45 protein-coding genes and 1 pseudogene are annotated in these 43,183 nt (G+C 64.8%); 17 read left to right on the top strand and 29 right to left on the bottom strand.

The genetic code is table 11. The annotated features are described in order from the left end of the window. Positions 1-51: 51 nt before the first annotated feature. Positions 52-633, bottom strand: a complete 582-nt coding sequence (locus tag LG661_RS09370; RefSeq protein ID WP_230531616.1) for a type 1 glutamine amidotransferase domain-containing protein — start codon at positions 631-633, stop codon at positions 52-54. 134 nt (positions 634-767) lie between these two features. On the opposite strand from LG661_RS09370, the gene LG661_RS09365 reads away from it, so the two are divergent. Further along, a complete protein-coding gene (locus tag LG661_RS09365) occupies positions 768-989 on the top strand; it encodes a hypothetical protein (protein WP_230531615.1) in 222 nt (73 codons plus the stop codon). 28 nt (positions 990-1,017) lie between these two features. Here the strand turns inward: LG661_RS09365 and LG661_RS09360 are convergent, their stop codons facing one another. The 5 genes and pseudogenes from LG661_RS09360 to LG661_RS09340 form a co-directional block, all read right to left on the bottom strand. After that, on the bottom strand, positions 1,018-1,743 hold the full coding sequence (locus LG661_RS09360) for a metallophosphoesterase family protein (protein ID WP_230531614.1): 726 nt from the start codon (positions 1,741-1,743) through the stop codon (positions 1,018-1,020). Then, positions 1,736-2,551 carry a nucleotidyltransferase family protein gene (locus LG661_RS09355; protein ID WP_230531613.1) on the bottom strand — a complete coding sequence of 272 codons (816 nt, stop codon included), beginning with the start codon at positions 2,549-2,551 and terminating at the stop codon, positions 1,736-1,738. Before LG661_RS09355 ends, LG661_RS09360 begins: the two co-directional genes overlap by 8 nt. An 89-nt stretch (positions 2,552-2,640) precedes the next feature. Then, positions 2,641-4,223, bottom strand: a pseudogene (locus tag LG661_RS09350) (class I SAM-dependent methyltransferase). A gap of 98 nt (positions 4,224-4,321) precedes the next feature. Further along, on the bottom strand, positions 4,322-4,708 hold the full coding sequence (locus LG661_RS09345) for a hypothetical protein (RefSeq protein ID WP_230531612.1): 387 nt from the start codon (positions 4,706-4,708) through the stop codon (positions 4,322-4,324). 182 nt (positions 4,709-4,890) lie between these two features. Next, positions 4,891-5,790 (bottom strand): BON domain-containing protein, encoded by a 900-nt coding sequence (locus LG661_RS09340; protein ID WP_230531611.1) that lies wholly within the window; start codon positions 5,788-5,790, stop codon positions 4,891-4,893. 207 nt (positions 5,791-5,997) lie between these two features. On the opposite strand from LG661_RS09340, the gene LG661_RS09335 reads away from it, so the two are divergent. The 3 genes from LG661_RS09335 to infA all read left to right on the top strand — a co-directional run bounded on the left by LG661_RS09335 (position 5,998) and on the right by infA (position 7,035). Further along, the gene (locus tag LG661_RS09335; RefSeq protein ID WP_230531610.1) at positions 5,998-6,264 is read left to right on the top strand and encodes a hypothetical protein; all 267 of its coding nucleotides are present in this window, start codon (positions 5,998-6,000) and stop codon (positions 6,262-6,264) included. A 187-nt stretch (positions 6,265-6,451) separates the two neighbouring features. Beyond that, complete coding sequence (locus LG661_RS09330; RefSeq protein WP_230531609.1) at positions 6,452-6,661, top strand: cold-shock protein; 210 nt, start codon at positions 6,452-6,454, stop codon at positions 6,659-6,661. Positions 6,662-6,753: 92 nt separating this feature from the next. Further along, positions 6,754-7,035: a translation initiation factor IF-1 gene (infA, locus tag LG661_RS09325; protein ID WP_230531608.1), complete on the top strand. Its 282-nt coding sequence runs from the start codon at positions 6,754-6,756 to the stop codon at positions 7,033-7,035. Positions 7,036-7,143: 108 nt separating this feature from the next. Here the strand turns inward: infA and LG661_RS09320 are convergent, their stop codons facing one another. Continuing rightward, entirely contained in the window at positions 7,144-7,692 is a 549-nt protein-coding gene (locus LG661_RS09320) for a sigma-70 family RNA polymerase sigma factor (RefSeq protein WP_230531607.1), read from the bottom strand. Further along, positions 7,689-7,925 carry a NepR family anti-sigma factor gene (locus LG661_RS09315; RefSeq protein ID WP_230531606.1) on the bottom strand — a complete coding sequence of 79 codons (237 nt, stop codon included), beginning with the start codon at positions 7,923-7,925 and terminating at the stop codon, positions 7,689-7,691. The genes LG661_RS09320 and LG661_RS09315 overlap by 4 nt, the downstream gene beginning before the upstream one ends. A gap of 296 nt (positions 7,926-8,221) precedes the next feature. Here LG661_RS09315 and LG661_RS09310 point away from each other — a divergent pair, with 296 nt between their 5' ends. Then, positions 8,222-8,380 carry a DUF3309 family protein gene (locus tag LG661_RS09310; RefSeq protein WP_230531605.1) on the top strand — a complete coding sequence of 53 codons (159 nt, stop codon included), beginning with the start codon at positions 8,222-8,224 and terminating at the stop codon, positions 8,378-8,380. 78 nt (positions 8,381-8,458) lie between these two features. Here the strand turns inward: LG661_RS09310 and LG661_RS09305 are convergent, their stop codons facing one another. From LG661_RS09305 to LG661_RS09290, 4 genes are all read right to left on the bottom strand, one after another. After that, positions 8,459-9,340, bottom strand: coding sequence for a helix-turn-helix domain-containing GNAT family N-acetyltransferase (locus LG661_RS09305; protein ID WP_230531604.1), 882 nt, complete (start codon positions 9,338-9,340; stop codon positions 8,459-8,461). Positions 9,341-9,431: 91 nt separating this feature from the next. Beyond that, the gene (locus LG661_RS25060; protein ID WP_268995444.1) at positions 9,432-10,166 is read right to left on the bottom strand and encodes a calcium-binding protein; all 735 of its coding nucleotides are present in this window, start codon (positions 10,164-10,166) and stop codon (positions 9,432-9,434) included. A 192-nt stretch (positions 10,167-10,358) separates the two neighbouring features. Then, positions 10,359-13,073, bottom strand: a complete 2,715-nt coding sequence (gene uvrB / locus LG661_RS09295) for an excinuclease ABC subunit UvrB (RefSeq protein ID WP_230531603.1) — start codon at positions 13,071-13,073, stop codon at positions 10,359-10,361. 60 nt (positions 13,074-13,133) lie between these two features. Beyond that, positions 13,134-14,189, bottom strand: a complete 1,056-nt coding sequence (locus LG661_RS09290) for a DUF808 domain-containing protein (protein WP_230531602.1) — start codon at positions 14,187-14,189, stop codon at positions 13,134-13,136. 159 nt (positions 14,190-14,348) lie between these two features. Here LG661_RS09290 and LG661_RS09285 point away from each other — a divergent pair, with 159 nt between their 5' ends. Continuing rightward, positions 14,349-16,532: an esterase-like activity of phytase family protein gene (locus tag LG661_RS09285; protein WP_230531601.1), complete on the top strand. Its 2,184-nt coding sequence runs from the start codon at positions 14,349-14,351 to the stop codon at positions 16,530-16,532. A gap of 1,080 nt (positions 16,533-17,612) precedes the next feature. On the opposite strand, the gene LG661_RS09280 is transcribed toward LG661_RS09285, so the two are convergent. The 3 genes from LG661_RS09280 to LG661_RS09270 form a co-directional block, all read right to left on the bottom strand. Further along, a complete protein-coding gene (locus tag LG661_RS09280) occupies positions 17,613-17,771 on the bottom strand; it encodes a hypothetical protein (protein ID WP_230531600.1) in 159 nt (52 codons plus the stop codon). A 140-nt stretch (positions 17,772-17,911) separates the two neighbouring features. Beyond that, positions 17,912-18,130: a hypothetical protein gene (locus LG661_RS09275; RefSeq protein WP_230531599.1), complete on the bottom strand. Its 219-nt coding sequence runs from the start codon at positions 18,128-18,130 to the stop codon at positions 17,912-17,914. Positions 18,131-18,323: 193 nt separating this feature from the next. Further along, on the bottom strand, positions 18,324-18,713 hold the full coding sequence (locus tag LG661_RS09270) for a DUF3775 domain-containing protein (protein WP_230531598.1): 390 nt from the start codon (positions 18,711-18,713) through the stop codon (positions 18,324-18,326). Positions 18,714-18,896: 183 nt separating this feature from the next. Here LG661_RS09270 and LG661_RS09265 point away from each other — a divergent pair, with 183 nt between their 5' ends. Then, positions 18,897-19,151: a SemiSWEET transporter gene (locus LG661_RS09265; protein ID WP_230531597.1), complete on the top strand. Its 255-nt coding sequence runs from the start codon at positions 18,897-18,899 to the stop codon at positions 19,149-19,151. A gap of 26 nt (positions 19,152-19,177) precedes the next feature. Beyond that, positions 19,178-20,014 carry a C13 family peptidase gene (locus LG661_RS09260; protein WP_230531596.1) on the top strand — a complete coding sequence of 279 codons (837 nt, stop codon included), beginning with the start codon at positions 19,178-19,180 and terminating at the stop codon, positions 20,012-20,014. Here LG661_RS09260 and LG661_RS09255 read toward each other — a convergent pair. Next, on the bottom strand, positions 19,938-20,474 hold the full coding sequence (locus tag LG661_RS09255; protein WP_230531595.1) for a DUF1499 domain-containing protein: 537 nt from the start codon (positions 20,472-20,474) through the stop codon (positions 19,938-19,940). The genes LG661_RS09260 and LG661_RS09255 overlap by 77 nt on opposite strands. An 87-nt stretch (positions 20,475-20,561) precedes the next feature. Between LG661_RS09255 and LG661_RS09250 the strand changes: the two genes are divergently transcribed. Further along, positions 20,562-20,903: a DMT family protein gene (locus LG661_RS09250; RefSeq protein ID WP_230531594.1), complete on the top strand. Its 342-nt coding sequence runs from the start codon at positions 20,562-20,564 to the stop codon at positions 20,901-20,903. 4 nt (positions 20,904-20,907) lie between these two features. Here the strand turns inward: LG661_RS09250 and LG661_RS09245 are convergent, their stop codons facing one another. The 3 genes from LG661_RS09245 to LG661_RS09235 form a co-directional block, all read right to left on the bottom strand. After that, positions 20,908-22,047: a PQQ-dependent sugar dehydrogenase gene (locus LG661_RS09245; protein ID WP_230531593.1), complete on the bottom strand. Its 1,140-nt coding sequence runs from the start codon at positions 22,045-22,047 to the stop codon at positions 20,908-20,910. Positions 22,048-22,124: 77 nt separating this feature from the next. Beyond that, positions 22,125-22,316, bottom strand: coding sequence for a hypothetical protein (locus tag LG661_RS09240; protein ID WP_230531592.1), 192 nt, complete (start codon positions 22,314-22,316; stop codon positions 22,125-22,127). Positions 22,317-22,519: 203 nt separating this feature from the next. After that, positions 22,520-23,497 carry a Bug family tripartite tricarboxylate transporter substrate binding protein gene (locus LG661_RS09235; RefSeq protein ID WP_230531591.1) on the bottom strand — a complete coding sequence of 326 codons (978 nt, stop codon included), beginning with the start codon at positions 23,495-23,497 and terminating at the stop codon, positions 22,520-22,522. Between the two features lie 122 nt (positions 23,498-23,619). On the opposite strand from LG661_RS09235, the gene LG661_RS09230 reads away from it, so the two are divergent. The 4 genes from LG661_RS09230 (at position 23,620) to LG661_RS09215 (ending at position 29,295) form a co-directional block, all read left to right on the top strand. Next, positions 23,620-24,822 (top strand): pyridoxal phosphate-dependent aminotransferase, encoded by a 1,203-nt coding sequence (locus LG661_RS09230; RefSeq protein WP_230531590.1) that lies wholly within the window; start codon positions 23,620-23,622, stop codon positions 24,820-24,822. After that, positions 24,822-25,097: a hypothetical protein gene (locus tag LG661_RS09225; RefSeq protein WP_230531589.1), complete on the top strand. Its 276-nt coding sequence runs from the start codon at positions 24,822-24,824 to the stop codon at positions 25,095-25,097. Before LG661_RS09230 ends, LG661_RS09225 begins: the two co-directional genes overlap by 1 nt. A 290-nt stretch (positions 25,098-25,387) precedes the next feature. After that, positions 25,388-27,427, top strand: a complete 2,040-nt coding sequence (locus tag LG661_RS09220) for an elongation factor G (protein WP_230531588.1) — start codon at positions 25,388-25,390, stop codon at positions 27,425-27,427. A gap of 143 nt (positions 27,428-27,570) precedes the next feature. Further along, positions 27,571-29,295: an AMP-binding protein gene (locus LG661_RS09215; RefSeq protein ID WP_230531587.1), complete on the top strand. Its 1,725-nt coding sequence runs from the start codon at positions 27,571-27,573 to the stop codon at positions 29,293-29,295. A 301-nt stretch (positions 29,296-29,596) separates the two neighbouring features. On the opposite strand, the gene LG661_RS09210 is transcribed toward LG661_RS09215, so the two are convergent. The 3 genes from LG661_RS09210 to LG661_RS09200 all read right to left on the bottom strand — a co-directional run bounded on the left by LG661_RS09210 (position 29,597) and on the right by LG661_RS09200 (position 32,570). Beyond that, entirely contained in the window at positions 29,597-30,487 is an 891-nt protein-coding gene (locus tag LG661_RS09210) for a LysR family transcriptional regulator (protein WP_230531586.1), read from the bottom strand. Positions 30,488-30,594: 107 nt separating this feature from the next. Next, entirely contained in the window at positions 30,595-31,557 is a 963-nt protein-coding gene (gene trxB, locus LG661_RS09205; RefSeq protein WP_230531585.1) for a thioredoxin-disulfide reductase, read from the bottom strand. Further along, positions 31,557-32,570, bottom strand: a complete 1,014-nt coding sequence (locus LG661_RS09200; protein WP_230531584.1) for a mitochondrial fission ELM1 family protein — start codon at positions 32,568-32,570, stop codon at positions 31,557-31,559. Before LG661_RS09200 ends, trxB begins: the two co-directional genes overlap by 1 nt. A 163-nt stretch (positions 32,571-32,733) precedes the next feature. On the opposite strand from LG661_RS09200, the gene LG661_RS09195 reads away from it, so the two are divergent. Next, positions 32,734-33,216 (top strand): Lrp/AsnC family transcriptional regulator, encoded by a 483-nt coding sequence (locus tag LG661_RS09195; protein ID WP_230531583.1) that lies wholly within the window; start codon positions 32,734-32,736, stop codon positions 33,214-33,216. Here the strand turns inward: LG661_RS09195 and LG661_RS09190 are convergent, their stop codons facing one another. From LG661_RS09190 to carB, 3 genes are all read right to left on the bottom strand, one after another. Next, entirely contained in the window at positions 33,217-33,720 is a 504-nt protein-coding gene (locus LG661_RS09190) for a hypothetical protein (RefSeq protein ID WP_230531582.1), read from the bottom strand. Between the two features lie 34 nt (positions 33,721-33,754). Continuing rightward, positions 33,755-34,228: a transcription elongation factor GreA gene (gene greA, locus LG661_RS09185; RefSeq protein WP_230531581.1), complete on the bottom strand. Its 474-nt coding sequence runs from the start codon at positions 34,226-34,228 to the stop codon at positions 33,755-33,757. 106 nt (positions 34,229-34,334) lie between these two features. Continuing rightward, positions 34,335-37,805 carry a carbamoyl-phosphate synthase large subunit gene (carB, locus tag LG661_RS09180; protein WP_230531580.1) on the bottom strand — a complete coding sequence of 1,157 codons (3,471 nt, stop codon included), beginning with the start codon at positions 37,803-37,805 and terminating at the stop codon, positions 34,335-34,337. Between the two features lie 190 nt (positions 37,806-37,995). Between carB and LG661_RS09175 the strand changes: the two genes are divergently transcribed. Both LG661_RS09175 and LG661_RS09170 read left to right on the top strand, forming a co-directional pair. Further along, entirely contained in the window at positions 37,996-38,817 is an 822-nt protein-coding gene (locus LG661_RS09175) for an SDR family NAD(P)-dependent oxidoreductase (protein WP_230531579.1), read from the top strand. Next, on the top strand, positions 38,814-39,224 hold the full coding sequence (locus LG661_RS09170; RefSeq protein ID WP_230531578.1) for a GtrA family protein: 411 nt from the start codon (positions 38,814-38,816) through the stop codon (positions 39,222-39,224). Before LG661_RS09175 ends, LG661_RS09170 begins: the two co-directional genes overlap by 4 nt. 6 nt (positions 39,225-39,230) lie before the next feature. Here LG661_RS09170 and LG661_RS09165 read toward each other — a convergent pair whose 3' ends face one another. The 4 genes from LG661_RS09165 to carA all read right to left on the bottom strand — a co-directional run bounded on the left by LG661_RS09165 (position 39,231) and on the right by carA (position 42,297). Beyond that, complete coding sequence (locus LG661_RS09165) at positions 39,231-39,920, bottom strand: class I SAM-dependent methyltransferase (RefSeq protein WP_230531577.1); 690 nt, start codon at positions 39,918-39,920, stop codon at positions 39,231-39,233. Positions 39,921-39,967: 47 nt separating this feature from the next. Further along, positions 39,968-40,516 carry a cupin domain-containing protein gene (locus tag LG661_RS09160; protein ID WP_230531576.1) on the bottom strand — a complete coding sequence of 183 codons (549 nt, stop codon included), beginning with the start codon at positions 40,514-40,516 and terminating at the stop codon, positions 39,968-39,970. Between the two features lie 83 nt (positions 40,517-40,599). Beyond that, entirely contained in the window at positions 40,600-40,974 is a 375-nt protein-coding gene (locus tag LG661_RS09155) for a hypothetical protein (protein WP_230531575.1), read from the bottom strand. Positions 40,975-41,079: 105 nt separating this feature from the next. Continuing rightward, complete coding sequence (carA, locus tag LG661_RS09150; RefSeq protein WP_230531574.1) at positions 41,080-42,297, bottom strand: glutamine-hydrolyzing carbamoyl-phosphate synthase small subunit; 1,218 nt, start codon at positions 42,295-42,297, stop codon at positions 41,080-41,082. A 143-nt stretch (positions 42,298-42,440) separates the two neighbouring features. On the opposite strand from carA, the gene LG661_RS09145 reads away from it, so the two are divergent. Beyond that, complete coding sequence (locus LG661_RS09145; RefSeq protein WP_230531573.1) at positions 42,441-42,899, top strand: GatB/YqeY domain-containing protein; 459 nt, start codon at positions 42,441-42,443, stop codon at positions 42,897-42,899. Positions 42,900-43,183: the final 284 nt, after the last annotated feature.

Below are 43,183 nucleotides of genomic sequence, written 5' to 3'. Positions count from 1 at the left end.
CCAACGCGGCCGGTGAAAACCGGCCGCTTTTTTATCGGGTGAACGAGGCCGTTACTCAGCCGCCTGCCGTCGATTGGCGTGGGAGCCCTCGCGAACCTCCTCGACGATCTTGCTCACGAACGCATCCAGGTCGCCGGGATTGCGGCTGGTGATGAGGCCCTGGTCCACCATCACCGTCTCATCTCGCCATTGGCCGCCCGCATTGATCACGTCGGTCTTGATCGAGTGATACGAGGTGCAGCTCTTGCCCTTGATCAGGCCTGCCTCCACCAGAAGCCAGGGCGCGTGGCAGATGGCAGCCACCACCTTGCCCGAGGAGTAGAAGGTTCTGAGGATCTCGACGGCCTTCTTCTCGACCCGCAGCTTGTCCGGATTGATCTGCCCGCCGGGGAGCACGAGCGCATCGTAGTCCGCCGGATCGACAGTCTCGATGTCCTTGTCGACCGGAACCGACTGGCCCCAGTCCTTCTCGTCCCAGCCGCGGATCTCGCCGGATGACAGACGCGATTGCGGCGCAGCGACATGAACCATCGCGCCGGCATCCTTGAGTTTCTTCAGCGGAACCATCAGCTCCGATTGCTCGAAGCCGTCCGTGGCCATGATGAGGATCTTGGCCTGTGCGATATCAGGCATGGCGCTCTCCATTGTCGTTGGGGACAGACACGGGAACGGGCGGGAAGGCAGCGGGTTCCGGGACCTTCCGTCGCCGGAACCCCGTCCGCATGGGCCTGTTGACCCTCGAACGGAACAACGGATGAGGAAGAGGTATGGTCAATCCTGGACAGCCGACGAATGAGCCGCTGCCGGGTGGTAACGTCCCCAGTGAAGTGCCGCCGGGCCGGGCCCCCGACGAGAAGCCGGATATCGGCCCAACCGGGCCGCGCACACCCTATCCGGTCAACGATCCGGGGATCACCGATCCCAAGGGACCGGGCTCCGAGCCCGATTACCTGCCGGGCAATCCGACCGATCCGGGCACGCGCTACTGACCGGGCCGTTCGCGCGACAGCGGCCGGCTCAAATTTCCAGAATGGCGTAGGGCTTGCCTGTCGGCTTCTCGATGTGGTGGGCGACGTTGTAGACCGGCTGCCCGCCGGGCGTGCGGCCCTCGAAACGGCCGCGATGGGCGTGGCCATGCACGATGGCGCTGACCTGGAAGCGGTCGATGGTTTCCGCCAGGCGCGACGATCCGAGAAAGGGATAGATCTCCAGCGGCTCGCTCTCGATGGTGTCGACTACCGGCGCATAATGCAGGATGACGACGGAGCGCTTGGACCGCACCTGACGCATGGCGTTCTCAAGCCGCAGCGCTTCGTTCATGGTCTCGCTGACGAACTGCTTCATGGCAGGCTCGCCGAAGGAACCGAGCATGCGCCGACCGAAGCCGCCTGCAAATCCCTTCACGCCGACGAAACCGACCCCGTCGATCTCGACGGACTGGCCGTCGAGCACCTTCATGCCCGCGCCGCGCAGGATATGCATCACCTCCTCCGCGCAACCGCATTCGTAGTCGTGATTGCCGAGCACGCCGATAATCGGGATCGAGCAGGCCTTGATGTCCTGCGCCAGGAGCTCCGCTTCCTTCGGCTTTCCGAGATCCGTCAGATCGCCCGCCAGCACCAGGACATCCGCTTCCTTGGAAATCTCTGCGAACAGATCGCGATAGGACGTTCCGTTGTCCTCCCGAACGTGGAGGTCCGCCATTGCGGCGACCCTCATGGGTTTCGTCGTTTCGTCAGTCATTCCGCCATTCACCCTCTCCGCCCACATCGGCGAAGCCCCACTCCTTCACATCGATTTCGTAATCCACTCGGGAGAACATGCGCCCGCGGCAGACCTTCATCTGCGGCGGCGGCAGGCTGAGCTGCTTCGAGAGGCGGTCGAGCAGCTCCTCCATGATCCAGTGCGGAACCTTGTTTCTCTCGGAAGGATAGATCCAGCGGAAGTTGAGCAGGTGCATGAGCAGCACCTCCCAATGCACTTCCATGTAGGCCAGCAGGCGATGCCAGTCGATCTGGTCATGCGCCTTGAGAATCGTGTGCGCTACGTCGGCGCCGTCATAGCGATGGCGCAGCTGGATGAAGCATTTCGACCAGACGAGTTCCGTCGGTCCGACGATATGCACGGGCGTGCCGAAAACCTCGATCTGCCGGGAATCCTCGAACCACGGGTCGCCGATCGGCATCGTGCCGTTCGAGGATGCGAAGATCACGTCGAAGAAGTATTGGCCCTTGAAGACCTTGCCGAGCCAGCGGTCGTCCTCGATCTCCACCGAGTAGCCGATGTTCTTGAAGTGCGACAGGACCCGCGTGTAGTCGCCGGCCTTGCAGAAGATGTCGAGATCCTTCGTCGGGCGCGTGATGCCCGTATAGGCCGAGATGGCGTAGGTGCCGGCCAGCAGGAAGGGAAGCCCGAGCTGGTTCAGTTCCCGCAAGGCCTCGGCATAGAACGCCTCGGACTCCGGGTACTTGAGCGTCGGCTCGGCCTTGGCGTCCATGTTCGGCGCGCTGGCATAGGCGGAGGAGGTGAATTCTGGATCGTGAGCAGCCATCGACCTTGTCCGAAGCGTGGCCAGCCATGGCCCGCGTTCGACAACCGAATGGCGGTGGTGAAGTTCCGCAGCGGCTCAGCTTGACGCTTCTAAACCCGCATCGGCCGTTTCGCCGGTGTGCTGGCGGAGGGCGCGCCGAAGCCGAGGCTAAGGGAGGTCCAGAGCGGCAGCGCATCCGCCTCGAAGCTTTCGATGCGCCGGCGGATTTCGGCGAGGTTCTCCGCCTCCGTCGTCAAAGGCTTGCCGTCCTTCATCATTCTTTGTCCCGCTTTCGACAGGGCGTTCCAGACGAAGCGCGCCCCGTCCTGCTCCTGGTCGTGGCGGGCGAGCCAGATCAACTGGCTGATCCGATCGGCGGCGATGCCGCCGCCCGTGACCGGCGACGCGAAATGCGAGAACTTCTGCTCATGGCGGGCATGCTCCGCGACGGCGCGGTTGAAGAGATCCGTCTGGAGCTTGCGTTCCGCAAAACCGCTCTCCGGCAGGCAGGGCTGGCACGTGCCCTGCGCCATCAGGAAGGTGAGCGCCTGCATCACCCGGCCCAGGCCGAGCTTGGCGAGAGCGGGATCGCCCATCATGTCGCGAAGCTTACGCGGGCCACGGCTCATGGCCGCAATGACCGGGTCATAGATCTCGGGCTGGAGATTGACCTTGTAGCGCATTCCCTGAACCTGCCGCGGCACGTCGGCGGCCTTGCGGGTAAGGACGAAGCGCGTCTTGAGCCAGGCGTCCTGAACGGCGCCCTTTGCGAGCGGCATCGGGCCCTTGGCGAAGATATCCCGCCTGAACTGCTGATCCACGATGTGGTCGCGCACCATCTGCCTCAGGGCGACGTTGTCGATCTCCGAGAGGAGCTTTCTCTGGTCCTGGGTCAGGTTGATCGTGTCGAGCGTCTCCATCGCATGGGCCGAACCCAGGTGAGCTTGGCCTCCGAGAGTTCCTGCGCCAGGTCGGGGAAATAGAAGGGCAGCGATTCCACGTTGAAGTATTCGTGGGCGATGTAGTTGCGGTTCTTGGTCCTGAGGCCCTCGAGCCGCGCGGCCACCTTCGGGTTGCTGGCGAAATAGCGCGCATCCACATGGCCTAGTTGCGCCGCGAAATCGAGCGCTGCCGGAATGCGCGAGAGAAGGGGTTTCGACGTGCCCTGCGCGGCGACATGCTCCAGCAGTATGCGCCGCAGCGGCATGACGGAGGCCCAGCCGGGCATTGCGTTGTAGGAGATGTAGACGATGCCGCCCGGCTTCAGCTTGCGGGTGATGAAGTCGACGATGGTGCGGCGATTTTCCGATGAGATCCAGCTGTAGATCCCGTGCAGGCACACGAAGTCGAAATCGGGAAGATCCTTGCGCTCGAGATAGTCCGCAGAGCTGTCGTCGGAGAAATGCACGTTCCGAAGGCGCGCAGCCTGCGCCAGCGCCTGCGCTCCAGCGATGTGGCTGGGATTGAAGTCGGTGGCGTAGAACTGGATGTGCGGGTTTGCCGCCGCCAGGAGGTTCGTGGAGAAGCCCTGGCCGCATCCGAGCTCGCAATAGGCGAGCGGCTCGGTCTGAAGCCCCGGAGCCCGCACGTTCTGCAGCAGCGCGCCGAAGGAGAGAAGGCTCGGCGTCAGCTCCTGGTAGAAGCCGTGCGTGTAATCCACCTCGACGACGTAGCCCGACGACCATTCGGCCATGGCAATCCCCAGTCCTGCCCCGGAATGCCTCCGGCATCGGGCGGATCATGTATAGCAAAACGTTATAAAGAATCAAAGGGGCGCGGGGCCGCAGCCCCTCAATGGCCGCCGGCCGAGGTCCGCACGTCCCTCGGGCTGCTCAGGATCTCCAGCAGGCTGTTGGCGATATGGCGCGCCTCGTCGTCCTTCAGGCGCAGCATGAAGGGGGGATACATGCCAGCCTGCAGCGCGACCACGGCCATGCCGTTCTCGTCCATGCCGACGTCGATGGTGGACGAGGTCACGTCCAGCATCTCCTCCTGGAACTCCTCGCCTTCAGCCGCGGTCTGGTCGGTGCTTTCGCCGATGGCCGTCAGGAGCTGACTCAACGCCTTCACGAGCGACCGGGCGGCGTGGGGATCCATGACCACCGCCGTCGATTGCTCGCCCTTCTGGAATGCGAGCTGAATGTTGTCGCCTTCGAGGGTGACGGAAATTCCTGCCATAGTCGTCCTCAATCCTTCCCGCCACATATGGGGTCCCGCGCGGCGAGGGAAAGGCGAGGGTTTGATAGGACACCTGCGCCCCCGACCCAAGGGGAGGCTGCGCAGGGCAACGGGCGGCGGCGGCTTTTCAGGGGAAAAGTCCCGGGGCGCTCCCTAGGGAAGCGCCCCGGGCGCCGCAGGGGTCAGGTGCCCGACGTGCTGCTCGTGCGCCGGCGGGTGGTCCGGGTGCCGAGATCCGGCGTCTCCGTGGTGCCCGCGCCCGCAGCGCCCGCGCCGGACATCGCGGAGCCCGCGATGCCCGCATCCGCCGGCTGCTGGATGCGCAGGTTGTTCTGCACATGGGTCACGCCGGAGACGGAATCCGCCAGGTCTTCCGCGTGCCGCTTCTCGAAGCGGCTGTTGACGGTGCCGTTGAGCGTCACCTCCCGGTTCGACACGCTCACCTCGATCTCGGAGGCGTCGAGATGGGGATCGTCGGTCAGGCGGTCGTTCACGTCCTCCTGGATGCGCTCGTCGGAGCGCTGATAGCCCTTCGGTCCCCGCCCGCGATGGCGGAACTCGCCGACCTGCATGTCCTGCTCGCGGCGGCGCTCCGCGCGGGGATCGCCGAGCCAGGCCCGCAGCTCGTCGCCGGCGCGCTCGAAGAAGCCCCGGTCCTCCTCGCTGTAATCGCGCGAGCCGCGGCCGAAATAGCCGGTCTCGTAGCGGTCCCGGTCGCGGTCGGAGCCGTAGCTGCCCTGCTCGCGGCTGCGGTCGTAAGAAGACCAGCCGGGACGCGGATAGCCCCAGTCGGCGCCGCGGTCGGGGTCCTCGCCCACCACGTCGCGCCAGTCGCGGGTGGAGCCGCCGGTGCCGTAGCCGGCGGAATCGCCGAAATCGCGCTCGCGGCGGCGGCCGTAATCCGAGCCGCGATCCATGACGTAGCGGTCATCCTCGCCAGAGCGGCCCTCGCCGCCGTAGCGCCGGTCCGAGCCGCGGTCGTAGCCGGATGTCCGGTTGCCGAAGCCTCGGCGGGCGATGTAGCCGTCCTCGTCGCGGTCGCGGTAGTGATCCCGATCGGTGCGGTAGCGGTCATCGGCCATGGGAGCGCTCCTCGTGGTCTGGAGAATGGGGCCGCATGCCTTGCGCGGCCCTGCGTCAGCGAAACGAGAACCTGCGGAGGACTGTTCCTCCGAAGCCGTCGGACTTGCAGCGTCGCTGCTTTTTCCATGGCCACGCTCGAACGGGTTTCGGGCGCCCGCATTAGAGCCTTGAGACCCATGAGCGGACAGCCGGAGCGAGAGACGCCGATGACGAAAGCCCTTTCCGACCTGAGCGACGAGGCGCTGGCGGTCTTCGCCTTCGCGGCCTATCACCAGCTGACCAGCGGCCAGGCCGTGCGCAGCGTCGTGCAGCGCGACGGGGTGGGCCACAAGGCCAGCGACAAGGCCGTTGCGGAGCTGCGCGAGCGGGGCCTCATCCAGGCCGACGGGCAGGAGATCGTCTTCACCAACAAGGGCGAGGAGGCCCTCCAGGCGGTCATCGACGGCATCCGCAACGCGAGAGGGTTAGCCTAAGAGGCTTAAGGCTCCGCGCCTTGCATTTGCCCCATCCATACCCTACCTATCCCTCATCGACATTTGGCCGGACGACTGGGCTACCCGCTTTGGCACTGCCGGGCGCACGTTCTCTCTCTACCAATATCGACTAACGGGCGATTGCTTCGGCCCCGCCCACGTGCAAACGACAGTGAAAGGATTTCCCATGGAACAGGGAACCGTGAAGTGGTACAATGAAACCAAGGGTTATGGTTTCATCCAGCCCGACAACGGTGGCAAGGACATCTTCGTCCACGCCACCGCTCTTGAGCGTGCCGGCATGCGCGGCCTGCGCGAAGGTCAGAAGATCTCCTACGAGCTTCAGACCGATCAGCGCACCGGCCGCACTTCTGCAGTCAACCTGCAGAATGCGTAAGGTTTGATACAAGAGGACGTGCCTGGCACGTCCTCTTGTCTATCGGCCGTTCCGCTTGAGGGGCGGCTTTTTTGTTATGGGAAAGGCTTTGCATGGCAAAGGAAGAACTGATCACTTTCGAAGGTCTGGTGACCGAAATTCTGCCCGATGCGCGCTACCGCGTGCAGCTCGACAATGGCCATGAGGTCATTGCCTACACTGCCGGCAAGATGAAGAAGAACCGCATCAAAACGCTCGCCGGCGACCGCGTCACCGTGGAGATGTCTCCTTACGACCTCGAAAAAGGACGCCTGATCTTCCGCCACAAGGATTCCGGCGCGGGCTCCGGTCCCCGGCCTCCGCAGCGCGGCAATCAGCAGTTCCGCCGTCGCTGATAAATTGAGCGACCCGCTGTTCGTGGATGAGCGGATCGCTTCGGTGCAGGGCCTCGCGGAGGCCCTTTTCGATTTGGGGGCACCCGGCCGGTCTCGGCCGGGCCCGTGTCACGCCACAGCGTGCATGATCGAGAGCGTGACCCGGTCCGGGCCGATATCCTCGTCCATATCCTCGAAATGCATGAGCTCGGCCAGGCGGTTGCGCGCCCGGTTCACGCGGCTCTTGATGGTGCCCACCGCGCAGCCGCAGATTTCCGCCGCCTGCTCGTAGGAGAAGCCCGAGGCACCCACCAGCAGCAGCGCCTCGCGCTGGTCGTGGGGCAGGCGCGCCAGCGCCTTCTGCAGGTCCTCGAAATCGAGATGCGGCATCTGATCGGGCTGGACCGAGAGGGTCGCCGCGTATTTCCCGTCCGCATCCTCCACCTCGCGGCGGCGCTTGCGGTATTCCGAATGGAAGAGGTTGCGCAGGATGGTGAAGAGCCAGGCCTGCATGTTGGTGCCGGGCTGAAAGCGCTCGATATTGGCAATCGCGCGCATCAGCGTCTCCTGCACGAGATCGTCCGCCCGGTCCACGTTGTTGGTCAGCGAAATGGCGAAGGCGCGCAGGTTCGGCGTGGCCTTGAGCATGGAATCGCGAAGGTCGGTGTCGATGCTCATGATTGCTGCTTCTCCGGCTTTCCGTTTCCGTCGTCGTTGAGGCGGTTGATAATCTCGATGAACCGGTCCGGGACCGGCTGCTCGCCGAGCGCCAGCGATTCATAGAACTGCCGCAGGCGCTGGCCGATCTGCGCCTGGACCGAGCGGCTGAGCGCCGGGGAGGATGACTTTCTGAGGCCCGGAATGGGCTCTGGATCGTGGTGGGGCATAGGTCTCGGGTGCTTCGTTTTCATTGGGTCTTCCAGGTCCATGGGATGTCGCGACCGTGCAGTGGGGTCGCGCTCATGGCGGCGCCCAATCGCCGAAGGACCAACGCCAAGCCGTGATCTTCGTTCCGCGCCTCCGGCGAAGCTTCCACAGGCTCGTGCGGGATCGCACCGGCCCCCCGACGGCCCGGACGGGAACTTAATCCTGACGGCTACGGTTGTTGGCGCAGGTTGAGTTTTCAAAAGGAAAGGCAGTTGGTCCCGGAGGCCCGGGAGCTGCGCGTCACGCGCGGCCACGGAGGCGGGGACCGCACGACAGACCCATGGCGATCAGCACCATTCTCCTCATCATCGTGATCCTGCCCCTCATCGGAGCCGTCCCCGCCTGGCCCTACAGCCGCAGCTGGGGCTACGGCCCCAGCGGCCTCATCGGCCTCGTCCTCATGATCCTGCTGATCCTGCTGCTGATGGGGCGGTTGTGAGGGCTATGGCTTAGACGAGACAGGAGGTGTAAGTGGCCCTTAGGAGGGGGCGCTCAACGCTTCGGGGCTCATCAACCCTCACAATCTCTTCTCAAACCAGTGATGCGCATAAGGCTCCGCGTTGAAGGGCGCGACCTCCTGGTAGCCTTTGCGGTGGTAGAGGGCCTGGGCCTCGGTCAGGGTCCGGTTGGTTTCCAGGCGCAGGCGCCTCAAACCCGTCTCCCGCGCCTGGGTTTCGAGCCATTCCAGCACCCGTGAGGCGATCCCGAGGCCCCGGGCGGAGGGGGCGATCCACATCCGCTTGACCTCGCCCGTGATCCCGTCGCCCACCTTCAGCGCCCCGCACCCCACCGGCTCCCCGTCGAGCCAGGCGACGACGAAGTATCCGGCGGGCGGCGTCATCTCCGCATCCGTAGCGGAGTTGCTCCGGCCCGGATCGAACCCGGTCTCGAAGCGCCGGGCGAGTTCCCCGAAATACCGGTCCAGGCAGAACCGCGCCGTAGGGGTCTGGGGCGCTTCCAGCCGCAGCTCCACCGCGCCCGCCTTCAGCAGCCGCTCGACCTCGGCCATGGCCGCGACCAGCCGCTCCCGCCGGGCGGGATCGAGGGGCGTCAGGAAGGAGGCGGCGAGCTCGTCGGAGAGCGCATCGTAGGTCGCCCGCTCTGCGCGGCCTTTCTCCGTCAGCACCGCCCGCCGGACCCGCCCGTCGCCCGTGCGGTTCTCGGTCCGCACCAGCCCCTGCGCCTCGAGCGCACGCAGCAGGCGGCTGACATAGCCGGAATCGAGCCGCAGGCGTTCGCGCAAGGCTCGCACCTCGATCCCGTCCGGCCCGATCTCGTGCAGAAGCCGCGCCTGCCCCAGCGGCCGCCCGCGCCGGAGATAGCTCCCCTCCAGCGCCCCCACATGCTGCGTGACGGCGCGATTGAACCGCCGAACCTGCGCGACTTGGCTCTCATCCATTCTCTGACTTTAGTCAGATAAGCCTTCCGGTGCAAGCAGGCAGGCGGGCGGATATCCCGCCTGGGACGGAGATGGATGGGGGAAGGTTCGGTCAGACCACGAGGAAGTCGGTTGCCTTCAGTGAGAAGCCCTTGTCCAGTATGGCGAAGGTCACCTTGCTCAAGGGGCCGGAGCCGTCCGGGTCGAAATGGAGGGCGCCGGTCTTCTTGTTGTAGACGATGCGGTCGGTGCTATCGTGAGCCTTGGTACCTGACCAGAACGCACTCCTGGCGAGTTCGCCCTTGGCGCCAATCTCCTTGAAAGCCGACCGATGGAGACGGATCAAATCCTCTCCCCTGGTGAAATCCGTGATGCGGTCGAACTTCGACGGCACCGGTTCTATGTCGAGCGCGAATCCGTCCTCGCCGCTGCCGCCGGTGAGGGTGTCCTTGCCCATGCCGCCATTGAGGAGATCGTTCCCGCTGCCGCCAATCAGCTTATCCGAGCCCGTCTCGCCGAAGATCCTGTCGCTGCCGGTGAAGCCGCTGAGCGTATCGCCGGAGGAACTGCCATGCATGGTGTCGCCGCGAGCGAAGAAGGTCTGTGGGATCTCAAGATTGCTCTTGTGCTTCCAGGTAAAGTATTTGGGCGCGGAGACGGAGATGCCCGAGATCGAGCACAGGAGATTGTCGTTCTTGTGCATCGCTATGCTGTTGATGGTGCCGCCGGTGATCGGTTGCCACGGCTCTGCCTTGATGCCTGTTCCATAGAGAACGGTTTGGTCTCTCCCGATCGTCCTGATCTGCCACTTGGTGAATGTCACGACGGTGGCTGTGACCGAGTCCAAGAAGGGATGCTTTGAGGTATCAACCCGGGAATAGGCAGTAAGTTTGGCCACGGCAGTATCCGATCAGTGAGCGTCACGCGCTGAAAGACTGGCGATTACCGCCGATGGTCTTTCGGCAGATACTCCCTGAATTGAGGGGATTGGCCGAAAAAGCTCTGTTACGCCCCGAGACGCGGTGTCTCAGGAACTGCCTCACCGCCCCTTGCGTCCCTTGTATTTCGGCTTCTGCCCCGCGAAGCCCTGTGTCGAGCGTCCCGCCGGGCGTTCGCGGAAGTTGAGCGGGACCTCGCGGTCGGTGCCGGGGCCCATCTCGTCGAGGCCGGGCTTGCGGATGCGGGTGCCCTCGTCCGAGCGGCCCTTGCCGAGGGGGCCGTAGGTCTCGGAATCCCCGTCCCCGGCGCTGGCGCCGTCGGGCGAGGAGGGGAGGCCCTTCGGGGGCAGGTTGGCGTTGCGGCCGTACTTGCGCGCGCCGCCATACTTGCCCGCCTCCTTCTCCACGTCGCCCTGGCGGGCGAGCGGATCGTCGCTGATGGCGAGCTCCGTCGCCTGCAGGCGCTTGAGCTCGTCGCGCAGCCGCGCGGCCTCCTCGAATTCGAGGTTGGCCGCCGCCTCGCGCATGCGCTTTTCCATGTCGGCGATGACGGCCTTGAGGTTGTGGCCTACGGTCTTCTCGGCGAGACCCTTGTCGACGGAGACGTGGTCGCGCTCGTAGACGCTCTCCAGGATGTCGGCGATGTTGCGCTTCACGCTTTGCGGCGTGATGCCGTGCTCGGCGTTGTAGGCGAGCTGCTTCTCGCGGCGGCGGTTGGTCTCCGCGATCGCGCGCTCCATGGAGCCGGTGATCTTGTCGGCATAGAGGATGGCCTTGCCTTCCACGTTGCGCGCCGCGCGGCCGATGGTCTGGATCAGCGAGGTCTCGGAGCGCAGGAAGCCTTCCTTGTCCGCATCGAGAATGGCCACCAGCGCGCATTCCGGAATGTCGAGGCCCTCGCGCAGGAGGTTGATGCCGATCAGCACGTCGAAGGCGCCGAGGCGAAGATCGCGGATGATCTCGATGCGCTCCAGCGTGTCGATGTCCGAATGCATGTAGCGCACGCGAATGCCGTTCTCGTGCATGTATTCCGTGAGGTCCTCGGCCATGCGCTTGGTCAGCGTGGTGACGAGCGCGCGGTATCCGTTTGCGGCGAGTTCCTTCACCTCGTGCACAAGATCGTCCACCTGGCTGCGCGCCGGGCGGATCTCCACCACCGGGTCGACGAGGCCGGTGGGGCGGATGACCTGCTCCACGAACACGCCGCCGGTCTGCTCCATCTCCCATTTCGCGGGCGTGGCCGATACGTGCACCGATTGCGGGCGCATGGCATCCCATTCCTCGAAGCGCAGGGGGCGGTTGTCGAGGCACGAGGGCAGGCGGAAGCCGTATTCGGCGAGCGTCGCCTTGCGCCGGAAGTCGCCGCGATACATGCCGCCGATCTGCGGCACGGTCACGTGGCTCTCGTCGGTGAAGACGATGGCGTTGTCGGGAAGGTATTCGAACAGGGTCGGCGGCGGCTCGCCGGGCTTGCGGCCGGTGAGATAGCGCGAATAGTTCTCGATGCCGTTGCACACGCCCGTGGCCTCGATCATCTCGAGGTCGAACTGCGTGCGCTGTTCGAGGCGCTGCGCCTCCAGCAGGCGGCCCATGCGGATGAGCTCCTGCAGGCGGTGCTGCAGCTCTTCCTGAATGCCTTTGACGGCCTGCTGCAGGGTCGGGCGCGGCGTCACGTAGTGCGAGTTGGCGTAGACCTTCACGAAGGAGAGGTCGTTGGTCTTCTTGCCGGTGAGCGGATCGAACTCGACGATGCTCTCGATCTCGTCGCCGAAGAGGCCGATGCGCCAGGCGCGATCCTCCAAGTGGGCCGGGAAGAGTTCGATCACGTCGCCGCGCACGCGAAAGGTGCCGCGGGCGAAATCGCTCTGGATGCGCTTGTACTGCAGGGCCACGAGATCCGCGATGAGCTGGCGCTGCTCGATGCGCTCGCCCACCTTCACGGAGAAGGTCATGGCGGTATAGGTCTCGACCGAGCCGATACCGTAGATGCACGATACCGAGGCCACGATGATCACGTCGTCGCGCTCCAAAAGCGCACGCGTCGCCGAGTGGCGCATGCGGTCGATCTGCTCGTTGATCGAGGACTCCTTCTCGATGAAGGTGTCCGAGCGCGGCACATAGGCTTCCGGCTGGTAGTAGTCGTAATACGAGACGAAATATTCCACCGCGTTGTCGGGGAAGAACGACTTGAACTCGCCGTAGAGCTGCGCGGCGAGCGTCTTGTTCGGCGCGAGGATGAGGGCGGGGTGCTGCGTCTCCTCGATCACCTTGGCCATGGTGAAGGTCTTGCCCGAACCCGTCACGCCGAGCAGCACCTGGTCGCGCTCGGCTCGGCGCACGCCGTCCACCAGCTCGCGGATCGCGTTCGGCTGGTCGCCGGCGGGCTGGAAGTCGGACTTGATCCTGAACGGAATGCCGCCTTCCGACTTCTCGGGCCGGGGCGGGCGGTGCGGCACCCAGGGCTTGCCGTCCTTGAAGCGCGGATCGCCCTCCGTGAGCAGCCGCGTCAGCGCATCGACCGTGGCCGAGACGCCGGAGACGCCGTCGACCGCGCTGTCCTCGCCCAGATCCCGCGCCACGTCCGGCCCGTCATCGGGACCCTTGAGGCCCAGCTTCTTGGCGAGCGCCGGGTCCACATCCGCCACGTCGCCGTGGATGAAGCTTTCCTGCGCCCGTTCGGCGAATCCCTCGGCCGCCTTCCGCTCCCGGTTGACCGCCGGGTTGAGGAGGTCGGCGAGGTAGGGATCCAGTGGCTTCAGCTCGGGCTTGGACGCCTTCCCGGTGGAAAGCTTGGGCTTTTTGGGTGATTTGGCCATGGAACGAATATGGTACAAACGGCCGGGGAATGGAAGGGCTGTGCGCTGCCGCTCCCCTTCTCAGGCCGTGGGCTTTTGCGTCTCGCCCCGGCCCCGCATCGCCTTGGTGAGAGGGGTTGCGGCGAGGTGCGCCAGGAGGATGATGACGGCTCCGAGGACGAGGCCGAAGACGCCCGCGGCTGCCGCGGAGACCAGCCATTCGAGGGTGCCCCCGAGAGCCGGGACCGCGTGGGCCGCAATCTCCGCCGCGTCGTGGACGGCGTGCGCCAGGCCCCCGAGGCCGTATTCCTCCAGCTCGTGCAGGATGATGCCGCCGCCGACCCAGACCATGGCGGCGGTGCCCACGATGCCGAGGATCTTCAGCAGCACCGGCATGCCCCTCACCAATCCGCGCCCGAAGGCCTTCGTGAGGGGGGAGAGCGTCCGGTCGGCGCCGGAGGGTGGCCTGCCCGGGGCGGCCCGGCCGAGGAGGCGCGAGACGGGGCGGTTGCTGGCGGCCATGGCGACGCCCGCATCGTCGGCCTTCACGATCAGCGCCACGCCGCCATAGACCAGGGCGGTGATGCCGATGCCCACCACGGCGAGCACCAGGGCCTGCATCCAGAAGGTCGCCGTGGGCACGGTGGCCAGCGTGATCGCCATGATCTCGGCGGAGAGGATGAAGTCGGTCTTGATCGCCCCGCTCACCTTCTCGTCCTCGACGCTCTGCGCCGTCGGGATCGCCGCGCTGACCTGCGCCTCGTGGTGCTGGGCATGATGCGGAAACAGCGCCTCGAACACCTTCTCCGAACCTTCGTAGCAGAGACAGGCCCCGCCGAGCATGAGCAGCGGCGTGATCGCCCAGGGGGCGGCGAGGCTCAGCACAAGTGCGGCCGGCAGAAGGTAGAGCAGCTTGTTCCTGAGCGAGCCCACCGCGATCTTGCCGACGATGGGCAGTTCCCGCGAGGCGGCGAAGCCGACCACGTAGCGCGGCGTCACGGCGGCGTCGTCGATCACGACGCCCGCCGCCTTCGCCCCCGCCTTGGCGGCCTGCGCCGTCACGTCGTCCAGCGAGGCCGCCGCGACCTTGGCGAGGCCCGCGATGTCGTCCAGCAACGCGATCAGGCCGATGCTCATGAGTGCTCCCGTCGAATTTGTCTGGTGCAGAGCTACAGGGTTGCTCCCGGTCCTGACAACGTCTGGGGATGGGTTTGGGTGCTATGTCCACCGTCATCCGGCCGTCATACGACTGGCGCATGACGGCCCCGCTGACCTCAACGTCCTAGCGGGGATACAATGCACCGTTCTCTCACCATCGGCTCGCTTGCCGCCCTTCTCCTCTCCGGCACGGCGCTCGGCGCCTCCGCGGCGGAATATTTCGACCGCATCGCCAGCTTCCCGATCACCGCCAACCTTCCGGCGGATGCGGACCAGAAGGGCGAGACGGTCGCCGAGATCATCTCCGCGAGCGAGGACGGCAAGCTCCTGGTCTATACGGACAGCCCGCGCAATGCGCTGGGCTTCATCGACATCGCCGATGCCGCGCAGCCGAAGCCTTCCGGCATGCTGGCGCTCGGCGGCGAGCCTACTTCCGTGAAGGTTCTGGGCGGCAAGGCCCTGGTCGCCGTCAACACCTCCGAGAGCTATGCCAAGCCTTCGGGCAAGCTGGTGCTCGTCGATCTCGCGACCCGCAAGATCGCCGGCGAATGCGCGCTGCCGGGCCAGCCGGATTCGATTGCCGCCCATGCGGGCGTGCTCGCCATCGCCATCGAGAACGAGCGCGACGAGGACCTGAACGACGGCGCGCTTCCGCAGATGCCCGCAGGGTCGCTGGTCGTTGCGCCGCTCAAGGGCGAGGCTGTCGATTGCGCGAGCCTCAAGACCGTCGACCTCACCGGCCTCGCCGCCACCGCGGGCGAGGATCCGGAACCTGAATTCGTGGACGTCTCCTCCGAGGGCAAGATTGTCGTGACCCTGCAGGAGAACAACCACATCGCCGTGGTCGATGGACGGACCGGCAAGGTCGAGGCGCATTTCTCCGCAGGCCAGACCGACCTGAAGAACATCGACACGAAGAAGGACGGCAGGATCGCACTGACCGACTCGCAGAGCGGCGTCCTGCGCGAGCCCGATGCGGTCCACTGGATCGACGCGAACCGCTTCGTGACCGCCAACGAGGGCGACTGGAAGGGTGGCGCGCGCGGCTTCACCATCTTCAACAAGGATGGCTCCGTCGCCTACGAATCCGGCGCGAGCCTGGAGCATGAGATCGTCGCGCTGGGCCACTATCCCGACAAGCGCAACAAGAAGGGCGCGGAGATCGAAGGCATCGAGGTGGCGCGCTTCGGCAACGACAATCTCATCTTCATCGCTTCCGAGCGCGCTTCGGTCGTCGGGGTCTATCGCGATGCAGGCGCCGAGCCGCAGCTTGTGCAGGTTCTGCCGACCGGCGGCGGGCCCGAAGGCCTCCTCGCGATCCCGAGCCGCAACCTCTTCGTCGCCACGAGCGAGGAGGATCTGCACGGCGACGGCGGCGCTGCCCCGCATGTCATGATCTACCAGCGCACTGACCGCGCCGCTCCGGCCTATCCGACGATCCGCTCGCAGAAGAACGCTGAAGGCCTTCCCATCGCCTGGGGTGCGCTCTCGGGCCTTGCCGCCGACAAGGCGCAGGCCGGCAGGCTCCATGCGGTCACGGACAGCTTCTACAGCGGCGCGCCGCGCATCCTCACCATCGACGCCACGCAGAAGCCCGCGCGCATCACCGGCGAAGCCCTGGTGACCCGCAACGGCGCTGCGGCCGAGAAGCTCGATCTGGAAGGCATCGCCGTGGCCTCCGATGGCGGCTTCTGGCTCGCCTCCGAGGGCAACCCTGCGAAGGAGATGAAGAACCTCCTCGTCAAGGTCGATGCGAAGGGCGCGATCCAGGAGGAGATTTCGCTTCCCGCCGATCTCGAGAAGGGCGCGAAGAATTTCGGCCTGGAAGGCGTCACCGTCACCGGCTCGGGCGCGGACGAGATCGTGTGGCTCGCCGTGCAGCGCGAATGGGCGGATGACGGCAAGAGCGTCGTGAAGCTCCTCGCCTACAAGCCCGCGGACAAGAGCTGGGGCGCGGTGCACTACCCGCTCGACAGCACGGAAGTCAGCTGGATCGGGCTGTCCGAGATCACCGCTGCGGGCGACCGCGTCATCATCATCGAGCGCGACAACCAGATCGCCGAAAAGGCGAAGGTGAAGAAGCTCTATGCAGTCTCCATGAGCGACATGAAGCCCGCAGGCCTCGGCGGCGAGCTGCCGCTGGTGAAGAAGACCGAACTGCGCGATCTCATGCCCGACCTGAAGGCTCCGAAGGGCTACGCCCTCGACAAGGTCGAGGGCTTCACGATCGACGCGGCGGGCGACGCCTACATCGTCACCGACAACGACGGCGTCGACGATTCTTCGGGCGAAACGCAGTTCCTCAAGCTCGGCAAGCTCTGAGAGACGCAGTGAGCTGAATGCGAATGAGGGCCGCTCGATGAGCGGCCCTTTTTCGTGGAGGCTTTGAGCGGACCGCCTGTCTCACTCTCGAGAGAGGGAATGGCCATGGCGAATCCACACCCTTCCTGTCGTCCCCGGCGGCTCAAAGAGCCGGGAAGGGGATCCATGGCGGTGCGGGAGAGCGGATTCCCTTCCCCTCCGCTGCGCTTCGGCCGGGAATGATGGGCGCGACAGGAGCTCTCCTCCCTCACAGGCCCCGGGCTTGCCCGGGACCTGCTTGCTCTTGCGCAAGTCGGGCATGAAGGACGCGACCGAAGCCCTCCTCCCCCTTGTGGGGAGGAGTTGGAGGTGGGGGTGCTGGCGCTAAACTGAACAAGCGTGGCGCTCACACCCCCACCCTTGGCCCCTCCCCACAAGGGGGAGGGGAATGGGCGGCTGCCACCCTCGCCGTCATCCCCGGCCTGTTTCGCCCGGCGTCTCCCACAGCCCTCATCCTGAGGAGCGAAGCGTCTCGAAGGACGAGGGCGTCTCCCGTGCGCGCTGGAGCATCCTTCGAGACGCCGCTTCGCGGCTCCTCAGGATGAGGACGGAGGGATGAGGATGGGGGAGGAAGCGGAGAGGCTGGGCCGCGGAATGTTCTCATTTTGTCCTCGACTGTGGGGACAAGCTTTGCTATAACCTGCATCAGATCTGCTCCACGAGGGGCGCGTCTGCTCCACGAGGGGCGCGCTCGCGAGGCGTCGCAAGATGTGGGAGCAGGCACGGTCCTGCGGGAGGGCGATACGCACGCGCTCCCGACGGGAGGCCAGTCGCATCCGGCAACGGGTGATGGACCGCCTAAAAAGCCGTGCGCGAGGGGCCACCCGGCTCTTTCCATCTCACCCATTTCTGAGCCGGACGCCTCTCGCGCGCCCTCAACCTTTCAGGCTCGGAGCCCATCGGCTCCGGGCCCGAAGGTGCTGCTCCAACGCTCTTTGAAAGCCCGTGACATCCCGTGCGGTGTCATCCCGACGGCCCGGGAGGTCCGCCGCACGATGAAGGTTTCGGCGCAGGAGAGCGGCGATCCGGCATTGCTTGCGATTATTGGGAAGCAGCCCCGGAGGGCTGGATGGTCTTCGAGGGCGACATCCGCGCGCCGCCGACCATCTTCATGTCCTGGGCGATGGCGGGGATCGTCAGCGTGACGGCGGGAGCTGCGAGAGCAAGGACAGCAGTCAGGCAGGCGATACGAAGGGTCATGGAATCCATCCCTGATTGGGTTGCGTTGGATCCCGGCGCTCGGCCGGGACCGAAGGTTCAACCTTCAGGGCGGTTACCCTGCATGCGGCGCGGCGGATGCAGGGGCCTTGTTCACGTGAGCGTGAGGATGGGCAGGGCCGTCAGGCCGCGAAGACGGTGGGCCCCTTGAGATAGGCTTCCGTGCGGTCGAACTCGATCTCGACGTCCGGCGCATCCAGCTCGGCGAGCTGCACCAGGGCAGGCTCTTCGGGCAGGGGTTCGGACGCTAACGGGGCATGGGGATCGGCAGCAGGCAGGGCTGTGGAGGCGAGCCTGTTCTCTGCTTCGTCCTCCTGATGTTCGGGGCGACGCGGAATCATGACACATCCTCCTTGTGACCGATGCCGATTCTCGGCGTCATCCGTGTCGCAAATGGGGCGCCGTTGCCGTGTCGGCGATCACGGATTCGTTGCGGCACAAGAATTTTGCGCTACAGGGCGGGAGCTTCGCGAACGGGAGAAACTCGTTGGGATTTGTGGAAGAGGGAAACGTCGGGCTGAGGCATCCGATGCTTCAGACGCAGCTGCGTCCCAGGGCGTTGAGCCCCTCGTCCAGAAGGTCGGCCAGGTTCGGAATGCCGATGAGCCAGTCCGCGGTGGGAAGGGAGCTCGAGGCCTCCCGCTCCTTGGCAAGGCGCACGGCAGCGCCCCATTCCTCGGGCTCCATATCGCCCCGGCCGATGAAGACGAGCGCGATGAGATCCGCCCGCTCGTCGTCATTCAGGCCTGAGATCACGTCGCGAAGCTCCTCCTCCGTTGCGTCATCGGGAGAAGAGGTCAGCGCGTCCAGATTGCCGTCGTCGATGGGGTTCGAGCCCGAGGCCGGATCGGTGGGGCCTTCCTTCACGTCGATGGCCCTGGCGTGGAGAATGATTTCGCAAACCTTGTCGAGCGCGATATCCATGGAGTTCCTCGGACTTTTGTACGGTGCTGTGTCAGGGAAACCCTCAAATCCGGTTTCGGTTCAGCTTCGGCTCAGCTTGCCTCCGATAGAGCATCATCCCACGGCCTGCTCCTGCGACGAAATTCATGAGGCGCAAAGGGGCGAACGTGATAAAGCAGCGCCATCCCCAACAGCGATTCGATCATGTCCGGACTAGAGATCCTCGGCTTCGCCGCCGCCATTCTGACGACCGTGTGCTGGCTGCCGCAGGCCCTCAGGACCATCCGCACCAAGGACACCAAATCCCTGTCGCTGGTGACCCAGGGCGCCTTCACCCTCGGGGTCGGCCTGTGGCTGGTCTATGGCGTCCTTGCCGGAAACGCGCCGATCATCTTCGCCAATGCCATCACTTTCGTGTTGGTGGCGCTGATCCTCGCCCTGAAACTGCGTTATGGCTGATAGCAATCTCATGCAGAAAGATCGCCATGCGCCGGATTCTCTCCCTTTGCCTGCTCGGTATCGCCCTTTCCTTCGGGCTTCCGGGCGACGCTGTCGCGCAGGCTGCGCAGCGCTCCGGGGCTTTCAAGCTTGCCCCGCAACGCCCAGGCGAGGTTGACGTCTATATCCTCTCCTTTGGGCTCTGGGGGCCTGAGAGCGTCTTCGAGAGCGAGGCGAAGGGCGCGGCGCGCATCCTGGAGGCGCAGATCGGCTCGAAGGGCCGCACCCTCGTTCTCTTCAACGGCAAGCGCCGTTTCGGAGCCAAGCCCGCCTCCATCATGGCGGCTGCGAAGGCAGCGGGACGGGCGCTCGATCCGGCAGAGGATGTCGCCGTTCTGGTCCTGACCTCCCACGGCACACCGGAGGGCATCGGCGTGGTTGCAGGAAAAGACGAGTGGCTGATGACGCCCGAAGACGTAAGGACCGTCCTCGACGAGACCAGAGCCCGGAACCGGGTCGTGATCGTCTCCGCCTGCTATTCCGGCATTTTCGCTGAGAAACTGGCCGACGAGCGCACCCTCGTCATCACCGCCGCTGCCGCCGACAAGCCGTCCTTCGGCTGCGAGGACGGGGCGACCTGGACTTATTTCGGCGACGCCTTCTTCAACAAGGCCCTGCCCGGCAAGGTTCGCCTCGATGCCGCCTTCGAGGAGGCCCGTCGCCTCGTCACGCAGCGCGAGGAGCGGGAGGGGTTCGATCCCTCCAATCCGCAGATGGCCGGCGGGTCCGAGGTTCTGGAGCGCGTTATCACGGCCTGCGCTGCTCCGCCGGTGCGGCAAGCCTGCCGATGCGCTCGACCCAGCGCTGCAACCGCCGTCTGTTGACCCCGAGGTCCGACCGGCCGAGCTGACTGCGTGAATAGAGGGCCAGCGTTGACCGGTCTTCGTCCAGCCCGATCACCTGTGCAACGACCGTATCGGGAAAGCGCCAGAACCGCGTCCGGACGAGATAGCGGTCCTGCTCCGTACCCGACTGCACGAGAGTCGTGTTGGGTTCCGAGGAGGCAACCTCTGCAAGGACGGCACGCAGGCGCGCCGGCGGTACCGGAAAAACCGGCGGCTCGAAATCCGGCTTCGCTTCGGGGCAGAAATCCCGCGGGCAGGCGAGGGCATCATTCGGGTTATGGCGGCGCCTGAGGGTCGCGAAGTCGACCGGCCCGAGATCCGGCGAGCCGGCTGTGCTCTGCCAGACCCTGTCGAGGGTCGCCTCCCAGGTGCGCCAGAGGCCATAGCCCAGGCCAAGTCCTGTAAGGCCCGCCATCGCCGCCTTCGGCTTCTTCACCATTCGTCCGCCTCTCCATCACCTTGACACTGGCGAAGGGGAGAATAGGGCAGGTAGCGCTTTCATCCTACCTCCTGCGGTGACCTTCCCATGAATCCCCACACTGCGCCGATTGCGATGCTGATCGCCTCGAACGTCTTCATGACCTTCGCGTGGTACGGACATCTCAAATACAAGGCGGCCCCGCTCTGGATCGCGGTGATCGCGAGCTGGAGCATCGCCTTCGTCGAATACTGGTTCGCCGTGCCCGCCAACCGCATCGGCTCGGCCGTCTATTCGGCGGCGGAGCTGAAGACGATGCAGGAGGTGATCACCCTCCTCGTCTTTGCAGGCTTCTCGGTTCTCTATCTCAGGGAGCCGCTCGGCTGGAACCATCTCATCGGCTTCGGCCTGATCGCCGCCGGGGCCGCTTTCATCTTTCAGGGGCGCTGAAGCCTCATTCTGCGGGCCTGACCCGCAGGATCCGGCCCTGGGGCGAATCCGTCAGCAGATAGACGAAACCGTCCGGACCCTGGCGCACGTCGCGGATGCGCTCGCCCAAATTCTGCAGCATGCGCTCCTCGCCGGTTACCTGATTTCCGCTGGTCTCCAGTCGCGAGACAAGCCTGCCCGCAAGCGCGCCGATGAGGACGCTGCCACGCCAGGCCGGGAACTTGTCGCCCGTGTAGAATGCCATTCCGGAAGGAGCGATCGAGGGATCCCAGTAATAGACCGGCTGTTCGAGCCCGGGTTTGGCCGTGCCCTCGCCGATCTTCGCGCCGGAATAGTCGACGCCGTAGGTGATGACCGGCCAGCCATAGTTCCGGCCCGGCTTCGGGATGTTGACCTCATCGCCGCCGCGCGCGCCGTGCTCGACCGTCCAGAGTTCGCCCGTCGACGGGTTCAGAGCGGCGGCCTGCACGTTGCGGTGGCCAAGTGACCAGATTTCAGGCTGCACGCCCTCCCGGTTGAGGAATGGATTGTTGGGCGCTGCCCCACCGCTGGGCTGGATGTGAACGATCTTGCCGATGTGGTTCTGCGGGTTCTGCGCTTGGTTTCTCAACTCATACCGGTCGCCCACGGTGACGAAGAGGTTGCCCGCACGGTCGAAGACAAGGCGCGAGCCGTAGTGATTGCCGCCCGTGTGGGCCGGCTCCTGCCGGAAGATGACCCGTGTATTCTCAAGCGCTGTTCCGTCCTGGCTCAGGCGGCCCCGCGCCACGCTGGTGCCCGCCCGGCCTCCGCCCCGATCCTCGGCGAAGCTTAAATAGACGAGGCGGTTCTTGGGAAAGTTCGGATCGAGGGCAACGTCGAGAAGCCCCCCTTGGCCGCGGGCCGCGATCCGGGGCAGCCCTGAAATCGGCTCCGAGGCCTGACCGTCGGCCGAAATGATGCGCAGGCGCCCGGGTCTCTCCGTGACCAGCATGCGGCCGTCGGGCAAAAAGCTCAGGCCCCAGGGATTCTGGAGGTTACGCGCCACCGTTTCGACGATCACTTCCGCCTTATCGGTGCGAAGGCGCTGGACATCCTGGGCAAAGGCGGAGGGGGATACTGCGAGCGCCAGGGCACAGGTCAGGGCGAAGCGAAGTCTCGGCATGGGGTCTCTCCGGATGGGTTTCCGAAGAGCTAACCTCGTCGCCGGAGGCGTCAAGCTTACCGCCGTTCACTCAGGCGTTACTGCTGGGAAGAGAGGTGGACGGGGCCCGTATCCTCTGCCGACAGGGCCTGGGTCGCCGCCATCACGGAGACGGTCGCAAGGCTCATCAGCACGATCAGGGCCAGCGAGCGCCGGCTTTCCTGTCGGGGGTCCAGCCGATGAGCCCGGAACGCCACGTGGTTGGCACTTCTCCCACAGTAGGCTTTCATGGCTCTTCCTCCGGCCGCCAAGATGACCTGTGGAAGAAAAACCTTCCTGAGTCACGAAAGTTCCGGCCGGGAGCGAAGCTTCTGCTTTGAGATGCCCCGTTAAGTATTTGTGTTAACGAGTGTTAACGCTTTTCGCGTTCTTAGGGCAAAAAATGGCCGGGGCGAAGCCCGGCCATCCTTTCCGTGAGGCAGGTCCTAAGGGGTTATTCGGCCTTGATGCCCGCAGTCTTGATGATGTCGGCCCAGGTCTCGATCTCCTTGGCAAGGTAGGGTTTGAAGGTCTCAGGATCGCGCACGTTGAGGGTGAAGCCGAGCTTGGTGATGCGCTCCTTCACGTCCGGTTTGTTCAGGATGCCGATGATCGTGGTCGACAGCTTGTCGAGGACCGGCTTCGGGGTGTTAACCGGGGCGAAGAAGGCAGCCCACGATTCTGCATCCGCATTGGTGATGCCCTGCTCGCGCAGGGTCGGCACGTCGGGCGCCTGCGGGTTGCGCTGGGGGCTCGCTATGCCGATGGCGCGCATCTTGCCGGCCTGGAACTGGGCGAGGACGCTCGGCAGGGTGGAGTTCGACACGTCGATGCGCCCGGCGGTGAGTTCCGTCACCAGGGGAGCAGCGCCCCGGAAGGGGACATGGGCCATCTTCGTGCCCGTACGGGTCATGAAGAGCTCGGTCGCCAGATGCGAACCGGAGCCGACGCCCGTGGAGCCGTAATTCAGCTTGCCCGGATCCTTTTTGGCGAGGGCGACCAGTTCCTGCATCGACTTCACGGGAAGGTCGTTCTTGACCACGAACACGTGCTCGAAAGCGCCGGCACCAGCCAGCGGTGCGAAGTCTTTGATCGCATCGTAGCCCGGTTCCTTGAGCAGGAACATGTTGTTCCCGTGGGTCTGGTTATTGCCGAAGATGATGGTGTAGCCGTCGGGCTCGGCTCTGGCCACGGTCCGGGTGCCGACGGCACCGGAGGCGCCGGCCAGGTTTTCGACGATGACGTTCTGGCCCAGTTCCTTACCCATCTCCTCCGCCACGATGCGGGCGATGACATCGGTCGGGCCGCCTGCCGGGTAGGGGACCACCATCTTGATGACTCGGTCGGGATAGGTCTGGGCGGCGGCGGTGGCGAGCAGCGTCGCTCCCGCGAACAGGCCGAGCGCAAGGCGGCGGGTGATAGAAGCGGTCATCGGCAGGGCGTCTCCTCGAAATCCCATTTCGGATGGGCTGTTTCACTTGCTTGGACGGCACAGGCGGACTAGGGTCCGCCGCCGTCACAATCCCTTCTTAACGCCCCGACCGGAGGATTCCCATGGGCTTTTTGTCTGACGCCCTTTCCCGCATCAAGCCGTCTGCGACCATCGTCATCACGCAGAAAGCGCGGGATCTCAAAGCCCAGGGCCGGGATGTGATCAGCCTTTCCGTCGGCGAGCCGGATTTCGACACCCCCGACAACATCAAGGAAGCGGCCATCGCCGCGATCCGCCGGGGCGAGACGAAGTACACTCCCGTTTCCGGCATCGTGCCCCTGCGCGAAGCCATTGCCCGCAAGTTCAAGCGCGAGAACGGCTTGGACTACAAGCCGTCGCAGACCATCGTCTCCACGGGCGGCAAGCAGGTTATCTACAACGCGCTCCTCGCCACCCTGAACCCGGGCGACGAGGTCATCATTCCGGCTCCCTACTGGGTGTCCTATCCGGAGATGGTGGGCCTGTGCGGCGGCAAGCCGGTCTTCGTCGACTGCACCATGGAGCACAATTTCAAGCTTCAGCCGGAGCCCCTCGAGCGCGCCATTACGCCGAGGACCAAGTGGATCATCCTCAACTCGCCCTCGAACCCGACGGGCGCGGCCTATACCCGCGCTGAGATGAAGGCCATCACCGACGTGCTGATGCGCCATCCTCATGTCTGGGTGCTCACCGACGACATGTACGAGCACCTGACCTACGGCGACTTCGAGTTCGTCACTCCGGCCCAGGTCGAGCCCGGCCTCTATGAGCGCACGCTCACCATGAACGGCGTCTCCAAGGCCTATGCCATGACCGGCTGGCGCATCGGCTATGCGGCGGGCCCTGAGATGCTCATCAAGGCCATGGATTTCGTGCAGGGCCAGCAGACCTCGGGCGCGAGCTCGATTGCGCAATGGGCTGCCGTGGAGGCCCTCGACGGCCCGCAGGATCACCTGCCGCGCTTCAGACAAGCCTTCCAGGAGCGCCGCGACCTCGTGGTCTCCATGCTCAACCAGTCGAAGTACCTGAAGTGCCCGATGCCGGAGGGCGCTTTCTACGTCTATCCGTCCTGCGCCGAGGCCATCGGCAAGACCGCTCCCTCGGGCAAGGTTATCGCGACGGACGAGGACTTCGTCTCCGAGCTTCTGGAGGCGGAAGGCGTAGCGGCGGTGCACGGCTCGGCCTTCGGCCTCGGCCCCAACTTCCGCATCTCCTACGCCACGTCGAATGTGGCCCTGGAAGATGCCTGCCACCGCATACAGCGCTTCTGCGGATCGCTTCGCTGATGGAGTTTCCGCGGACCTTCCACCCGGATCCCGCGGCGGAGCCCTATCGGGCCAATCCCGCCTCCACGCACCGCGTGAAGTTCCACGCCCGTGTCGACTTCACCAATGGCGGCTACGTGGAGGCGAAGGATTTCCTCCTCGAGGTCGAGGGCGACAGCATCAGTCCTGAGCGCTTGGCCGAGATGATCGTCTCGGCCATGAATCTCCTGCGCGCAGGACCCGTGACGATCGCCGCCATGCAGGTTGTGCGACGGGGCGAGCACCAGGACGGGTGAGAGGCCTGTAATGGAGCGAGCCAAGGGAAAAAGGTTGCTGGAACGGCTATTCGAAGGATGCTCACGGTGGCGTCAGATGGCCTGAATGCCCTTCCCGAGCAAACTCCATCATGCGAGCCGCTCGTCAAAAGCAGCTTAGGCTATCACCTGCGGTAAATTTCTAATTTGGGCCGGCAGCCTTATCCTCCCGGTCATAAACCCTCTTGCCATTCCGCAGCGACAGGCAGACCATCGGGTGGACGCGTCCTTGAAGAGCGCGCCAATAATGGGGGCGGGAAGGATGACGTCCTATGGCACCCAACGGCAGACCAGGTTCGGGCCCGCGATGCATCGCCATCGTCGGCCCATTCCAGAGCGGCAAGACCACGCTCCTTGAGGCGATCCTGGAGCGGACCGGCGCGATTTCCCGCGCGGGCCGCGTGTCCAGCGGCGACAGCGTGGGTGATGCGAGCGCCGAGGCCCGCGCCCATGCCATGAGCATCGAGCCCAACGTGGCGACGGTCGATTTCCTGGGCGAGACGATGACCTTCGTCGATTGCCCCGGCTCCATGGAATTCATGCACGAGATGCGCAATGTCGCGCCGGTCTGCGATGCGGCCGTCGTGGTCTGCGAGGCGGACGAGCGCAAGATCCCGGCGCTGGAGATTACCCTGAGGGAGCTGGAGGAAGCCGACATCCCACGCTTCCTGTTCATCAACAAGATCGATACCGCAAGCCAGCGTATTCGCGAGACGCTTGCGCTCCTGCAGCAGGCATCACGCACGCCGCTGCTTCTCAGGCAGATCCCGCTCTGGAAGGACGGAATCGCCGTCGGCTTCATCGATCTCGCTCTGGAGCGCGCCTTCATCTACCGCGAGCATGCGCCAAGCGAAGTCGTGGACCTGCCCGACGACGAGGCCATGCGCGAGCGCGAGGCGCGGTTCGCCATGCTGGAACGCCTGGCGGATTACGACGATGAGCTCATGGAGGACCTGATCTCCGAGATTGAGCCTCCGCGCGACCTGATCTTCGACGACCTCGCGCGGGAACTGAGACAGAGCCATGTGGTGCCGGTGCTCATCGGTGCAGCCGAGCGCGGCAATGGTGTCACGCGACTGCTCAAAGCGCTCCGCCACGAGGCTCCCGGCCTGACCGAAACCCGTGTCCGTCTCGGGCTTCCTAAAGACGGCCCGCCCCTGGCACAGGCTATGAAGACCCTCCACATGGGGCAGGGCGGCAAACTCTCCGTCGCGCGGGTACTGAGAGGAGCCTTCCAGGAGGGCGACACGGTTATCGGTTCTCGCGGCACGGAGGCGCGGATCGGCAGTCTGCTGAATCTGGTCGGCAGCAACACAAGCCGCATCGGCGAGGCGAAGGAAGGCAGCACGGTTGGGTTCGGCCGGCTGGAGGGGATCGCAACGGCGGACAGCTTCTCCTCCGGCAAGATGCGGCCGGATGCGATCGTGTCCTCGCCGCCGCCCGAGCCGGTCTATGCGGTGGCTCTGAAAGTGAGGGACCGGAAGGACGACGTGCGCCTCTCCAGCGCACTCGCCAAGATCACCGAGGAGGACCCCTCGCTTGTCGTGGAGAGCCGCCCCGACATGGGCGAGATCCGGCTGCTCGGACGGGGCGAGATGCACCTGCGGGTTGCCGTGGAAAAACTCGCCTCCCGTTTCCAGGTCGGAGTGGAGACGGCCAGGCCGAAAGTGGCCTATTGCGAAACGATCCGTATGCCGTCCTCCGCTCGGGGCCGTCACCGCAAGCAGACCGGCGGGCACGGCCAGTTCGGCGATGTCATGATCGAAGTCCAACCTCTGCCGAGAGGGGAGGGCTTCGCCTTCCAGGACAAAATCACTGGCGGTGTGGTGCCGCGGCAGTACATCCCCTCGGTGGAGACCGGCGTGCGGGATGCGCTCAAGAGCGGCCCCCTCGGCTTTCCCGTCGTCGACCTTGCCGTGATGCTGACGGACGGCTCCTATCATACGGTGGATTCGTCAGACGCCGCGTTCCAGGCCGCTGCGAGGCTCGCCATCGCCGAGGCCCTGCCGAAGGCAAAGCCCGTGTTGCTGGAGCCTATCCTGGCCGTCGAGATCACCATCCCGAGCGAAGCCCTGTCCAAGGCGACGGGGCTCGTGACCGGTCGGCGAGGGCAGATCCTCGGTTATAACCCGCGGCCCGGCTGGACGGGTTGGGATGTGATCAGCGCCACCATTCCGGAATCCGAGATCGGCGACCTCATCGTCGAACTGCGCTCGGTCACGGCGGGTGTGGGCACCTTCTCGACCCGGTTCGACCACATGGCCGAGCTGAGTGGCCGGCCGGCCGAAATGGTCATGCAGAAGGCGCACTGATCCCTTTGGGCCTGAACGGTCGGGGATCGATCGTTCAGGTCTAAACTATTTCATCGACAAACGTTATCTTCCGCGCCACTTTACGCTTTTACGGAGATGCCATCTCCCATGAAGCAAACCTCGCCGCGAAGCGGAGGACAACGATGAACGCCACGACGCCGGCACCCGACAGGTCAGGTGCCCCCGATCTTTCTGCAGACCGCCCCTGGCTAGGCTCCTATCCGCCAGCGGTCCCCAGGACCATCGACGAGGCTGGGATCGGAACGCTGACCGACATGTTCCGGAAGGCCGTCGCGGAATATCCGAACCGGCCCGCCGTCGAGAGCTTCGGCAAGCGGATGACCTATGCCGAGCTCGGCCGCAGCGCGGACGCCGTCGCTTCCTGGTTGCAGGCCCAAGGGCTGAAGAAGGGTGACTGCGTCGCGATCATGCTGCCAAACGTGATGGCCTTTCCGGCGATCCTGTTCGGCGTCCTGCAGGCAGGCGGGACCGTCGTCAATATCAACCCGCTCTATACCCCCCGCGAGCTGAGCTACCAGATCCAGGATTCCGGGGCCCGGTTCCTGTTCGCCTTCGAGAACTTCGCCGCGACTGTCGAGGAGGCCTTGCCCGAGTTGAAGCTGGATCGCATCGTATTGGTGACGCCCGGCGATCTCATGGGGTTGAAGGGTGCGATCATCAATCTCGTGTCGCGCCACGTGAAGAAGGCGGTGAAGCCCTTCAACCTTCCCGGTGCCGTCACCTTCAAGGCCGCCTTCGCCGAGGGCTCGAAGAGAGCGCCGCAGACCGTCCCGATTGTCTCCAGCGATATCGCCTTCCTGCAGTACACCGGCGGAACCACCGGAGTCGCGAAGGGCGCCGTTCTGCTCCACCGCAACGTGCTGGCGAACGTGCTGCAGCTCGAGGCCTGGACGGTACCATTCTTCGGAAACCGCCAGGACCATGTGATGGTCACGGCCCTGCCGCTCTATCATATCTTCGCGTTGACAGTCTGCGCCCTGCTGATGGCGAAGATCGGCGGCTGCCAACTGTTGATCGCCAACCCGCGCGATATCGCGGGTTTCGTGAGGACGCTGCAGAAGAGCCGCATCACGCTCATGTCGGGCCTGAACACGCTCTACAACGCCCTTGCCCATGCTCCCGGGATCGAGAAGGTCGATTTCTCGCAGCTGGTCTTCGCCGTCTCTGGAGGCATGGCGACCCAAGAGGCTGTCGCTCGGAAATGGAAGCAGGTATCAGGACGGCCCATTGTGGAGGGCTACGGCCTCTCCGAGACCTCGCCCGTGGTCTGCGCCAACAGGCTGGACATCGAGGAGTTCACCGGCACCATCGGCTATCCCCTGCCGTCGACCGATATCAGCGTGAGGGACAACAATGGAGCCCCACTCCCGTACGGTGAGCGCGGGGAGCTGTGTGTCAAGGGTCCGCAGGTCATGGCAGGTTACTGGCAGCGGCCGGACGAGACTGCAAAGGTGATGACGCCGGACGGCTATTTCCGCACCGGTGACGTGGCCGTGATTCTTCCCGACGGCCAGGTGAAGATCGTGGACCGGATGAAGGACATGGTCCTGGTCTCGGGCTTCAACGTCTATCCGAACGAGGTCGAGGACGTGCTCGTGAAGCATCCGGGCGTGATGGAAGCGGCTGTCATAGGCCTGCCGGATGAGCATTCAGGCGAGGCGGTGGTCGCCTATGTCGTCCGCAAGGATCCGGCTGTCACGGCCGATGAGCTGCGCCAGTTTTGCCGGGAGAACATGACCGGCTACAAGGTGCCGCGCCGGATCGAGTTCCGGGAGGCCCTGCCGAAGACCAATGTCGGCAAGGTGCTGCGCCGCGCCCTGAAGGACGAGGTCACGCAGCCGCATTGACGCTGCAGCGGGTGCTGAAAAGAAAAAAGCCGGGCCAAAGGCCCGGCAAAAGTGAGGTCCGACTAAAGTCAAAACCTTCCAGAGGGAACGGCCGACACGGCATCGCCGGGAGGAAGAAAGCGTTGCCGCGTTGAAATCAGCCGCTGCTCATATCGGCTGCAATCAGCCTTCATGCAATGCAACATGCTACATAAAAGGGCTGCAGGCAGTGCATGGCTGACGTCATCGGGATGACAAAATTCCTGCAGACTGATCTGCGGTTCCGGATTCGGGCGAAGGAAGCACCGGTTCGGCGGAATCTTCAGAAGGTCCAGCGCTGCGCCTTGCCGATCAGGAAATCGCGGAAAGCCTGGACGCGGGCAACCGAGCGCATCTCCTCGGCATAGACGAGATAGCTGTCGAGGGACGGCATTTCCACATCGCGCAGGATCTGGACGAGGTTCGGATTGCCAACGACCGCATAATCCGGAAGCACGGCGATACCTGCGCCCGTCTCGACGGCCAGCTTCAGGGCCGTGATGTTGTTGACCACGTAATGGTATTGGCGTGGCTCCCGGCCTTCGCGCCCCGCCGTGGAGAGCCAATGGACGGCCATCAAGTAGGACGGCGCATCCCCGCCGAAAGACACGATCCGGTGCTCATCCAGGTCCTGCAGAGACACTGGCTCACCGAAGCGCTTGAGATAATCCTTCGAGGCGTAGACGTGGAAGTGCACGGTGAAGAGGCGTCGCTGGATCAGGTCCGGCTGGGCCGGGCGGCGCAGGCGGATGGCTACGTCGGCCTCGCGCATGGCCAGGTCCAGCTCCTCGTTCGAGAGGATCAGTTCGACCCGCACGTCCGGGTAGAGGTCCAGGAATTCCCCGATGCGTTGGGCAAGCCAGATGGAGCCAAGCCCGACCGTCGTCGTCACCTTCAGTTCGCCGGACGGCCGCTCGCTCGTCTCAACCAGTCGGGCCTTGGTGGTCTCGAGCCGCATGCGCATGTCGCGGGCGGCCCTGAAGAGCAGGTCGCCCTGCTCGGTCAGGATCAGGCCGCGGGCATGGCGGTGGAAGAGGGGGGCCTTCAGCTCCCTTTCAAGGGCGCTGATTTGGCGGCTCACCGCCGACTGGCTCAGGCCCAGATCGTCGCCGGCCCGCGTGAAGCTCCCCGCTTCAGCGACCGTATAGAAAATCCGGATCTTGTCCCAGTCCACGGCTGTCCCCTGACGCCCGCCATGGGTGGCGGGTCACCTTATCTCTTATAGGGCGGCTGCCGGAGGCAATAGGAATTCTGACAAAAGGCTAACCAGTTGTTCACAAACTACTCGGCCGCCTCCTGGGTCAGTTCCAGGGCTGCGACATAGCGCTCGGCGTCGAGCGCCGCCATGCAGCCCATGCCGGCAGAGGTCACGGCCTGCCGATAGATGTCGTCCGTCACATCGCCGGCGGCGAACACGCCGGGGACGTTCGTCTCGGTCGACCCCGGCTTGGTTCGCAGGTATCCGCCGGGCTTCATGTCGAGCTGTCCGGTGAAGAGCTCGGTCGAGGGCTGGTGGCCGATGGCGATGAAGACGCCGTCAGTCTTGAAGTCCGAGACTTCTCCGGAGACGAGGTTCTTCAGCCGGACATGGGTCACCGAGGATGGGTTCTCTGTCCCGCAGATCTCCTCGACCGCGGAGTTCCAGAGCACCTCGATCTTGGGGTGCTTGAAGAGACGGTCCTGCAGGATGCGCTCGGCACGTAAGGAGTCGCGTCGGTGGACGAGGGTCACCTTCGAGGCGAGGTTGGCAAGGTAGAGCGCCTCCTCGACGGCGGTGTTGCCGCCGCCCACGACTACGGCCTCCTTGCCGCGATAAAAGAAGCCGTCGCAGGTGGCGCAGGCGGAGACGCCGAAGCCCTGGAACAGCCCCTCGGAGGGGAGGCCCAGCCACTTGGCCTGGGCGCCGGTGGCAATAATGAGAGCATCGCAGGTGTAGGTGTCGCCCGAATCCCCCTCAAGGCGGAAGGGACGCTGGTTCAGCTCCACCTTGGTGACATGGTCGGAGATCATGCGGGTGCCCACATGCTCTGCCTGGAGGCGCATCTGCTCCATGAGCCAGGGACCCTGGATCACCTCGGCGAAACCCGGATAGTTCTCCACATCGGTGGTGATCATGAGCTGCCCGCCGGGCTGGAAGCCCGAGATCATCACGGGCTCGAGCAGGGCGCGCGCCGCATAGATTGCCGCCGTGTAGCCGGCCGGCCCCGAGCCGATGATGATGAGCTTGGCGTGAGAATGGGCCATCAGGAAGTCTCCAATGAAAAGGCGATGTCCGGCAAACCGAGGGCTCGGCGGTGGCGGGCCAGGCCTTGGGCGATGGCATCCGCAATCTGAGGCGTTGAATTTAAGGGCTCATAGGGCTGTCCTACAAGCCTGCCCGTGAGCGGATGCACAATTCCCTGGGCTTCGAGTTCCTTGAGGAGGACACGAAGCTTGGGATGGCCGCGGGAGGGTTCGAAGACGAGGACCGGCCTGCCGGTCGCTGCGGCTTCGCCGATCATGTTGCCGGAATCCGCCGTCGCCACGATGAAATCCGCAAGGCTCAGGAGCGCCACATAGGGGTTCTCGCCCGAGCCGTCCCAGAAGAAGCCTTGATGCCTGGTCGCCAGCTGCTGAAGGGCTTCCTTGAGGGCGGGAGGGGTGCGGCGGGAAGCAGTCATCATCAATCCTGCCCCGGTCTCGGCCACGGCGGTGAGATGCTCCACGAAACGCGCAGTATCGGCTTCGGTGAAATGATGATGGCGGCTGTTCCCGCCGATGATGACGGCAACACGCGGGGAGGGGAGGCCTGCAAGACGCGGATCGGGCGCGGCTCGCGCAGCGGCGATCCGCCTCGCCGAGACCCGGTGCGGCGGGGTGAGCGTCGTGAGCACGTTGGGCCCACGAACCCGGTCATAGCTCGGCGACCAGATGAAGTCCGCGACCTCGGGGCCGGTGCGAGGATCCTTGAGAAAAACCGTGTAGCTCCGCCAGCCCGAGATCCGCTTCACGAAGCGTAGATAGGCCACGGCCCTTCGTCCCGAGCCGATGACAATGTCAGGGTAGGGTGGAGCGAGGGGGCTGTCATTGGCGTCAGGGCGCTCGCGAGGATCGATAGGACCCCAAGGCATGAGCCAGGAGAAGGGGGGGCGCGGCCTCACCCTTCGGATCTCCGGGGACAGCCCAAGGGCTTCGGCAACGCTCAAGGCCTGCAGCTCGTCTCCGGCCTTGCCGTCGGTCAGCACCCAGGAGGTGATGCCGGTTTGGTTGCGCAACATTCGATCAATGAGCCTGTGGAGTTCATGAAGTTCGTTGCGACTTAATCGCCCGTCCTCCTTGTGCCGATCCTTTATACGGTCTAGTCACCCAAGACGAGCCTTTTGCCTGATGCGGACGGTCGGAACGCGTTTCCCTGTTCCGTCGTGCCTGAGCGGAGTTACCGTGCGCGGACGCCTCGATTCCATTGACTGGGCCATTCTGAAAGAACTGCAAGCCGACGGCAGCATTACCAATGTGGAGCTGGCCCGGCGTGTCGGCCTGTCGGCTCCTCCCTGCCTGCGCCGGGTGCGTGCGCTGGAGAGCGCCGGCATCATCAAGGCCTACCGGGCGATCCTGGACCCGAAGGGCTTGGGCTTCGAGATCGTCTGCTTCGCCATGGTGCAGCTCGACATTCAGGGCAAGAAGGAGCTCAAGGAGTTCGAGCAGCGCGTGAAGGACTGGTCGATGGTCCGGGAGTGCTGGACCCTGTCCGGCGACATCGACTTCATCATGAAATGCGTGGCCCCGAATCTGGCCGCTTTCCAGGGGCTGGTCTCCGAGCTGACCTCGCTTCCCAACGTCCGAAACGTCCGCACGGCGCTCACCCTCGATCTTGTCAAGGACGAGCCGCTGGTTCCCATCGAGGATGTGCCGGAAGCTACCTGATCAGATGCGGCGGCGCAGCCACCGCACCCAGTGCTGTGCGACAGCGACGGCGCGGCCCTGCTCGTCCGGGTTGAGAATGCTCCGGTTCACGTCGAGTACCGCCAGCTGCGGGTGACGCGCCAGGATCTCGCCTCTTGGGCCGACGGCCAGGGCCTCCCCTTCGAGGGAGTCGGTTCCGCCGCCGCCGCCCCACCATCTGTCGCGGCCGCTATCGGGGAACGGCGTAAGGAAAACTCCCGTCAGGCGCACGACGAGGCGCGGACCGCGCGGATCGATCCGGTCGGCGAATGAGCGTCTCAGCTCGGCAAGGGTTGCGGCCGCTACGAGGTCGGCGAAGGAGCCGAGGCCCTTGGCGCGCAGGACGCTCGCATCGACGGCAAACGAAGAGAACGATTGGGGAAAGGCCTGGGCGTCTGCCGTTCCGGCAGGCAGAAGGCCTGCGCCGGCGAGGCCGGCACAGGCGAGGCTTATCAGCAGGGATCGGCGGGAGACAGGGGATGACATGACAGGATCCTCATGGTTCTGCCCCTCCTCAAATTTATCCGAAACGGACGCCGACGACTTCGTAGGACTTGCCGCCCCCGGGGGTCGAGACCTCCACCGTGTCGCCGATGGTCTTGCCCATAAGGGCCCGGGCGATAGGAGAGGCGACCGAGACCCGGCCGGAACGCACGTCGGCCTCGGGCTCGCCCACGATCTGGTAGGTCTTCTCTTCCTCTGTGTCCTCGTCCACCAGCTTCACTGTGGCGCCGAACTTGATCCGGTCGCCGGAGAGCTTCGTGACGTCGATGACTTCGGCGCGCGAAATCAGGCTCTCGAGCTCAAGGATGCGTCCTTCGTTGAGGGACTGGGCTTCCTTGGCGGCATGATATTCTGCATTCTCCGACAGGTCGCCAAGCGCACGGGCTTCCGCAATCGCCTGGATGATCCGGGGGCGTTCAACCTGCTGCCGGTGCTTGAGCTCTTCCTCGAGCGCCGCGAAACCCTTGATCGTCAGAGGGACCTTGTCCATCATTCATCTCGTCCAAAAAGAGGTACGAGGCCGCTGTTTCCAGCGCCCTCGCATGTCAACGAAAACTTACCAGAAGCTTCGCAGTTCCATGATTGAGGCTGGAACCTCAGGCAAAGTAGTCCTGAAGCGCCCGAACCTCGAGATCGCCGCCGAGATAGGCCTTGATGCCCTCGGCTGCAGCGATCGCTCCCGCAAGAGTGGTGTAGTAAGGTATCTTATGCAAGAGGGCAGCCTGCCTCAAGCTGCGAGAATCTGACAGGGCGCCTGCCCCTTCGGTGGTATTGAAGACCAGCTGGATATCGCCGTTCTTCATGGCATCCACCACGTGGGGGCGCCCTTCCAGAACCTTGTTGATGCGCCTGGCTTTGACGCCCTGCTCCTCAAGGTATCTCTGCGTGCCGGCGGTCGCCAGCACCTGGAACCCGATTTCCTCGAGCATCCGAACGGCCGGCAGAATGCGGGGTTTGTCCGAGTCGCGAACCGAGACGAACAGGGTTCCGGTCTTGGGAACCTGGCTTCCGGCTCCGAGCTGGCTCTTTGCGAAGGCGACGCCGAAGCCCCGGTCGAGGCCGATCACCTCGCCCGTCGAGCGCATTTCCGGCCCGAGCAGCACGTCCACGCCCGGGAAGCGGGCGAAGGGGAACACGGCTTCCTTGACGCCGATATGCGGCAGCTCCTTAGGCGTCAGGCTGAACTTGGTCAGGCTCTCACCGGCCATGATGCGGGCTGCGATCTTGGCGATGGGCTCGCCGATGACCTTGGCCACGAAGGGCACCGTGCGTGAGGCGCGGGGATTCACCTCCAGGACGTAGATCGTGCCGTCCTTGATGGCGTATTGCACGTTCATCAGGCCGCCGACATCCAGGGCCAGGGCCAGGTCCTTCGTCTGGCGCTCAAGCTCTGCAATGGTCTCCTTCGAGAGTGAGCGGGGGGGGAGAGAGCAGGCCGAGTCGCCCGAATGGATGCCCGCCTCCTCGATGTGCTCCATGATGCCGGCGATGAACACGTCCTTGCCGTCCGCCAGGCAGTCCACGTCAACCTCGATCGCATCCGAAAGGTAGCGGTCGAAGAGGAGCGGGTTCTTGCCCAGCACCGTGTTGATCTGGCCGGTCTTGTCGTTGGGATAGCGGGCCTTGATGTCCGAGGGGATCAGGCTCGGCAGGGTGCCGAGCAGGTAATCCTCGAACTGGGCCTCGTCGCGGATGATCGCCATGGCGCGGCCGCCGAGCACGTAGGACGGGCGCACCACGAAGGGCAGGCCGAGATCGGCGGCGATGAGGCGGGCCTGCTCCACCGAATAGGCGATGCCGTTCTTCGGCTGCTTCAGGTGCAGCTTGTCGAGAAGCCGCTTGAACCGGTCCCGGTCCTCCGCGAGGTCGATGGCGTCAGGCGAGGTGCCGAGGATCGGCACGTCCGCCTCTTCCAGGGCGCGGGCGAGCTTGAGCGGGGTCTGACCGCCGAACTGCACGATCACGCCATGGAGCGTACCCTTGGAGCGCTCGGTCTCGATGATCTCCAGCACGTCCTCCTGCATCAGCGGCTCGAAATAGAGCCGGTCGGAGGTGTCGTAGTCGGTCGAGACCGTCTCCGGATTGCAGTTGACCATGATGGTCTCGTAGCCCGCATCCTTGAGCGCGAAGCAGGCATGGCAGCAGCAGTAGTCGAACTCGATGCCCTGGCCGATCCGGTTCGGGCCGCCTCCGAGAATGATGACCTTCCTGGCGTCCGACGGCGTGGCCTCGTCCGCAGGCTGGCCCGCGAAGGGGGCTGCATAGGTCGAGTACATGTATGCGGTGGGGGAGGCGAACTCCGCGGCGCAGGTGTCGATGCGCTTGAAGACCGGGCGCACGCCGAGCGAGCGGCGGAGTTCGCGCACCTCGGCTTCGGTCGTGCCGGAAAGAACGGACAGGCGCGCATCCGAGAAGCCCATGGCCTTCAGCTGGCGGAAAGCGTTGGGTGTCTTCGGCAGTCCGTGCGCCTTCACCTTGGCCTCCAGATCGACGATGTCCTGAAGCTGCTCCAGGAACCAGCGGTCGATCTTGCAGCTCTCGTAGACCTCGTCATGGCTGATGCCGAGGCGCAGGGCCTGCGCGACCTTCAGGAGACGGTCGGGCGTGGGCGTACCCAGCGCCGCCTTGATGGCGTTCTTATCGTCGCCCTTGCCGAGGCCTTCGATCTCGATCTCGTCCAGGCCGGTGAGACCGGTCTCGAGCGAGCGCAGGGCCTTCTGAAGCGATTCCGGCAGAGTGCGGCCGATGGCCATGGCCTCGCCCACCGACTTCATGGCCGTCGTGAGCGTCGGCTCCGCGCCGGGGAACTTCTCGAAGGCGAAGCGCGGGATCTTGGTGACCACATAGTCGATGGTCGGCTCGAAGGAGGCCGGCGTCGCGCCGCCCGTGATGTCGTTGGCGATCTCGTCCATGGTGTAGCCGACGGCGAGCTTCGCCGCGACCTTGGCGATGGGGAAGCCCGTGGCCTTCGAGGCGAGCGCCGAGGAGCGCGACACGCGCGGGTTCATCTCGATCACGATCATGCGCCCGTTCTCGGGGTTGATCGCGAACTGAACGTTGGAGCCGCCGGTCTCGACACCGATCTCGCGCAGAACCGCCAGCGAGGCGTCGCGCATGATCTGGTATTCCTTGTCGGTCAGGGTGAGGGCCGGGGCGACGGTGATGGAATCGCCCGTATGGACGCCCATCGGGTCGATGTTCTCGATGGAGCAGACGATGATGCAGTTGTCCGCCTTGTCGCGGACGACCTCCATTTCGTACTCCTTCCAGCCGAGCACGCTCTCCTCGATCAGCACCTCGTTGGTGGGAGAGGCGTCGAGGCCCCGCTCCACGATATCGAGGAATTCCTCACGGTTATAAGCGATGCCGCCGCCGGTGCCGCCCATGGTGAAGGACGGACGGATGATGGCAGGCAGGCCCACATCGGCGAGAGCCAGCAGGGCCTCGCCCATGGCGTGCTCCTGATAGCGCTTGCGCCGGTCGTTCTCGCCCGCGTCCCACTTGAGCTTGTAGGCCGCGATCATCCGCTTCTTGTCGCCGGGATGCATATCCATGGCTTCCATGCGGGCGATCTCGGCGAGGTAGGCGTCGCGGTCAGCCTTCTTCAGGGCCGAGGCGTTGGCCAGGCGCGACTTCGGGGTGTCGAGGCCGATCTTGGTCATGGCCTCGCGGAAGAGCTGGCGGTCCTCGGCCTTGTCGATGGCCTCGGCCGTGGCGCCGATCATCTCGACGCCGAACTTCTCAAGCACGCCCATCTTCTTGAGGGACAGGGCGCAGTTGAGCGCCGTCTGGCCGCCCATGGTGGGCAGGATCGCGTCCGGGCGCTCCTTTTCGATGATCTTGGCGACGATCTCGGGAGTGATGGGCTCCACGTAGGTGGCGTCCGCGAGATCGGGGTCGGTCATGATCGTCGCGGGGTTCGAATTCACCAGGATGACTCGGTAGCCTTCCTCCTTCAGGGCCTTCACGGCCTGCGTGCCCGAATAGTCGAACTCGCAGGCCTGACCGATGATGATCGGTCCGGCGCCGACGATGAGGATGGAGGAGATGTCTGTCCGTTTCGGCATTGGGCCACCCAGGCATGTCCAGCCGCGCGGCCGCAAATTGCGGCGCTTCAAGCGCAGCTGGCGTGTGATCGGATTGAAGGTTGAGAGAGGCTCTTACACGGAGCTTGAGCAAATTCAAAGGCCTGAGCCATGATTTACCCGGCAAACGCCCATGCGGCATGATCGGCCGGGGCATGCAGGAGGACGGATCGTGGCGGAAGAACCGCATTGGACGCTTGTGACGGGGGCATCGAGCGGAATCGGGGCGGAGCTGGCGCGGGGCTTCGCCGCCCGCGGACGCCCCCTCGTCCTGACGGCGCGGCGGCATGAGAGGCTCGAGGCCCTGGCCGAGGAGATCAGAGGAATGCATGGCGTCCAGGTCGAGGTCATGGCGCTCGATCTCGGAGACCGCGAGGCACCCGCCGACCTGGTCGAGATGCTCCGGGACCGGGGGATCGTCGTCCATACCCTCGTGAACAATGCCGGGTTCGGCCTAAGGGGGACCTTCGCGACGCTGCCGTATGAGCGGCAGATCGCCATGATCGACCTCAACGTCACCGCGCTGACGGCGCTCTCCCGCCTGATCCTGCCCGGCCTGATCGAGCGCAGGCGCGGAGGCATCCTGAACGTCGCCTCCACCGCCGCCTTCCAGGCGGGGCCGTCCATGGCGGTCTACTACGCCACCAAGGCCTATGTGCTCTCCCTGTCTGAAGCCCTGCACGAGGAGGCGAAGCCTTACGGCGTCACGGTGACGGCCCTCTGCCCCGGACCGACGGAAAGCGAATTCGCTGCAACCGCCGATCTCGAAAGCTCCAAGCTTTTCACGCGAGGGACCATGACGGCGCAGGACGTGGCGCGGATCGGTATCGAGGGCTATGAGGCCGGGAAAGCCATTGTCGTGTCGGGTGCGACGAATAGGCTGGGCACGCTGATGGCGAAATTCGCGCCGCGGGTTATAACCCGGAAGGTTGCCGGAATACTCCAGCGGGGCGAGATGACGAATCCCGGCGAGAAAGCTAACCAGGAAACGTGACAGCCATTCATCCCTTCCACCGCATCACCCGTCAGTTCTCCACCTTCTTCGGGGTCGGGGTGGCGGCGACCGCGGTTCACTACAGTGTCCTGATCGGTCTTGTCGAGATCGGCGGGGCGCATCCCGTTGCGGCAACGCTCGCCGGCTACGTGGCCGGCGGGTTCCTCTCCTACATGCTCAACCGCAGGCATACCTACGACAGCAGCCGTCCTCACCGGGAGGCCACGTGGCGCTTCGCCCTGGTCGCCTTCGTCGGGTTCCTGCTGACCTGGCTCTTCATGAACGCCTTCACCGTCTGGCTCGGAGCGCCGTATCTCCCCGCGCAGGTGGTGACGACCGGGATCGTGATGTTCTGGAGCTTCACCGCCCACAAGATGTGGACATTCGCCGGGGCGAGGGCGTCTTAGCCGCTCTCAGGCCGGCCGTCCGACGAAGGTCATCCGCGCCGGGTTGTGGCCCAGGTTGCGCTCGGCCCGCTCGGCGGAAAATCCGGCATCCTGCAGGATCTCGACCTTTTCCTTTTCGCTGTACTGGGACAGGCCGATGGTCTCGCGGAGCTTGCGGTAGTCGGAAAAGGCCGTGCGGATGAGACCGAGAACGGCGGAGCCGAGGAAGCCGCCCTGCCATGCGAAGGAGAGGAGCGCCCTGGCGTCCTTCAGCGGACTGACATCCGGCGGGATCACGTCGGCGATGACCAGCTGGCCGGAGCCTCTCAGCTTGGCCCGCCAGAGTTTGAGCAGACTGCGCAGCTCGTCGCGGGAGAGATACTGCAGGAGAGAGTTGACGACGATGAGATCGAGCGAACCGTCGGGAAGGCCTGAGACCTCGTCGGGTCCGAGCACCGTGATGCGGTCGTTGCTCCCGAACCGCTCGCGAAGGCGGTCCCGCACGAGCGGGGCCGCATCGCTCAGGTAGAGCCTGGCGCATTTGGCTGCGATCCGGTCGGCGAAGAGCGCCTCGCCGCAGCCATAATCGAGCACCACGGCCTCCCCGGAGGGGATGAGACCGATGATATCGCTCGCGACCAGCCGGTAATGCAGGAGCTTGTGGCGCTCGCTGGCATAGATCGGCGTGTCTTGGTTCCAGTAATCGCGCCAGTTCATGACGGGACGGATTCTTAGCTCAAGGCCGATCCTCCGTCATCAGGATTTCACGACCACAGCTTGACGAGCGGCCCATCGGCCCCATCCACCGGGTCCATGTCCGGCAGGGGGACGTCGGCAATCCGCTTCTGCGAAGAGGCGAGCGCTCCCGGATCGTCCCTGACCGTCTCGTAATCCCGCCCGTCCGGATAGGCCCCGACCACGGCGAAATCGTCGGTTCCGTTGATGAGGGCATGGGCGACGCCAGCCGGGATGACCACGACGTCGCCGACGCCTACGGCCACGAGCTCGCCGTCCTCACCGCCGAAGCGCACCGAGCCCGAGCCTGAGGCGATGCCGAGCACTTCGTGGGTGTTGGGGTGATAGTGATGGTAATCGTGGATGGTACCCAGCCAGGCGTTGGTCCAGCCGTTCTTGGCGAAGGTCGTCTTGAAGGCCTTGGACGGATCGCCTGCGGAGGGCGGAATGGCGCCCCGGCGCACGATGAGCGGCAGGGAACTGTTCGGGACGATTCCGTTGCTCTTGAAGACGTAGGTCTCCGTACCGAGCGGTGCGTTATAGGCGTTCGGTGCGCCATATCCTCTGGCCTGGGCCATGCGTTTCTCCCTCAACTGTGTCGGGGGGTGAACGCATGGCCTGGGCGAAAGATCGAGCTTGGCTGCTTTTATGAGGGCAGGGCTTACAGCCCGAGCAGCATGGCCGCGACGGCGCGGTCGATGGAGAGATAGAACAGGACGAAGGCGACGGCCGCAGCGACGCCGAACTCGACGACCTGGTTCTTCAGGAGCCGGAAGTGGCGAAGCACGTTCTGGCCGAAGATGGAGACCAGCCAGGCTGCGGTCAGCACGACGGGGAAGATGAAGAGATAGGACCAGGTGCTCTCGACCGGGCCTGCGCTCGACGGATCGATCAGCGGGCGGATGTTGCGCACCCAGGGAGCATAAAGGCAGGCATAGAGCGAGGTCAGCCAGGACAGCGAAACTGCGATGCCGAGATGAAACGTGAAGAGATTGTGCAGCCGGCTGAATTCGCCGGAATCGTCATCGAAATCCATCGGAGAATACCCCCAAATCAAAAGCCGTATCGTTCAATTCTTATTGTTAATGAACGGTTAGCGTGATTTGGGGGGAAGGCGCAATGGTCCCTATGCCGCGGCGGCTCAAGCTTGACGCTCGGCCTTCTGCTCATCCATCAGCTTCACGAATCGGTCGAAGAGATAGTGGCTGTCCTGCGGACCGGGCGAAGCCTCCGGGTGGTACTGCACCGAGAAGGCAGGGCGGTCGGTCAGCGAGATGCCGCAATTGGAGCCGTCGAACAGGGAGACATGAGTCTCCATGGCGTTCTTCGGCAGGGTCTCCGGATCGACGGCGAAGCCGTGGTTCATGGAGGTGATCTCGACCTTTCCGGTGGTCTTGTCCTTCACCGGATGGTTCGCCCCGTGATGGCCCTGGTGCATCTTCCGGGTCTTCGCGCCCACGGCCAGGCTCAGCATCTGGTGGCCGAGGCAGATGCCGAAGGTGGGGATCTTCTCCTCCAGAACCTTCCGGATGACCGGAACCGCGTATTCGCCGGTCGCGGCCGGATCGCCGGGGCCGTTCGACAGGAACACGCCGTCAGGCTTGAGCGCCAGCACCTCGTCGGCCGTGGCGGTGGCGGGAACGACCGTCACCTTGCAGCCGGCCCGCGCCAGGAGACGCAGGATGTTGCGCTTCACGCCGTAGTCGATGGCGACCACGTGATACTTGGGTTCGCTCTCCTGATGGCCGTAGCCCTCGCCCCGCTGCCAGGTCGTCTCGTCCCAGTCGAAGCGCTGAGTGCTGGTGACCAGCGGTACGAGGTCGAGCCCGTCCATGGAGGGGAGGGCGGCGGCCTTGGCCTTCAGGGCCTCGATATCGAAGTTGCCCGCCGGGTCATGGGCGATGACCGCGTTCGGCATGCCCTTATCGCGGATCAGGGCCGTCAGCGCCCGGGTGTCGATGCCCGTCAGGCCGACGATCTGGCGGGCCTTCAGCCAGGCGTCCAGATCGCGGGAGGCGCGCCAGTTGGAGGGCTCCGTGATGGCGGCGGCGAGCACGACGCCGCGCACGCCCGAGGAGGAGGCGGCATTGACGCTCTCGATGTCCTCCTCGTTGGTGCCCACATTACCGATATGCGGGAAGGTGAAGGTGATGATCTGCCCGGCGTAAGAGGGGTCCGTCAGGATCTCCTGATAGCCCGTCATCGCCGTGTTGAAGCAGACCTCGCCGGTGGCTTCGCCCTCGGCGCCGATGCCGAAGCCTTCCAGCACCGTGCCGTCCTGAAGCACGAGAACGGCGGTCGCGCGCGGCTCGTCCCAGCCACCCGAGAGGGACCCGGTGGTGTCTTTGTCTTGCGGCATCGTCATGATCTCTTGTAAGTCCGGGGCCAACAGGCCGTGCTTGAGCAGGCCTGTTCCGGGCCGCCCGTGAACTGTCCCGCGTGACTTAAGGGTCCGTTCGCGTCCCGTCAACGCTCGGGCGCTTGAAAATTAAGGAGATGCCGATGCTGCGCGAACGATTCACCGCCGACATGAAGGAGGCCATGAAGGCCGGCGACAAGGGCCGCCTCGGCGCGATCCGCCTGATCCAGGCCGCCCTCAAGGACAAGGACATCGAGGCCCGCGGCGCCGGCAAGGAGCCCCTCTCCGACGAGGAGATCCTCGCGCTCCTTCAGAAGATGGTGAAGCAGCGCCAGGAATCGATCGCCATGTACGAGCAGGGCGGCCGCACGGAGCTGGCGCAGCAGGAAAAGAACGAGGTCGAGGTTATCTCCTCCTATCTGCCCAAGCAGATGGACGAGGCCGAGACGAAGGCCGCCATCGAATCCGCCATCGCCGAGACCGGCGCCTCCTCCATGAAGGACATGGGCAAGGTCGTGGGCGTTCTTCGCGCCAAGTATGCGGGCCGGATGGATTTCGCCAAGGCGAGCGGCCTCGTGAAGGACATGCTGCCGAAGGGGTAAGCTGCCAAAAGGGTAAAGCCCCCGATTCCTCGCTGCGCTCGCCGGGGATGACACCTGAATGTCATTCCCGGCCGGAGATGGCGCAGCCATCGGAGGGGAAGGGAATCCATGCCACCGCGCCTGATCTTGGATCCCCTTCCCGCGCGTCGCGCGCCGGGGATGACACCTGAACGTCATTCCCGGCCGGAGATGGCGCAGCCATCGGAGGGGAAGGGAATCCATGCCGCCGCGCCTGATCTTGGATCCCCTTCCCGCGCTTCGCGCGCCGGGGATGACACGCGCAT

Source organism: Microvirga roseola, from assembly GCF_020866965.1.
In the GTDB taxonomy this organism is placed as follows: Bacteria; Pseudomonadota; Alphaproteobacteria; order Rhizobiales; family Beijerinckiaceae; genus Microvirga; species Microvirga roseola.
Note: the sequence above shows the minus strand (reverse complement) of the source record. Positions and strands in the feature narration are given on the sequence as shown.

Bases quoted from the DNA above. Each gene is read 5' to 3' on its own strand.
- LG661_RS09370 (WP_230531616.1), bottom strand. From the start codon at position 633: ATGCCTGATATCGCACAGGCCAAGATCCTCATCATGGCCACGGACGGC.
- LG661_RS09365 (WP_230531615.1), top strand. From the start codon at position 768: ATGGTCAATCCTGGACAGCCGACGAATGAGCCGCTGCCGGGTGGTAAC.
- LG661_RS09360 (WP_230531614.1), bottom strand. From the start codon at position 1,743: ATGACTGACGAAACGACGAAACCCATGAGGGTCGCCGCAATGGCGGAC.
- LG661_RS09355 (WP_230531613.1), bottom strand. From the start codon at position 2,551: ATGGCTGCTCACGATCCAGAATTCACCTCCTCCGCCTATGCCAGCGCG.
- LG661_RS09345 (WP_230531612.1), bottom strand. From the start codon at position 4,708: ATGGCAGGAATTTCCGTCACCCTCGAAGGCGACAACATTCAGCTCGCA.
- LG661_RS09340 (WP_230531611.1), bottom strand. From the start codon at position 5,790: ATGGCCGATGACCGCTACCGCACCGATCGGGATCACTACCGCGACCGC.
- LG661_RS09335 (WP_230531610.1), top strand. From the start codon at position 5,998: ATGACGAAAGCCCTTTCCGACCTGAGCGACGAGGCGCTGGCGGTCTTC.
- LG661_RS09330 (WP_230531609.1), top strand. From the start codon at position 6,452: ATGGAACAGGGAACCGTGAAGTGGTACAATGAAACCAAGGGTTATGGT.
- infA (WP_230531608.1), top strand. From the start codon at position 6,754: ATGGCAAAGGAAGAACTGATCACTTTCGAAGGTCTGGTGACCGAAATT.
- LG661_RS09320 (WP_230531607.1), bottom strand. From the start codon at position 7,692: ATGAGCATCGACACCGACCTTCGCGATTCCATGCTCAAGGCCACGCCG.
- LG661_RS09315 (WP_230531606.1), bottom strand. From the start codon at position 7,925: ATGAAAACGAAGCACCCGAGACCTATGCCCCACCACGATCCAGAGCCC.
- LG661_RS09310 (WP_230531605.1), top strand. From the start codon at position 8,222: ATGGCGATCAGCACCATTCTCCTCATCATCGTGATCCTGCCCCTCATC.
- LG661_RS09305 (WP_230531604.1), bottom strand. From the start codon at position 9,340: ATGGATGAGAGCCAAGTCGCGCAGGTTCGGCGGTTCAATCGCGCCGTC.
- uvrB (WP_230531603.1), bottom strand. From the start codon at position 13,073: ATGGCCAAATCACCCAAAAAGCCCAAGCTTTCCACCGGGAAGGCGTCC.
- LG661_RS09290 (WP_230531602.1), bottom strand. From the start codon at position 14,189: ATGAGCATCGGCCTGATCGCGTTGCTGGACGACATCGCGGGCCTCGCC.
- LG661_RS09285 (WP_230531601.1), top strand. From the start codon at position 14,349: ATGCACCGTTCTCTCACCATCGGCTCGCTTGCCGCCCTTCTCCTCTCC.
- LG661_RS09280 (WP_230531600.1), bottom strand. From the start codon at position 17,771: ATGACCCTTCGTATCGCCTGCCTGACTGCTGTCCTTGCTCTCGCAGCT.
- LG661_RS09275 (WP_230531599.1), bottom strand. From the start codon at position 18,130: ATGATTCCGCGTCGCCCCGAACATCAGGAGGACGAAGCAGAGAACAGG.
- LG661_RS09270 (WP_230531598.1), bottom strand. From the start codon at position 18,713: ATGGATATCGCGCTCGACAAGGTTTGCGAAATCATTCTCCACGCCAGG.
- LG661_RS09265 (WP_230531597.1), top strand. From the start codon at position 18,897: ATGTCCGGACTAGAGATCCTCGGCTTCGCCGCCGCCATTCTGACGACC.
- LG661_RS09260 (WP_230531596.1), top strand. From the start codon at position 19,178: ATGCGCCGGATTCTCTCCCTTTGCCTGCTCGGTATCGCCCTTTCCTTC.
- LG661_RS09255 (WP_230531595.1), bottom strand. From the start codon at position 20,474: ATGGTGAAGAAGCCGAAGGCGGCGATGGCGGGCCTTACAGGACTTGGC.
- LG661_RS09250 (WP_230531594.1), top strand. From the start codon at position 20,562: ATGAATCCCCACACTGCGCCGATTGCGATGCTGATCGCCTCGAACGTC.
- LG661_RS09245 (WP_230531593.1), bottom strand. From the start codon at position 22,047: ATGCCGAGACTTCGCTTCGCCCTGACCTGTGCCCTGGCGCTCGCAGTA.
- LG661_RS09240 (WP_230531592.1), bottom strand. From the start codon at position 22,316: ATGAAAGCCTACTGTGGGAGAAGTGCCAACCACGTGGCGTTCCGGGCT.
- LG661_RS09235 (WP_230531591.1), bottom strand. From the start codon at position 23,497: ATGACCGCTTCTATCACCCGCCGCCTTGCGCTCGGCCTGTTCGCGGGA.
- LG661_RS09230 (WP_230531590.1), top strand. From the start codon at position 23,620: ATGGGCTTTTTGTCTGACGCCCTTTCCCGCATCAAGCCGTCTGCGACC.
- LG661_RS09225 (WP_230531589.1), top strand. From the start codon at position 24,822: ATGGAGTTTCCGCGGACCTTCCACCCGGATCCCGCGGCGGAGCCCTAT.
- LG661_RS09220 (WP_230531588.1), top strand. From the start codon at position 25,388: ATGGCACCCAACGGCAGACCAGGTTCGGGCCCGCGATGCATCGCCATC.
- LG661_RS09215 (WP_230531587.1), top strand. From the start codon at position 27,571: ATGAACGCCACGACGCCGGCACCCGACAGGTCAGGTGCCCCCGATCTT.
- trxB (WP_230531585.1), bottom strand. From the start codon at position 31,557: ATGGCCCATTCTCACGCCAAGCTCATCATCATCGGCTCGGGGCCGGCC.
- LG661_RS09200 (WP_230531584.1), bottom strand. From the start codon at position 32,570: ATGTTGCGCAACCAAACCGGCATCACCTCCTGGGTGCTGACCGACGGC.
- LG661_RS09190 (WP_230531582.1), bottom strand. From the start codon at position 33,720: ATGTCATCCCCTGTCTCCCGCCGATCCCTGCTGATAAGCCTCGCCTGT.
- greA (WP_230531581.1), bottom strand. From the start codon at position 34,228: ATGGACAAGGTCCCTCTGACGATCAAGGGTTTCGCGGCGCTCGAGGAA.
- carB (WP_230531580.1), bottom strand. From the start codon at position 37,805: ATGCCGAAACGGACAGACATCTCCTCCATCCTCATCGTCGGCGCCGGA.
- LG661_RS09165 (WP_230531577.1), bottom strand. From the start codon at position 39,920: ATGAACTGGCGCGATTACTGGAACCAAGACACGCCGATCTATGCCAGC.
- LG661_RS09160 (WP_230531576.1), bottom strand. From the start codon at position 40,516: ATGGCCCAGGCCAGAGGATATGGCGCACCGAACGCCTATAACGCACCG.
- LG661_RS09155 (WP_230531575.1), bottom strand. From the start codon at position 40,974: ATGGATTTCGATGACGATTCCGGCGAATTCAGCCGGCTGCACAATCTC.
- carA (WP_230531574.1), bottom strand. From the start codon at position 42,297: ATGCCGCAAGACAAAGACACCACCGGGTCCCTCTCGGGTGGCTGGGAC.
- LG661_RS09145 (WP_230531573.1), top strand. From the start codon at position 42,441: ATGCTGCGCGAACGATTCACCGCCGACATGAAGGAGGCCATGAAGGCC.